The organism is uncultured Roseibium sp. (assembly GCF_947499295.1).
Classification (GTDB): domain Bacteria; phylum Pseudomonadota; class Alphaproteobacteria; order Rhizobiales; family Stappiaceae; genus Roseibium.
On record NZ_CANMNP010000004.1, the window covers coordinates 1 to 57,671 of the forward strand.

At 55.3% G+C, this 57,671-nt stretch carries 53 protein-coding genes, 1 tRNA gene and 1 pseudogene (1 of these 55 running past the window's edge); 18 read left to right on the forward strand and 37 right to left on the reverse strand.

Annotated elements, in window-relative coordinates; genetic code table 11:
- The 3 genes and pseudogenes from Q0835_RS08325 to Q0835_RS08335 all read left to right on the forward strand — a co-directional run.
- A partial coding sequence (locus Q0835_RS08325) for a group II intron maturase-specific domain-containing protein (protein WP_298960184.1) occupies nt 1–864 on the forward strand: 864 nt, incomplete at its 5' end.
- Nucleotides 865–931: 67 nt separating this feature from the next.
- A pseudogene (locus Q0835_RS08330) lies at nt 932–1,498 on the forward strand (DDE-type integrase/transposase/recombinase); the annotation flags it as partial.
- Between the two features lie 63 nt (nt 1,499–1,561).
- Nucleotides 1,562–1,789, forward strand: coding sequence for a helix-turn-helix domain-containing protein (locus tag Q0835_RS08335; RefSeq protein ID WP_298960187.1), 228 nt, complete (start codon nt 1,562–1,564; stop codon nt 1,787–1,789).
- An 818-nt stretch (nt 1,790–2,607) separates the two neighbouring features.
- Here the strand turns inward: Q0835_RS08335 and Q0835_RS08340 are convergent.
- The 5 genes from Q0835_RS08340 to Q0835_RS08360 form a co-directional block, all read right to left on the reverse strand.
- Nucleotides 2,608–3,807, reverse strand: coding sequence for a hypothetical protein (locus tag Q0835_RS08340; protein WP_298960189.1), 1,200 nt, complete (start codon nt 3,805–3,807; stop codon nt 2,608–2,610).
- 214 nt (nt 3,808–4,021) lie between these two features.
- The gene (locus Q0835_RS08345; protein ID WP_298960192.1) at nt 4,022–5,782 is read right to left on the reverse strand and encodes a site-specific integrase; all 1,761 of its coding nucleotides are present in this window, start codon (nt 5,780–5,782) and stop codon (nt 4,022–4,024) included.
- Between the two features lie 99 nt (nt 5,783–5,881).
- Nucleotides 5,882–5,958, reverse strand: a tRNA-His gene (locus tag Q0835_RS08350).
- A gap of 191 nt (nt 5,959–6,149) precedes the next feature.
- Nucleotides 6,150–6,662, reverse strand: a complete 513-nt coding sequence (locus tag Q0835_RS08355) for a phasin (protein WP_298820966.1) — start codon at nt 6,660–6,662, stop codon at nt 6,150–6,152.
- A gap of 371 nt (nt 6,663–7,033) precedes the next feature.
- Nucleotides 7,034–7,420 (reverse strand): phasin, encoded by a 387-nt coding sequence (locus Q0835_RS08360; protein WP_298820969.1) that lies wholly within the window; start codon nt 7,418–7,420, stop codon nt 7,034–7,036.
- A 267-nt stretch (nt 7,421–7,687) separates the two neighbouring features.
- Here Q0835_RS08360 and Q0835_RS08365 point away from each other — a divergent pair, with 267 nt between their 5' ends.
- The 4 genes from Q0835_RS08365 to ftsH all read left to right on the forward strand — a co-directional run bounded on the left by Q0835_RS08365 (nt 7,688) and on the right by ftsH (nt 17,438).
- Entirely contained in the window at nt 7,688–12,184 is a 4,497-nt protein-coding gene (locus tag Q0835_RS08365) for an ATP-binding protein (protein WP_298960195.1), read from the forward strand.
- A 484-nt stretch (nt 12,185–12,668) separates the two neighbouring features.
- Entirely contained in the window at nt 12,669–13,712 is a 1,044-nt protein-coding gene (locus tag Q0835_RS08370; protein ID WP_298820973.1) for a Fe(3+) ABC transporter substrate-binding protein, read from the forward strand.
- A 111-nt stretch (nt 13,713–13,823) separates the two neighbouring features.
- Nucleotides 13,824–15,512, forward strand: coding sequence for an iron ABC transporter permease (locus tag Q0835_RS08375; protein WP_298960198.1), 1,689 nt, complete (start codon nt 13,824–13,826; stop codon nt 15,510–15,512).
- Nucleotides 15,513–15,611: 99 nt separating this feature from the next.
- Entirely contained in the window at nt 15,612–17,438 is a 1,827-nt protein-coding gene (ftsH, locus tag Q0835_RS08380; RefSeq protein ID WP_298960199.1) for an ATP-dependent zinc metalloprotease FtsH, read from the forward strand.
- Between the two features lie 190 nt (nt 17,439–17,628).
- On the opposite strand, the gene Q0835_RS08385 is transcribed toward ftsH, so the two are convergent.
- Together Q0835_RS08385 and Q0835_RS08390 are read right to left on the reverse strand one after the other, a co-directional pair.
- Nucleotides 17,629–18,255 carry a CoA transferase subunit B gene (locus tag Q0835_RS08385; protein WP_298820980.1) on the reverse strand — a complete coding sequence of 209 codons (627 nt, stop codon included), beginning with the start codon at nt 18,253–18,255 and terminating at the stop codon, nt 17,629–17,631.
- A gap of 12 nt (nt 18,256–18,267) precedes the next feature.
- The gene (locus Q0835_RS08390) at nt 18,268–18,963 is read right to left on the reverse strand and encodes a CoA transferase subunit A (protein ID WP_298820982.1); all 696 of its coding nucleotides are present in this window, start codon (nt 18,961–18,963) and stop codon (nt 18,268–18,270) included.
- 298 nt (nt 18,964–19,261) lie between these two features.
- Between Q0835_RS08390 and Q0835_RS08395 the strand changes: the two genes are divergently transcribed.
- Nucleotides 19,262–19,504, forward strand: coding sequence for a DUF6460 domain-containing protein (locus Q0835_RS08395; RefSeq protein WP_152503228.1), 243 nt, complete (start codon nt 19,262–19,264; stop codon nt 19,502–19,504).
- 10 nt (nt 19,505–19,514) lie between these two features.
- Here Q0835_RS08395 and Q0835_RS08400 read toward each other — a convergent pair whose 3' ends face one another.
- From Q0835_RS08400 to Q0835_RS08420, 5 genes are all read right to left on the reverse strand, one after another.
- Complete coding sequence (locus Q0835_RS08400) at nt 19,515–20,339, reverse strand: ABC transporter permease (protein WP_298820986.1); 825 nt, start codon at nt 20,337–20,339, stop codon at nt 19,515–19,517.
- Entirely contained in the window at nt 20,336–21,265 is a 930-nt protein-coding gene (locus Q0835_RS08405; RefSeq protein ID WP_298820988.1) for an ABC transporter permease subunit, read from the reverse strand. The genes Q0835_RS08400 and Q0835_RS08405 overlap by 4 nt, the downstream gene beginning before the upstream one ends.
- Before the next feature lie 4 nt (nt 21,266–21,269).
- Nucleotides 21,270–22,388 (reverse strand): ABC transporter ATP-binding protein, encoded by a 1,119-nt coding sequence (locus Q0835_RS08410; protein ID WP_298960202.1) that lies wholly within the window; start codon nt 22,386–22,388, stop codon nt 21,270–21,272.
- 212 nt (nt 22,389–22,600) lie between these two features.
- Nucleotides 22,601–23,695 carry a polyamine ABC transporter substrate-binding protein gene (locus Q0835_RS08415; RefSeq protein WP_298960205.1) on the reverse strand — a complete coding sequence of 365 codons (1,095 nt, stop codon included), beginning with the start codon at nt 23,693–23,695 and terminating at the stop codon, nt 22,601–22,603.
- Nucleotides 23,696–23,843: 148 nt separating this feature from the next.
- Nucleotides 23,844–25,232, reverse strand: a complete 1,389-nt coding sequence (locus Q0835_RS08420) for a glutamine synthetase family protein (RefSeq protein WP_298960209.1) — start codon at nt 25,230–25,232, stop codon at nt 23,844–23,846.
- Between the two features lie 164 nt (nt 25,233–25,396).
- Here Q0835_RS08420 and Q0835_RS08425 point away from each other — a divergent pair, with 164 nt between their 5' ends.
- The 7 genes from Q0835_RS08425 to Q0835_RS08455 all read left to right on the forward strand — a co-directional run bounded on the left by Q0835_RS08425 (nt 25,397) and on the right by Q0835_RS08455 (nt 31,860).
- Nucleotides 25,397–26,104 carry a GntR family transcriptional regulator gene (locus Q0835_RS08425; protein ID WP_363324495.1) on the forward strand — a complete coding sequence of 236 codons (708 nt, stop codon included), beginning with the start codon at nt 25,397–25,399 and terminating at the stop codon, nt 26,102–26,104.
- A 155-nt stretch (nt 26,105–26,259) separates the two neighbouring features.
- Entirely contained in the window at nt 26,260–27,678 is a 1,419-nt protein-coding gene (locus Q0835_RS08430; RefSeq protein ID WP_298820996.1) for a glutamine synthetase family protein, read from the forward strand.
- 41 nt (nt 27,679–27,719) lie between these two features.
- Entirely contained in the window at nt 27,720–29,114 is a 1,395-nt protein-coding gene (locus Q0835_RS08435) for an aspartate aminotransferase family protein (protein WP_298960212.1), read from the forward strand.
- A 175-nt stretch (nt 29,115–29,289) separates the two neighbouring features.
- Complete coding sequence (locus Q0835_RS08440) at nt 29,290–29,682, forward strand: YciI family protein (RefSeq protein ID WP_298821000.1); 393 nt, start codon at nt 29,290–29,292, stop codon at nt 29,680–29,682.
- Nucleotides 29,651–30,898 carry an RNA polymerase sigma factor gene (locus Q0835_RS08445; RefSeq protein ID WP_298821003.1) on the forward strand — a complete coding sequence of 416 codons (1,248 nt, stop codon included), beginning with the start codon at nt 29,651–29,653 and terminating at the stop codon, nt 30,896–30,898. Before Q0835_RS08440 ends, Q0835_RS08445 begins: the two co-directional genes overlap by 32 nt.
- Nucleotides 30,899–31,011: 113 nt before the next feature.
- Nucleotides 31,012–31,395, forward strand: coding sequence for a VOC family protein (locus tag Q0835_RS08450; protein WP_298821005.1), 384 nt, complete (start codon nt 31,012–31,014; stop codon nt 31,393–31,395).
- A 57-nt stretch (nt 31,396–31,452) separates the two neighbouring features.
- Nucleotides 31,453–31,860 (forward strand): MAPEG family protein, encoded by a 408-nt coding sequence (locus Q0835_RS08455; protein ID WP_298821010.1) that lies wholly within the window; start codon nt 31,453–31,455, stop codon nt 31,858–31,860.
- Between the two features lie 193 nt (nt 31,861–32,053).
- Here Q0835_RS08455 and Q0835_RS08460 read toward each other — a convergent pair whose 3' ends face one another.
- The 7 genes from Q0835_RS08460 to cysG form a co-directional block, all read right to left on the reverse strand.
- Nucleotides 32,054–32,935, reverse strand: a complete 882-nt coding sequence (locus Q0835_RS08460) for an SDR family oxidoreductase (protein WP_298960215.1) — start codon at nt 32,933–32,935, stop codon at nt 32,054–32,056.
- Nucleotide 32,936: 1 nt separating this feature from the next.
- Nucleotides 32,937–33,539 (reverse strand): TetR/AcrR family transcriptional regulator, encoded by a 603-nt coding sequence (locus tag Q0835_RS08465; protein WP_298821014.1) that lies wholly within the window; start codon nt 33,537–33,539, stop codon nt 32,937–32,939.
- Nucleotides 33,540–33,918: 379 nt separating this feature from the next.
- Nucleotides 33,919–34,452 carry a DUF934 domain-containing protein gene (locus Q0835_RS08470; RefSeq protein ID WP_298960217.1) on the reverse strand — a complete coding sequence of 178 codons (534 nt, stop codon included), beginning with the start codon at nt 34,450–34,452 and terminating at the stop codon, nt 33,919–33,921.
- Nucleotides 34,453–34,486: 34 nt separating this feature from the next.
- On the reverse strand, nt 34,487–35,248 hold the full coding sequence (locus Q0835_RS08475) for a phosphoadenylyl-sulfate reductase (RefSeq protein ID WP_298960220.1): 762 nt from the start codon (nt 35,246–35,248) through the stop codon (nt 34,487–34,489).
- Nucleotides 35,235–36,893 carry a nitrite/sulfite reductase gene (locus Q0835_RS08480; protein WP_298960223.1) on the reverse strand — a complete coding sequence of 553 codons (1,659 nt, stop codon included), beginning with the start codon at nt 36,891–36,893 and terminating at the stop codon, nt 35,235–35,237. The genes Q0835_RS08475 and Q0835_RS08480 overlap by 14 nt, the downstream gene beginning before the upstream one ends.
- A 55-nt stretch (nt 36,894–36,948) precedes the next feature.
- The gene (locus tag Q0835_RS08485) at nt 36,949–37,248 is read right to left on the reverse strand and encodes a DUF2849 domain-containing protein (protein WP_298960227.1); all 300 of its coding nucleotides are present in this window, start codon (nt 37,246–37,248) and stop codon (nt 36,949–36,951) included.
- A gap of 21 nt (nt 37,249–37,269) precedes the next feature.
- A complete protein-coding gene (cysG, locus tag Q0835_RS08490) occupies nt 37,270–38,733 on the reverse strand; it encodes a siroheme synthase CysG (protein ID WP_298960230.1) in 1,464 nt (487 codons plus the stop codon).
- A 287-nt stretch (nt 38,734–39,020) separates the two neighbouring features.
- Between cysG and Q0835_RS08495 the strand changes: the two genes are divergently transcribed.
- Together Q0835_RS08495 and Q0835_RS08500 are read left to right on the forward strand one after the other, a co-directional pair.
- Nucleotides 39,021–39,521 carry an invasion associated locus B family protein gene (locus Q0835_RS08495; protein WP_298960235.1) on the forward strand — a complete coding sequence of 167 codons (501 nt, stop codon included), beginning with the start codon at nt 39,021–39,023 and terminating at the stop codon, nt 39,519–39,521.
- A 130-nt stretch (nt 39,522–39,651) separates the two neighbouring features.
- Complete coding sequence (locus Q0835_RS08500; protein ID WP_298960238.1) at nt 39,652–40,743, forward strand: hypothetical protein; 1,092 nt, start codon at nt 39,652–39,654, stop codon at nt 40,741–40,743.
- 109 nt (nt 40,744–40,852) lie between these two features.
- Here the strand turns inward: Q0835_RS08500 and Q0835_RS08505 are convergent, their stop codons facing one another.
- The 10 genes from Q0835_RS08505 to Q0835_RS08550 are packed head-to-tail and all read right to left on the reverse strand — an operon-like array spanning nt 40,853 to nt 50,052.
- A complete protein-coding gene (locus Q0835_RS08505; RefSeq protein ID WP_298960241.1) occupies nt 40,853–42,361 on the reverse strand; it encodes an aldehyde dehydrogenase (NADP(+)) in 1,509 nt (502 codons plus the stop codon).
- Between the two features lie 9 nt (nt 42,362–42,370).
- Nucleotides 42,371–42,826 (reverse strand): deaminase, encoded by a 456-nt coding sequence (locus Q0835_RS08510; protein WP_298821034.1) that lies wholly within the window; start codon nt 42,824–42,826, stop codon nt 42,371–42,373.
- A gap of 2 nt (nt 42,827–42,828) precedes the next feature.
- Nucleotides 42,829–43,701, reverse strand: coding sequence for a dihydrodipicolinate synthase family protein (locus Q0835_RS08515; protein WP_298960244.1), 873 nt, complete (start codon nt 43,699–43,701; stop codon nt 42,829–42,831).
- Entirely contained in the window at nt 43,701–44,048 is a 348-nt protein-coding gene (locus tag Q0835_RS08520; RefSeq protein ID WP_298960246.1) for a ferredoxin family protein, read from the reverse strand. Before Q0835_RS08520 ends, Q0835_RS08515 begins: the two co-directional genes overlap by 1 nt.
- A gap of 4 nt (nt 44,049–44,052) precedes the next feature.
- Complete coding sequence (locus tag Q0835_RS08525; RefSeq protein WP_298960247.1) at nt 44,053–44,826, reverse strand: enoyl-CoA hydratase-related protein; 774 nt, start codon at nt 44,824–44,826, stop codon at nt 44,053–44,055.
- Nucleotides 44,823–45,989: a CoA transferase gene (locus Q0835_RS08530; protein WP_298960251.1), complete on the reverse strand. Its 1,167-nt coding sequence runs from the start codon at nt 45,987–45,989 to the stop codon at nt 44,823–44,825. The genes Q0835_RS08525 and Q0835_RS08530 overlap by 4 nt, the downstream gene beginning before the upstream one ends.
- A gap of 11 nt (nt 45,990–46,000) precedes the next feature.
- The gene (locus Q0835_RS08535) at nt 46,001–47,368 is read right to left on the reverse strand and encodes an FAD-dependent oxidoreductase (RefSeq protein WP_298821043.1); all 1,368 of its coding nucleotides are present in this window, start codon (nt 47,366–47,368) and stop codon (nt 46,001–46,003) included.
- Nucleotides 47,369–47,418: 50 nt separating this feature from the next.
- Nucleotides 47,419–48,222 (reverse strand): ABC transporter permease, encoded by an 804-nt coding sequence (locus tag Q0835_RS08540; protein ID WP_298821045.1) that lies wholly within the window; start codon nt 48,220–48,222, stop codon nt 47,419–47,421.
- The gene (locus Q0835_RS08545) at nt 48,222–49,010 is read right to left on the reverse strand and encodes an ABC transporter ATP-binding protein (RefSeq protein ID WP_298960741.1); all 789 of its coding nucleotides are present in this window, start codon (nt 49,008–49,010) and stop codon (nt 48,222–48,224) included. Before Q0835_RS08545 ends, Q0835_RS08540 begins: the two co-directional genes overlap by 1 nt.
- Before the next feature lie 10 nt (nt 49,011–49,020).
- Complete coding sequence (locus Q0835_RS08550) at nt 49,021–50,052, reverse strand: ABC transporter substrate-binding protein (RefSeq protein ID WP_298960254.1); 1,032 nt, start codon at nt 50,050–50,052, stop codon at nt 49,021–49,023.
- A gap of 136 nt (nt 50,053–50,188) precedes the next feature.
- Here Q0835_RS08550 and Q0835_RS08555 point away from each other — a divergent pair, with 136 nt between their 5' ends.
- A complete protein-coding gene (locus Q0835_RS08555) occupies nt 50,189–51,094 on the forward strand; it encodes a LysR family transcriptional regulator (protein WP_298821049.1) in 906 nt (301 codons plus the stop codon).
- A gap of 46 nt (nt 51,095–51,140) precedes the next feature.
- Here the strand turns inward: Q0835_RS08555 and Q0835_RS08560 are convergent, their stop codons facing one another.
- From Q0835_RS08560 to Q0835_RS08595, 8 genes are all read right to left on the reverse strand, one after another.
- Nucleotides 51,141–51,581 (reverse strand): DUF3995 domain-containing protein, encoded by a 441-nt coding sequence (locus tag Q0835_RS08560; protein WP_298960257.1) that lies wholly within the window; start codon nt 51,579–51,581, stop codon nt 51,141–51,143.
- Nucleotides 51,582–51,583: 2 nt separating this feature from the next.
- Nucleotides 51,584–52,033: an SRPBCC family protein gene (locus Q0835_RS08565; protein ID WP_298960261.1), complete on the reverse strand. Its 450-nt coding sequence runs from the start codon at nt 52,031–52,033 to the stop codon at nt 51,584–51,586.
- Entirely contained in the window at nt 52,030–52,275 is a 246-nt protein-coding gene (locus Q0835_RS08570) for a hypothetical protein (protein ID WP_298960264.1), read from the reverse strand. The genes Q0835_RS08565 and Q0835_RS08570 overlap by 4 nt, the downstream gene beginning before the upstream one ends.
- An 80-nt stretch (nt 52,276–52,355) precedes the next feature.
- Nucleotides 52,356–52,646 (reverse strand): antibiotic biosynthesis monooxygenase, encoded by a 291-nt coding sequence (locus Q0835_RS08575; RefSeq protein ID WP_298960267.1) that lies wholly within the window; start codon nt 52,644–52,646, stop codon nt 52,356–52,358.
- A gap of 116 nt (nt 52,647–52,762) precedes the next feature.
- A complete protein-coding gene (locus Q0835_RS08580; RefSeq protein ID WP_298960271.1) occupies nt 52,763–53,671 on the reverse strand; it encodes an AraC family transcriptional regulator in 909 nt (302 codons plus the stop codon).
- 277 nt (nt 53,672–53,948) lie between these two features.
- Nucleotides 53,949–55,331: a S41 family peptidase gene (locus tag Q0835_RS08585; RefSeq protein WP_298960274.1), complete on the reverse strand. Its 1,383-nt coding sequence runs from the start codon at nt 55,329–55,331 to the stop codon at nt 53,949–53,951.
- 66 nt (nt 55,332–55,397) lie between these two features.
- Complete coding sequence (locus Q0835_RS08590) at nt 55,398–56,579, reverse strand: helix-turn-helix domain-containing protein (protein ID WP_298960277.1); 1,182 nt, start codon at nt 56,577–56,579, stop codon at nt 55,398–55,400.
- A gap of 319 nt (nt 56,580–56,898) precedes the next feature.
- Nucleotides 56,899–57,671 carry the 3' portion of an acetyl-CoA acetyltransferase gene (locus tag Q0835_RS08595; RefSeq protein ID WP_298821063.1) on the reverse strand. Its footprint extends 394 nt past the window's final position, so the window shows 773 of its 1,167 coding nt (coding positions 395–1,167); the start codon falls outside the window, past its right edge — the gene reads right to left on this strand; its stop codon occupies nt 56,899–56,901.

Genomic DNA, 57,671 nt, shown 5'->3' on the forward strand with positions numbered 1-57,671 from the left:
GTCCTGTCACCGCTCCTGTCCAACATCATGCTCCACGAGTTCGATGTCTGGCTGGAGGCGAAATACCTGAACCGGAAGGCCCGCAAGGATCGTTGGGCATGGAACTTCGGCATTCAGCAGGGACGACCCATCACGGTTCGGGAGAACCGGCAATGGAAACCTGCGATTGCCTATTGCCGCTACGCCGATGACTTCGTCGTCATCGTCAAGGGGACGAAGGCTCATGCTATGGAGATACGTGAAGAATGCCGGGCCTTTCTGGAGGACCGCCTTAAGTTGACGTTGAATATGGAGAAAACCCATATCACGCACGTCGATGACGGGTTCGTCTTTCTGGGGCACCGGATCATTCGCAAGCGAGGGTCGAACGGACGCATGTCCGTTGTCACGACAATACCCAGGGAAAAGGCCAAGGCGTTTGCCCGCAAACTCGCCGAGACCCTTTCCGGCAATCATAGTGTCAGTACGGTCGATATGATCGCCAGCCTGAACCGCCAGTTGGCGGGATGGGCGGCGTTCTACAAGTTCACCGACTTCAGGGCGTACGTCTTCCGGCGCATCGACCATGTCGTGTTCTGGAAAATGGCGCACTGGCTGGGGCGCAAGTACCGGAGTCGTATCAAACCCTTGATGCGGAAGTGGTTCAGGGCCCCAGAACCGGGCAAGGCGAAAACCTGGCTCGTTTACGGTCGCAATGAACGTGGTGAGGCCATCGGAAAAGACCTGCAACGGCTTGTCTCAAGCCCGAAGGCTCAATTCCGCTGGCGCAATCCGGAGGACAATCCATACATCTTCCGGAGTGAAGATCGCAGCACCGTCACCTCACGCTATCAGGATGTTGCAATGGCCATGGGCCAAGTTTGAATGGAGAGCCGTATGCGCTGAAAGGTGCACGTGCGGTTCGGGGAGGAGAAGCGCTACTGCGCTTCTTACTCCACTCAAGATCATTGGTTGGGGCTGGTTCTACCTGAGCACCATTCTGGACGACTTCTCGCGATACGTTGTTGCCTGGAAGCTGTGCACCACAATGACGGCAGGCGATGTCACCGACACGCTGGAACTGGCCCTCCAGGCATCCGGCTGCGATCAAGTTGCCGTTCGGCACAAACCCCGTCTGCTGTCTGACAACGGCGCCAGTTACATCTCCGGCGAGCTGGCTGAATGGCTCAACGAGCAAGGTATGGATCATGTTCGTGGAGCGCCATACCATCCGCAAACACAGGGCAAGATCGAACGCTGGCATCAAACCCTGAAGAACCGGATCCTGCTGGAAAACTACTTCCTGCCCGGTGACCTCAAAGCGAGCATTGAGCGCTTCGTCACTCACTACAATCATCACCGCTACCACGAGAGCCTCGGCAATCTCACCCCTGCCGATGTCTACTTCGGACGTGGCGAAGCCATTTTGCTCGAACGTGAAAGGATCAAACGAAACACGATCAATCAACGGCGTTTGCAATACCGCAATCAAGCCGCTCAAAATCAACCAACACGATGAGCCAGTCTCTCCGCTAAGTCACGAAGCCATCAGCCCCAAATACCCTGACGACGGACACTGGCCGTGTTCGCCGAGTTCGAGACCAACATCCGCAAGGAACGCCAGATGGACGGCATCGCCAAGGCGAAGGCCAAGGGCACCAAGTTCGGTCGCAAGCCTGCACTCACCCCTGACGTGATCGCCTCTATTAGGACGATGCGTGAGGAGGAGGATTTCACCGTGCCCCAGATCATGTCCAAGACGGGATTGTCGAAGGCTACGGTCTACAGGGCCCTGGCTACACAGGAATGACTCTCAGGAGTCCTGAGAGGCGTTTGAGTGGCTGCAGGTAGGATACCAGCCTGCAGCCTTCTGAAGGACTCCCAGAGACTCTAAAATCCCTTTCCGGCGACACGTACAGAAACATGTCATGGGCTAGAAGTTGGGATCGGTTGCTTTTGGTATGCACCCCAACCCCTTCAGCCACCTGGTGGCCAGTAGGTCTCCAAATAGGCCGCTTTGGGGCCGCCTGGGGGCATGCAACTTGGGTCCCATAGAACCGCCTCAGAGGGTCCTTCTAGGGTATTCTTGTTGGAGGTGTTACACCCTTGGTTCCTCCTCGCAAACACCTAAGGAAAACCCTCAGGTCTCAATAAGGTTGCGTAACGGATAACTTGAAAGGTTATTGGGGGCGCTGTGGTGGCTAGACTGAAGGTCTGGTTTCCTCCTTACACTCATTTCTATGGGGGGTAAGGGGGGCAACTATAGTGGCTTCCTGAAGGGGTATACCCTTAGGGGGTTAGCCATAGGGATCACTATGGTGGCACCTTAGGGACACCTGATGAATTGATCAGGTAAGGCTAAGGATTACCATATCCAGCCTATGGCATCACCTGCTGTGGAATAGTTCCTCCTGGTGGTGGAGAACCATCATCACAAGGGGCATCTGCAAGGACACCCAAGGTAAGACTGATGGATGTTTGACTGTGTCACCGAGGGAAAGGGGACACCTGCTCTCAAGCAGTCCCCTCTACCATAGTGACAACCTCGGGGAGATAGAACCCTCTATCGATCAACGTAAGTATGAGCTTGAGCGCAACGACAGGCTGCCTTGGAGATGACCTACTTGTTTACTGTCTGAAGCCCGATGCACTTGAAGTTCCTGCTTGAAGCGCACCGGTACCACAACAGACCTTCATCACATAGGTGTTCCCCAAGGTGACGAAGCTATCACTTGGGATAGCACCTTCTCGTTTCAGTCCCTTCGTCAAATGAATAGCCTGTTTCTTGTCGAACGGCTTGGAAATCGTGACCGCATACCATCCATTCGTTGCAAGGTAGACCGACAAGGGAAGATCTCTAGATGTTGCGAAACCTACTGCTTCGTGGATGTTGTCGAAACTCTTGATCTGAATGAGCCGAAGCATACCGGGTGTGGCATCGAATTGATCAACTCGTATCCACGTATGGTGCATGTACCCGGCCCGGCCCGCCACCTTTACACGATACCAGCGATCCTCTTCACCAGTGATTTGCACTGCTGCCCCGTTGGAGAAACGAAGAAGGCTATGCGCCTTCGCGTTGGGTGCCGCCTTCATTAGAACAGAACCTTTGGGGTGTCGGACACGCCCAGAGCGAGCAACCGGGATGGCAGTACCACTCGGCTCAACATAGCTGGGGATCCTAGACGCAGCAGGTGGAGAAGGTGAACTAGGCCTAGGTTGACTTGAAGGTGCGGACAACGCAGCCGTTCCCGTACCTGCTTCAGATAGCGTCACCCCATAGTCAGCCATCTCCTGCCCGGAGAGATATCTGATGTCATTCGCTTCAGTTTTGAAGGCGAGCTGCAGCAGAGCAGGGTTCACTCCCATCTCCACCATATAGCCGATGATTTCGGCAGTGACCTCCTGAACGGCAGAGACGGCCTCTTCCTTGTTGAAAGGGCTTGTCGGCGAGAATGATGACTTGTGTACACCGATAGAACCCGGATCAGCATAGCGTGTTCTGCCTCCCATGAATGCCAATGCACAAGCGGATGCGCATTCAAGTTGGCGTAGTTGGATCGTCGCCAGACCGTGTTGCCTGATAATCCGGCCAAGCTCCATTGCTTTGAAAATGTTTCCACCCTCGCTATCAAAGCCGATGACTTTGGGACGGAAAGAACGGATGGCTTTCTCGAAGTCGGACAGGTCGTCTCTAGGAGTGAAAGTGCCTTCAACGACAACATACCTTAGACCGTCGTCACCTTCGCCCGAGATGTAGCTAAGCTCAGCTCTTGCCGCAGAAGAAACAATGGTGACCAACACCATCAAGAGCAGTCGGATGATCATGGGTACTCGCTCGGATACAATTCACTGACACCGTAATTCACTGTATTCGAGCAGCTTGAGGTATTGCAACCTGACTTCGCGCTATCCGCTAACTAGACTTCGCGCTTATTTGCGACCAAGCGCTGAACCCCGGCACAGAAAACTAAGGTCCAATCGAAAAAACTACATCGGTAAGTGATCAATCGCTGGGCTGCACAATTTGCAGCAACAACGCCTATCTATCTGTTTTGCTTTGACTGAGTTTTGTGAGGAGCTGAGAATTGTCCTTCAGATGACTGAGGTCGATGCTCGAAAAGTCGATCTCGTGAACACTGTCTTCCAGCGTCCTGAAGAACACCTCGCCGTACCCGTATCTGTCGCGCTCACCTCTTTGGGCACGCCCTTGGAGAACCTCCACCATGTCCATCGGCAACCTGCCAGCCCGGCAAAAATCCTCGAAATTGTGCCTTAGGCTGTGAAAGCTAACACGCTCCCGCACGATCCCTGCTGCAAGCATACACCGCTTGAAATGCTTCGAGAATGGGCCAGAGTAACTGCCGTTAGCACCTAGCGGGGTCTCTGGGAACAATCGCTGTTCTACCGCATCTCGTCTCAACTGGACGAACTTCAAGAAGCCCAGCTTCGCCAGAGCGGGGTGGACCGGGAGGTAACGTTCGGAAGATGGTGTCTTGAGTCTCTTGTCATCACCGTCCGCGTTGATCGATAGGCAGGTGACACCGTAATTCTCGACCACATCACTCACGTAGAGCTGCAGGATCTCGTTCATCCTAGCTCCCGAGTAGAGGCTTATAAGAGGTGCCCAGTAGCGGGCATCCGTGATGGGCACATATGAACCCTCAACCTGCCACTCGCGGATCGACTTGCAGCCGACAAAGAGAGGTGAGGAGAACAGCTCCTTCAGCTCGTTCAGCGTGAAGGGATTTCGCTCGCTCTTTGCCTGACGGCGCTTGTTGGAGAGGCTGAGCCCGTCAAACATGTCCTTGCGGAGACCATCATATTGGCCCGCTGCCCAGCGCCAGAAAGACCCAACGAAGCGAAGTACCTTGTTGATGCTAGTGGTCGACATAGTTTGCATCTCAAGGGTAACTGCTGTTTCTGCAGCACGATCTATGGCTTGGCCTTTCAAGGCTGCCTTCTTCTTCCAGTTTGGTGGGAGCTTCAGCAGCACCTGCTTGAATTGTCGCGCATCGTCCTTACCGTATTGATCAATGGGCCTGTCACCACACAGCAACATGAACTGTTCAGTCCACACCCAATGCTCCTTAGCGGTCGCCTCGGTCCAATCCTCTTTGGATTTCTCCTCGATCCAGTCTCCCAGAGCGACGGACAACTTGGGGCATGCAGGCGCTACTTCGATCTCGGGCTCAGGTGTCGACACATAGTCACCCTCATTACGGCTTCTCATGTCTTTGAAGGCCTGTAGGGCGGCATCCTGCAGCGCAGCCGCAAATTGCTTGAAGGCTTTGGTGCCAGGAGACACATTGAGGTTGACCCCAGGCCAGCTTGAAACTTCATCCACTTCAGATTCGTAGAAACGGTCTACCTTGAATCGACCACGCAGCTTGCGGACATGCTCCTCGAGTTCATCCGTAGTTTCTTGCCATTCTTCAAATGTTGGTGTCGGAAGCTCGGGTTGGACTTCGTGGTCTTCTCTGAAACCATCCAAGCGCACAGCTTCGTCTTCTTCCAGCCAGTGAGCATGATAGATGGCCTTGATGGCCTGGATCTGATCGGGAGAGAGCTCATCCACGGTCGTTGCGGCAGCTCGGGCTTGTCGCGCCCGCCAGTGCTCTTCGAACCGGTTGTCGACCTCTACGGCTTTGATACGAACGCGGCGAAGAGCTTCGGTTCGATCCTTGGTCCTAAGAGAGAAGAACTCCTCGATCTTGCCATAGGTATCGACAATGTCGGCAGGTACAACGGCACGGTGGTAATAGACCGCACCACGACGGTACAAACGGGTATGACCAGACACCTTTTGCAGCCCCTTGCTGTAGCACTTTGCTGTAGCAGTGGTCGCAAGAGTGTCTTGCATATCAATAAGTTACTGATCTCAAAGACTTGAAGAGAAGAATGGTACAGACGAGTGGATTCGAACCACCGACCTTCGGAGCCACAATCCGACGCTCTAACCAACTGAGCTACGTCTGCATAAGGTCGTCAAAGTGGGGCGGACAATACTCGTCCGAACCGCCATTTGCAAGGCGTCTTCTAACGCCGTTTCGCTTTACCGGCAAGCGAGAAATTTGATGAAAAAACCTGCCTGTTGAAAAGCAAATGCCCGAGGCAAAGCCCCGGGCACATGTTGGTTCTCCGCAGCATCGCCGCAGTATCAACTTGGATTAGTTGACCTTCAATTCCTTGAAGGATTTTTCGAAAGCTTCCTTGACCGGAGCAGAAACGTCTGTGCCGAGTTTAGTGGCAAGATCCTGCATTTCCTTGGTCTGTGCGCTCATCGCATCGAACTGCTGGCGTGCGAAAGAAGACTGAAGCTCGATAGCCTCAGCAACGGTTTTCGCGGACATGATGTCTTTCACGAAGGTGAAAGCGGCATCAGTGTTGGCTTTAGCAGCGTCGACGGCTTTGTGATTGAATTCAACAACACCCTGGCGAGACGTTTCAAATGTGTCTTCCATCAGGTCAGTCGCATCTTCTGCAGCGGTTTTCACCTTTGCATATGCTTCACGTGCGTTTTCGATGCCCTTTTCAGTGGCTTCGCGGAACGCAACCGGAACTTCCATGTTAGGCATTGCGAAGGCTTCGAAATCCGGGAAAGCAACGCCGGCAACCGGTGCAGCTTTAGCCTTGGCGGCACGTGATTTCGGAGCAGCTTTTGCTGTAGTAGTCTCAGTCATGATCTCATCTCCTTGAGTCCGGATGCGATCATTGGTGCAAATTCTTTCCGCCGATCCATTCGTCGGCGGACCTTGTCGTCATCCGCAAACACTACATAGTGCAGGTCGTGTTGCATTGCAACATTTTTTTGCACTGCACAACAAAACTCCGCAAGGCTTTTCGGCGATTTTGCCGCATTCGTCTTGTCCGGCAAGGAGATACCGGAGCCGATACGGCGCGTATTTCCTAAATTGGAAACCGGCCATTGAACGTAACCGCTCTGGTCGCGCGAAATATAGAAGGCATCAATGTGGGCTCAGGTGAGCTCAATCAAGTGGTCTGGCGCGCACGGTGTTGCCCAGCGCGCCAGCCAATCTTTTAAAGGCAGATGCTATTTTTTCTGTGCGGCCTTGGTGGCGTCCTGAACGGCCTTGGTGGCGCTGTTGGAAAACTCCCGGGTCTGCTCGCCAAGGGTTTCCATCTGATTGCGCAGATAGTCCTGCTGCAACTTCATCATGTCTTCGACATTGTCTGCCTTGACCAGATCCTGTGCAAACTTGAAGGCTGCGGTGACATGTTCTTCTGCGTAGGTCAGCGCCTTCTTGTTAACGTCCGCTGCGCCCGCCTGCATCGCGTTTGCACTGTCTTCCACGTTGGTGACAGCCTTTTGGGTGGCACCCATGAAGTCATCAAATGCCTTGCGAGCCTGATCGACGCTCTTTTCGGCAAAATCGCGCATCTGCTCGGGGACTTCGAAACCGTTCTTGTCTGTGCTCATGACTGCACTCCTAAGGTCGACGGAAGAAAATTCGGGTCGGGCTCGTTGAAGACGTAGCTTACAAAAAGTTCGTAACATGGCGATGGCATTCGGGCAAACGGGCAGCGTTTCGGGTTAACCACGCCTTCATGTAAGCCCTTTAACAACATTGCTTTACATGGACGGCGTAGGCGATTGCTTGTATTAACGGAGTGTTTACCACTTGCGGCAAATTCAGCAGCCGCGTGCCCTGTCACCCGGTGTTGCAGACCAGTTTGGAGCTGAGCCATGGACGGTACGACCCAATCATTCCTGGAACTGACAGCCAAGGATGATCTGGTCCAGCTCGTCGCCGACAAAAAAGCTGCCTGGCTTTGGTCGTCGGACGGCGCGCGTATCCTTTGGGCCAACGCAGCAGGTGCGTCCTTTTTTTCCGCGCATTCCGTCCCCGACTTGAGAGGACTTGTGTCCCTTGAGCGGTCGCCGGCACGCCCGCATATCGCGCGCATTGCCGAAAGCGGTGCGACTGACAAGTTCAGCATCGACCGGCTTCGATTCTACCGAGGGCTGAGGGTCATGCTGTTGACCTGCCAATGCAAAAAACTGGAACTCGGAAACGGCGAGACCGCGGCCCTGATCGTTTGCGGCGACAAGGGCCTTATCACCACGAAAGATCCCGTTGACACGTTTGCGCAAATGGTCGCGTCAAGCACGACAACCGCATTCGTTATGTCCGGTGATCAGATCGAACATCGCATTGGTGTGCTGGAAGGTACTCCGGAAAACCCGGACTTGCCGGACGCTCAAAATGCGGTTTTCGGGCCTTTGACAATTAATGGCGGACTGCATGAAGGTGCCGCCCTTGATCTTGGGATCGGTCAGAAGCTGATCGTTCTAAGCGATACGCCGCTATTAGATGACGATCCAGAGGACGCTGAACCCGGTCTTGAGGCCTTGTCCGGTGGAGCCATTTTGGCAGCTGGAGCAGGCACAGCCGCGCTCGCTGCGGATCCAGCCTCACCGGTACAAGCCGGGGATGATTTGGCCACCGATCCTGAAGACCCCACCCAGTCTGATCCTGTGAGCGAAACTCCGCCTCGGGATTCAGAAACCGACGGTTCCCGCAGTGCGGAGAACGAGAGCGATACCTCCGCATGGGTGCGTGCCGACGCGGAAGAGGTCGACACGGACACGGAAAGCAGTGTTTCTGAACTGGACTCGCCTGCAGACGATGCCGATGCAATCGCAAAGGCCGAACCTGGTGAACCAGAGGCCAAGACAGCCGAAGTTGCGAGCGAAACCGATAGCTACGAAAGCGACGGATCCGATGGCGGCACGGACACCGAGGCCGAAGAACCTGAGCCGGAAGACATTGCGGACAGCGCTGAAACTGCCGGGCAATTTGTATTTCAGCCGCTCCGGCGGCCGGTACGCTTTGCCTGGAAGATGGACATCGAGCAGCGCTTCACATTCCTCTCCGATGAGTTTGCCGACGTTTTGGGCCCGGCTGCGACAGACATTGTCGGCAAAACGTGGGCCGAAGTCGCCAGTGTGTTCGATCTTGACCCACGCGGCCAAATTGCAAGAGCTTTGGACCGGCGCGACACCTGGAGCGGAAAGACCGTCGACTGGCCAGTAACCGGCGCGGCATTGCGCGTTCCCGTAGACATGGCCGCCCTGCCCGCTTTTGACCGCCATCGGAAATTCGAGGGGTATCGTGGCTTCGGCGTTTGCCGTTCGGCCGATGCCGTTCAAGACCAAAACGGCTTGGTTGTCGCCACGGCGGGAGCCATTCTGGCAAACAATGCAAACAACGTTGGAGATCACACTGCAGCAAGCGTCGCCGACGTGGATGATACCCTCGAAGACGAATTTGAGAGTAATCCGGATACGATAACTTCCTCAAATGATGAAGCCCTTGCAGACGCAGATGTAGATGCAGATGTTTCTGAAGAAAACACTGAGGTTGTCAATTCCGGCACTTCAGAAGAATCCGGCGAGGCATTGCCCTCCGACGACGACTTAGAAATCGAAGCCCACACCGATACCCAAGGTGCCGAGGACCTGGATACTCTCGAACAAGACAGTGAAAACCAGGAAACCGCAAACGGGATTGCGACCGATGATGCTGGATCCAATCCAGAACCAGAGAACCTCCACGAATTGAAGCCGGCACAACCGGATTCTTTTGCTGGAAAAACTTTTCTTGGTGCAAGTGCGGCTGCGCTTGTCGGCTCGCTGGCAAAATTCACCGGAAAGTCTTCCAAAGAAACGCCTGAAGAGCCGACACCTCTCCCGGAGCCCGATAATTCTGATGAATTGACCGGTGAGCCGCTCTCCCTGACCGAAGAGTTGCAGCAGGTGGCTGCGGCATTGGACAAAAGTGACCAGCAAGGCTCTGATGCGCAAGAGATCGACGCCGATCCAGACGAAGACACTAATTTGGAAGTTGCCGGGTCCCACGACACCGTAGACGGCACCAATGACATAACCGAGGTTGCCGAGACCCTCGGGGACGATGAGGCTGAGCAAGAAACACCTGACGATCAATCGGCCGACGAAAATCTCACAGCTGCAGCCGATAGCGCCGGTACAGATGACCATGGCAACGCCGAACCGGCACCCCAGACCGACGACAAGATATCTTCGGATCAGCACCTGGAAGACGCGGAAAGCAAGAGCGAAGCTGACGCTGAAGTTCAAGAAGACGAACCGCTCGGCATTTCAGGTCCGGCGGCTCTCAAGCCAGCTGAAATCGAAAGCGCCGTAAAATCGTTGGCAAAGACCTACAAGGCCAACGAAAAATCAACGGCCGACCTCTTCGACAATGGCGACGCTACTGCTGACACCTCCAGTGAGCAACAAGAGACGAGCCGGGAACCCGACAATGCCGATGAAGACACTCTGAGCGATGACACCGATGCGTCAGAAATCGCTGCGGAAAAGGACACTCAGCAAAGCAATACCGACGAGCAAGATTTCTTCGAAGAAACAGCGGCCTTCGAGCAGGAAGACAAGGCCATAGAAGCTGATGACGTTGATGAGCCGGAGCCGCAAAAAACCGGCGAAGTCATTCCGCTCGCAACGGTGAGGCCTCGCGTGGTACCGGTCGACACATCTGGCCTTTCGCGGCCTGAACGACAGGCCTTCCGCAAGATTGCGGAAGCACTCGGCGCGCGCCTGGAAGGCGATCTCGGAGACTTTGAAGAACCGGATCCCGTTCAAGAACCTGAAGAAGAGCTTCCGCCTGAAATGCCTGAAGCGGGACCGATTGATCCCAGCCTTCTGGACCGACTGCCGATTGGCATTTCAATCGTACATGAGCGAGAAGTGCTTTATGCAAACAAGGCACTTCTGACGATGATCGGTTACAAGACGACAGCCACTTTGTCGGAGGCCGGCGGTCTGGAAGCTCTTTTCATTGACGACACCGAAGATCTGCCGGATGCAGAAGGCATGGACGGCGAAGTCGATGAGGCAATGAAGCTTCGCCTTGCCGATGGCGGCGTCCTGAATGTCGACGCTCACATGCATTCCGTTCCCTGGAACGGAGGCTACGGCCTGATGATCTCGATCACAGAACGTCCGATGAAGGCAACCGTGCCAGCCACGGCACCGACCTCACCCAACTTTTTTGCCGAAGTGCGCGGCGAACTCGACACGGCCCGCAACCAGATTGCCGAGATGGACACCATCCTGGAAACGGCAACCGACGGTGTGCTTGTGCTCGATCAACGCGGAACCATTCTCAAGGTCAATGGATCAGCTGAGGCCCTTTTCAGCGCGAACCGTGCAGATATGATTGGCGCGCCCTTCACCGAATTCCTTGCACCGGAAAGCCATCGGGCGGCCGCGGACTATCTGGACGGGCTGTCGCGAAACGGTGTTGCCAGTATTCTCAATGACGGCCGTGAAGTGCTTGGCAAAGTGCCAAGCGGAGGACTGATCCCGCTCTTCATGACCATGGGCCGCATCACGAACGGTCAGGATGAGGCAAAGTATTGCGCCGTGCTCCGCGACATAACCCAATGGAAGACGGCTGAAGAAGAGCTGACGCAGGCCAAGCGTCAGGCCGAAGACGCAAGCTCGGCCAAATCCGACTTTCTGGCCAAGATCAGCCATGAAATTCGCACGCCTCTAAATGCGATTATCGGGTTTTCCGAGGTAATGATGGAGGAGCGTTTCGGCGCCATCGGAAACGACCGTTACAAGGACTATCTGAAGGACATCCGTACATCCGGTTCCCACATCATGAGCCTGATCAACGATCTTCTGGACCTTTCCAAGATCGAGGCGGGCAAGCTGGACTTGAAGTTCACGGCCGTTTCGACAAACGATGTCATCAACGAGTGCGTGGCGCTGATGCAGCCACAGGCCAATCGGGACAGGGTCATCATAAGAGCCAGCCTTCCGGACTCCGTTCCGGAAGTCGTGGCCGATCCACGTTCCCTGCGCCAGATCGTTCTCAACTTGCTTTCGAATGCCATCAAGTACAACAAATCCGGCGGACAGGTGATTTTGTCGACGGCTCTTGAAAGCAATGGTGAGGTCGCCTTGCGTGTGCGCGATACGGGTACGGGCATGACCGCAAAGCAGCTTGCTGCGGCGCTTGAACCTTTCCGGCAACTGCACACAGCCAGCCGCGGCGGTGGCACCGGCCTGGGGCTTCCCCTGACCAAGGCGCTTGTTGAAGCCAATCGAGCGAGCTTCCATATCGATTCCACTCCCGATCAGGGCACATTGGTGGAAATCATTTTCCCCACGCAGCGGGTCCTGTCGGAGTAGCGGCTGCTGCAAGGCAGGAGCCGGGAATTGCGCCTGATGGCTGTACCGGTCAATCGTCCACCGACGCTTTTGAGCAGCTCTATGACAGCGCACTTGCCGATTGCCTCTGCAAGCAGCCGGATATCTTGGCGCCGGTCGGACCAACACGCTTTCTGCCTCAACGGGTAACAGTGCCGGACGAGGTTTCCTTTGCGCTCTCTCAGGGCTGAAACGAATTGCCGCAGGCCTAGCTCACGTTTTCGTGAACACTTCCATATGCTTTGGTCACCACTCGCACATAACAAAAGTCGAGTTTTAAACTCCTGTTTTTATTCCCGTTTTTGGCCGAATAGTGGAGACAAAAACTCCAGTTAGTTTTGAATCATTCTAAACTATTGATTTTACTGAACTTATTGACTTGAATGCGGTATCGCGACATATTCCGGGCACTCGATGAGCACAACTTGTCGAAACGAAACAACCAACCAGAAACTGGGAGAGTTTCATGCGCTCCACTCTTCGCGCCCTTACAGGTGCGTTTGCGATGACCACAGCAACCTTCGCCGCAGCTCCGGCTTTTGCCGATGGTGAGGTGAATATCTATTCCTACCGCCAGCCGTTCCTGATCCAACCGCTGCTGGATGCATTTACAGCTGAGACCGGCGTCAAAACCAATGTGGTCTTTGCCTCCAAGGGTCTTGGTGAGCGCATGGCTGCCGAAGGTGCGAACTCACCGGCAGATGTTCTCCTGACGGTCGATATCGGTCGCCTGGACGGCGCTAAACAGCTCGGCGTCACCCAGCCAGTAGCTTCAGATGTGGTGAATGAAAATATTCCGGCCCAATACCGTGATCCGGAAGGTCACTGGATCGGCCTGACCAATCGTGCACGGATCATCTATGCGTCCAAGGATCGTGTCAGCCAGGACAGCATCACTTACGAAGAGCTCTCAGACCCGAAATGGAATGGCAAGCTCTGCACCCGTTCCGGTCAGCATGTCTACACCATCGGATTGATTGCATCGATGGTCGCACACCACGGCGAGGAAAAGACCGAAGAGTGGCTGGCAGGTGTACGCGATAACCTTGCGCGCAAGCCGGCTGGCAATGACCGCGCACAGGTGAAAGCAATCTTTGCTGGCGAGTGCGACATCTCCATCGGCAACACCTATTACATGGGCAAGATGGAAACCAACGACAAAGAGCCGGAGCAAAAGGAATGGGCGGAAAGCGTTCGCATTCTCTTCCCGAACTCCGCCGATCGCGGCAGCCATGTCAACCTCGCCGGTGTCGTTCTGGCAAAACATGCCCCGAACAAGGACAACGCTGTCAAGCTGATTGAATTCCTGACGTCGGAAAATGCGCAGAAGATCTATGCAGAAACCAATTTCGAGTATCCAGTGACCCCGGGTGTCGAGGTTTCGGAGCGGGTCAAGAGCTGGGGTGAGCTGAAGCCGGATGCGCTCTCGCTCGACGATGTGGCCAAAAACCGCAAAACCGCCAGTGAACTCGTCGATAAAGTCGGTTTCGACGACGGTCCGGCGTCCTGAGCCTGTCGCATTGGCACCAACATCAAGCGCCGCCTTCCAGCGGCGCTTTTTGCTTTTTTGTCTTTTTGCCGCTAGAGCTTTTGCGAAGCATTATCAACTAGAAGATCCGCTTTGCTGCGCACGCCCACCCTCACCTTTGCAGACCGTTTCTGGCAAGTCGCTGCGCTGCTGATTGCATCTTTGGTGCTGTTGCCTCTCGGCGCCATTGTTGTCATCGCCTTCACGCCGGCAACAGAGGTCTGGGTTCACCTTTTGCGCACCGTTCTGCCGGGTGCGACGCAAACCACATTGCTTTTGATGCTCGGCGTCGGTCTGACCACCGGCGTTACCGGCGTCCTGACAGCATGGCTCGTCACGATGTGCAATTTTCCGGGACGCAGGATCCTGGATTGGGCACTTCTCGTACCGCTTGCCGTTCCTACCTATATTGTCGCCTTCGCTTATGTGGAAATTCTCGACTACACGGGGCCGGTACAAAGCCTGATCCGCGATATATTCGGGTTCAAAACCTCTAGAGACTACTGGTTTCCTGAAATCCGATCCCTTGGCGGTGCGATCTTCGTGATGGGTGCGGTCCTCTATCCTTATGTCTATCTCACCACCCGCGCGAGCTTTCTGATCCAGTCCGCATCCACATTGGATGTTTCGCGTACGCTTGGCGCCTCACCTTATGGTCTCTTCTTTCGCATAGCGCTGCCGCTGGCGCGCCCGGCCATTGCCATTGGCGTGTCCCTGGCGCTTATGGAATGCTTGAACGACATAGGCGCGGTGACATTCTTTGGCGTCAAGACGCTGACTTTTTCAGTTTACGACACCTGGCTCAACAGATCGAGCCTGGGCGGCGCGGCCCAGCTCGCTTTGGCAATGCTGCTGATGGTGTTCCTGCTGTTGTGGCTGGAGCGCTTCGGCCGTCGCAAGCAGCGCTTTGACAGTGGCGGTGGTTCCAAACAGCGGCCTCCAACCCGCTTCGATCTGAATGGCTGGCAGGCGGCGCTTGCGCTCGTACTATGCCTGACACCGATCCTTGTCGGCTTCGTTGTACCGGGTCTTCTGCTTGCTGATCGCGCAAGCCGTCGTCTCGACGATCTCTTTTCCGATGGTTTTCTTCAAACCGTCTGGAACAGTTTCAGCCTTGCAGCCGTTGCTGCGCTGCTGACGGTGGTTATCTCTGTGTCTCTTGCCTATGCCCTGCGTCTCAACTCAAAGGGTCCGTTGAAGATGGCCGTTCGCCTGGCCTCAATCGGATATGCGATCCCCGGCACGGTGCTGGCGATCGGCATTCTCATTCCACTCGCAAATTTCGACAATTTTCTCGATGCGAGAATGGAAAGCTGGTTCAACATCAATACTGGTCTGTTGCTGCTCGGTAGCGGCACGGGCCTCGTCTATGCCTATGTGGTCCGGTTTCTGGCCGTCTCGTATGGGCAGGTGGAGGGTGGCTTCGGCAGGATCACCCCTCACCTGGACATGGCATCACGAACGCTTGGAAGAAATAGCGGCCAAACGCTGACCCAGGTGCACCTTCCGATCCTAAAGCCGGTGTTGCTGTCGGCAGCGCTCCTCAGTTTCGTTGATTGCATGAAGGAGCTTCCGGCAACAATTCTTCTGCGACCCTTCAATTTCGAAACACTGGCGACGACCGTGTTCGAAGCAGCTTCCAGAGAAGCATTTGAAGAAGCGGCTTTGCCTTCGCTTGCGATCGTGCTCGTCGGGTTGATCCCTGTGATTTACCTTGCACGTTCCAGCGCGTCATCATTCCGGACCAAACTGTCCACCCGCCAGATCGGTCCCGCAACCTGACAAATGCCTTCAGGCCCGGCGACGATGCGAGCTTGACAGCACGTGGTCGAGTCGTCCCAATGGCACCATTCTTTCTGCACATTCTCAGGACGTTCTTCCATGGAAAAGAAACACCAGATCAATCTTTGGTACGCCTTTGCGGCGATGATGCTGGTGCTCCTGTTTCAGAGCTGGTGGACCACATACAAGAATGTCGAACCCATTCCCTACAGCCAGTTCGAGCAGTATCTCAAAGACAAGAAGATCGAAGAGATCTCCGTCAAGGAAAACACGATCCAGGGCAAGTTCAAGGAGCCCCTGAAGGACGGAAGGCAGTATTTTGTCACCACCCGCGTCGACATCCCCCTCGCTGAAGAGCTGACAAAGTACGACGTCAAGTTCGAGGGGGTCGTCCAGAGCACATTCTTGAAGGACATCCTTTCGTGGGTTCTGCCTGTGTTGCTGCTTTTCGGGCTCTGGATGTTCTTCATCCGGCGGTTCGCGGAAAAACAGGGTATCGGCGGCATGATGACCGTCGGCAAATCCAAGGCCAAGGTTTATGTCGAAACAGATGTCAATGTGCGCTTCACCAATGTGGCCGGTGTCGACGAAGCCAAGCGGGAGCTGAAGGAAGTCGTCGACTTCCTGAAAGACCCGAAGGACTATGGCCGCCTGGGCGCACACGTTCCCAAGGGCATTCTGCTGGTTGGCCCTCCCGGAACCGGCAAGACCCTGCTTGCAAGAGCAGTTGCAGGAGAAGCCGGTGTGCCTTTCTTTTCTATTTCCGGCTCGGAATTTGTCGAAATGTTCGTCGGCGTCGGGGCAGCCCGCGTGCGCGATCTGTTTGAGCAAGCCCGCAAGGCTGCCCCTGCCATTATCTTCATTGACGAACTGGACGCCCTGGGGCGCGCGCGCTCCAGCGGCGCAATGGGTACAAACGATGAGAAGGAACAGACGCTCAACCAGCTCCTGACGGAGCTTGACGGCTTTGATCCTACCAGCGGCATCATTCTGCTGGCGGCGACCAACAGGCCCGAAATTCTGGATCCCGCGCTTTTGCGTGCAGGGCGTTTTGACAGACAGGTTCTGGTTGACCGGCCGGACAAGCCCGGCCGCCGGGCAATTCTGGACGTTCATGTCAAGAAAATCGTTCTGGCCGAAGACACCGATCTCGATCAGATTGCCCAGCTCACCGCAGGTTTTTCAGGTGCGGATCTCGCCACCCTCGTCAACGAGGCCGCCTTGCTTGCAACGCGGCGCAAGGCTGATGCCGTTACACTCCAGGATTTCAATGAAGCCGTGGAACGTGTGGTCGCGGGCCTTGAGAAACGCAGCCGCATCCTTTCTGACAAGGAACGCAATACGGTCGCCTTTCACGAAATGGGTCATGCTCTGGTGGCAGCCAATCTTGAAGGATGCGATCCGGTTCACAAGATCTCAATCATTCCACGTGGCGTCGGTGCGTTGGGATACACGATGCAGCGACCGACCGAAGACCGGTTTCTTCTGTCGAGCCAGGATCTGGAACACCGGATGGCTGTGTTGATGGGCGGCAGAGCTGCAGAAGAGATCGTCTTTGGCGAGATATCTACCGGTGCTTCGGACGACCTCCAGAAGGTGACGGAAATCGCCCGCGACATGGTCATGCGCTACGGCATGGAGACCGACCTCGGCAACCGCGTCTATTCCGCGCAAAGGCAGAATTTCCTTGGACAACCAGCCGGAGATGTCGTTGAGGTTTCCAACGAAACACAGCGCGAGATCGACCTGGCAATCAAGACCCGCGTCGAAACGGCCTTTGGTCGCGCCAAGGAATTGCTCACCTCACACCGGACGGAACTTGATGAGGGTGCGAACCTGCTCCTCACCAAGGAAACTCTGACCGATCAGGATTTTCCGGCAATCCGCCCGATTGCCGAACGGCAGGACAGCACCGCAACTCAATGACAGTGTTGCAGTTGAAAAGGTGAAACGCGACCGCAAGTTCAGCCGGTCAGGCACGGCCGCCTTGAAAGCTGTGCCGGTGTTCAGGTGACCTGGTTTGATGCAGCCGCAAGGCGCACTCAAAAAAGCACCCGCAAATTGCGGGTGCCTTGTCATTTCATCGAGCATTTGAAAAGGGCTGGAATTGCAGCGGCTAAACCAGCGTTGCCAAGGTTTTCTTCTTGACCTCGTCGAGTGTCACGTCAGGTGCAAGCTCGACCACTTTCAGACCACCTTCCACGACATCGAAAACGCCGAGATTGGTGATGATCCTGTCGACGCAGTGCACCCCCGTAAGGGGCAGCGAGCACTCTTTCAAAAGCTTAGGATCGCCCGCTTTTGACGTATGGTCCATGATCACGACAACCCGTTTGACACCGGCAACCAGATCCATGGCACCGCCCATGCCCTTGACCATTTTGCCTGGGATCATCCAGTTGGCGAGGTCACCGGTTTCGGCCACTTCCATCGCTCCGAGGATCGACAGGTCAATGTGGCCACCGCGGATCATGCCAAAGCTGTCCGCAGAGGAAAAATAGCTGGTCTGCGGCAGTTCGGTAATGGTCTGCTTGCCGGCGTTGATCAGGTCGGCGTCAACTTCGTCTTCCGTCGGGAAAGGTCCCATGCCGAGCATGCCGTTTTCCGACTGAAGGGTCACATGAACACCTTCGGGAATGTAGTTCGAAACCAGCGTCGGAATGCCGATGCCAAGGTTTACGTAGAAACCGTCTTCAAGCTCTTGCGCAGCGCGCTGTGCCATATCATCACGTGTCCAGGCCATGATGTGTCTCCTTTAGGCTGCGCGCGTCGTGCGCTTTTCGATACGTTTTTCGTGGTTGCCCACAATGATGCGGTCAACAAAAATGCCCGCGGTGTGGATGTTGTCTGGGTCCAGTTCGCCTACTTCAACCAGTTCTTCCACTTCGACCACACACATCTTACCGGCTGTTGCCATCATCGGATTGAAGTTTCGGGCGGTCTTGCGGTAGGTGAGGTTGCCTTCCTTGTCGGCTTTCCATGCCTTCACAAGCGATACATCGGCGACAAGCCCTGTCTCCAGCACATAGGTTTCGCCGTTGAAATCCTTGAGTTCCTTGCCTTCAGCAATCAGCGTACCTACACCGGTTTTGGTATAGAAGCCGGGAATACCGGCACCACCAGCGCGAATGCGTTCAGCCAGCGTGCCCTGTGGGTTGAATTCCAGTTCCAGCTCACCGTTCAGATACTGTTTTTCGAAAGTTGCGTTTTCACCGACATAAGATGAAACCATCTTCTTGATCTGACGGGTTTGCAGCAGCAGACCCAGGCCAAAATCGTCGACGCCGGCATTGTTGGAGATCGCGGTGATGTCTTTTGCGCCGGAGTCCCGTAGTGCCACAATCAAGTTTTCCGGAATGCCGCACAGACCGAACCCACCGGCCATCACAGTCATGCCGTCAAAGGTCTGGCCTTCAAGCGCTGCCTTTGCGTCCGGATAAATTTTGTTCATCTTTCACTCCCAATAAAGACCGCAGGTGCGTGAGCGGCACATTCGCTGCTTGGTTCTCCGTGGTCAAGATGTCTTTGCCGCATTGCAGCGAAAAACATGAATGCACTGTCACTTAATCGATTTGGCCGTTTACCAAGCCTGCAATCGAGCGGTTTGCGGCATGTCTTCCCGATTTTCTGCCAAGTTGTTTATGGTATGTAAATTGTTAAAGCAAAGAATTCCGAAGTGCCGATGCATGGGGCTGGGGTGGTTTCCTGCACAGCGCCAACAAAACCTGCTCTGAAAGAAAACGATAGCTGTGTATCAGTTCCTGTCGACAGTCTTCAAAATCGCTGTCATTTCCCTGCTCGTCGGGGCGGGACTGTCGTTTGTCAATATTACGGCCGTGGACATTCTGGGTTCTGTCGGCCTCAGCCCGATGCAGCTCTGGATCTATCTGTTGGAATTCTGGGACTGGGCCGTCCCGAATATGATCCTCGGAGCTTTCATCGTGGTGCCGGTCTGGCTGGTAATCTATCTGTTCAAGCCCCCCAGGGCCTGAACAGCAAAGATCAGCCATCCGCTCCGAAAGCTGCACGCTCGTCACGTTCGCGCTGCACCTGCTGGCGTTTTGTGACAATTGACGCGGCGATCACGCCGATGGTGACCACACCGACAAGCAATGTGCAGACGGCGTTGATCTCAGGCGTCACACCCAGGCGAACCTGAGAATAGATTTTCATCGGCAATGTGGTCGCGCCTGGCCCTGTGGTGAAACTGGCGATGACAAGATCATCCAACGACAGCGTGAAGGCCAGCATCCAACCGGCGATAACGCCCGGCAGAATGATCGGCAGTGTAATCAGGAAAAAGGTTTTGACGGGCGGGCACCCAAGGTCTTCGGCTGCTTCTTCCATGGACTTGTCAAAACCAACCAGGCGCGACTGGACGACCACTGCGACATAACACATGGCAAAGGTCGTATGCGCCAGCATCACGGTCCAGAAGCCGCGGGCCTGATCCATCGATACAAACAGCAGCAACAGGGAAAGCCCCAGAATGACTTCCGGCATCACCAAAGGTGCGAAAATCATCCCGGAGAACAGCGACCGTCCGACAAAACGACCCGAGCGCACAAGCACCAGCGCAGCCAAGGTTCCCAGAACCGTTGCAATGCAAGCCGACGTGAATGCAACACGCAGTGTCACCCAGGCCGCATCAAGCAGTTGGTCGTTTTCCAGAAGTGAAGCATACCATCGCGTTGAAAACCCGCCCCAGACAGTGACCAGTCGGCTGTCATTAAAAGAGTAGATCACCAGGAGCACAATCGGCAGGTAGAGGAAGGAAAACCCGACGACCAAAGACGTGACGTTGAACCAGGTCGGACCGCGCGTCATCCTTCTTTCTCCGACATTTTTTGCTGCTGGTTCTGGAAAAGAACGATCGGGATCACCAGGATCAGCAACAAGATTACGGCCACTGCTGAGGAAACCGGCCAATCTCGATTGTTGAAAAACTCGACCCAGAGCGTCTTGCCGATCATTAACGTGTTGGAGCCCCCGAGAAGATCCGGGATAACAAACTCGCCGACTGCTGGAATGAACACCAGAAAGCATCCTGCGATGATACCCGGCAGGGAAAGCGGCACCGTTATCTTCCAAAATGCCTTCCAGGGCGGACAGCCGAGGTCCTCGGCCGCTTCGAGTAGGCTGCCGTCCAAACGTTCAAGGCTGGCATAAAGCGGCAGCACCAGGAACGGCAGGTAGGAATACACAATGCCAATATAGACGGCGATGTTGGTGTTGAGGATCACCAGAGGCTCATCGATCAGCCCGAGCGACAGCAGCAGCTGATTGAGCAAACCTTCATTCTTCAAAATGCCGATCCAGGCGTAGACACGGATGAGGAAACTCGTCCAGAACGGCAGAATGACCAGCATGAGCAGCGTCGGGCGCAAAGCCTGAGGCGCACGCGCCATGGCATAGGCAATCGGGTAGCCAATCAGAAGTGTCAGAAAGGTCGAAACGGCGGCGATGGTTACGGAGGAAAGATAGGACCTCCAGTACAGCGCATCCTCAGTGAGCCAGACATAGTTTTCCAGAGACAGTTCGCTCAATCCGTCCGCGAATGCCTGCCAGCCTTCAGAAAGGTCAAAGGTCGGAACGTAAGGAGGGATGGCAATCGCCACTTGCGACAGGGAGATCTTGAAGACGATCAGGAACGGCGCAAGGAAAAAGATAAGCAACCATATGTAAGGCATGGCTATCAGTAGCCAGCCTCCCAAACCCCGCCTGACCGGGGGCGCGACGTGTTCTTCCGCCATCCCCCTACCCTCTCAATATGACACCGGCGTCCCTGTCGAACGTCAGCACCACGTTGTCGTCCCAGGTGATCGGTTTTTCCACGATGCGTGAGACATTTGCGAAAGTTGATCGAAGCGTGTCGTGATCGTCTTCACCAACCTTGGCATGAATGATGGATACATCTCCCAGATAGGCGATGTCCCAAACCACACCACCGATATGATTGACGACGCCGGGTTCGACGTTCCCTTCAGCAATGCGGACCTTTTCCGGACGGATGGCATACCAGACGGTTTCACCGACACTCGCGTCCGTCGCCTGATCGCATTCCAAGGCAAAGCCGTCGACAACCGACGTCATCCGGGTGAGCGCGTCGGTCTTCTCCGTCACCTTGGCCTCGATCAGGTTCACATCACCGATGAAGTCGGCCACGAATTTGCAATTCGGCGCTTCATAGATTTCGGCAGGCGTTGCGACCTGGACCAATTCGCCCTTGTCCATCACCGCGATCCGGTCAGCAACGGTCATGGCTTCTTCCTGATCGTGGGTAACGATCAGAAAGGTCATTTTCAGTTCTTCCTGCAGGTTCATCAGTTCGAACTGCGTTTCTTCACGCAGCTTGCGGTCAAGCGCACCGAGAGGCTCGTCGAGCAGCAGGACTTTCGGTCGTTTCGCCAAGGATCTGGCCAACGCCACCCTTTGGCGCTGGCCGCCGGAAAGTTGATGCGGTTTGCGCTTGGCAAATTGCTCCAGCTTGGTCAACTGCAGCATCTCCGCGACCCGAGCCTCGACTTCCGAGGTGGGCATCTTGTCCTGCTTCAAACCGAAGGCGATGTTCTTTTCCACGCTCATGTGCGGGAAAAGCGCGTAGGACTGGAACATCATGTTAGAGGGACGACGATAAGGTGGAATGCCAGCAAGATCCTGTCCATCGAGAAAAATCTGACCGGACGTCGGAGTTTCAAATCCGGCAAGCATGCGCATCAGGGTTGTCTTGCCACATCCAGAACCGCCCAACAGTGCGAAAAACTCTTTCTCGTAGATCTTCAGGGAGAGGTTCTTCACCGCAGTGAAGTCACCGAATTTCTTGGTAACATTGCGAAATTCGATGAAGGGAGGATGATCAGGGTTTTCCCAGGGCATGAACTCCCTGCGTACTGGCCCTACTGATTTTTTTGCCACAATATCCCCCACCGGGTGATCGATCAGCCTTCCAACGAGTCCCGATAAACGCTCAGGCCGATCTATGCAAAATGTCCAGAGCGGTGCATCCGGTTCTTCCGGAAAACGAAAAACCCCTCAGGACACCAAACCAAAAACCGCCAGGTCTTTCCAGAACCCGGCGGTTTTTTCAGTTACTGACCGCTTTTTACGCCGGTCCAGGTCCGCGTGACGATCCTTTGTATCTTCGGCGAATAGGGCGTCGTGGTGAAGAGGTTTTTAACCGTTTCTTCGTCCGGGTAGATCGCCGCGTCGCCGATAACGTCTTCGTTCAGAAACTCCTGGGAGGCCTTGTTGCCATTGGCGTAATAGACAACGTTGGACGCCTTGGCCATGACGTCCGGGCGCATGATGAAGTCCAGGAATTCATGCGCTTCTGCCTTGTTGGGTGCATCCGCAGGGATTGCCATCTGATCGAACCACATCTGTGCGCCCTCCTTCGGAATGGCGTATTCAACCGTGACGCCATTTCCGGCTTCGGTTGCGCGGTCCCGGGCCTGCAGCACATCGCCGGACCAGCCGATCGCCACGCAGATATCGCCATTGGCAAGCGCATTGATGTATTCGGACGAATGAAACTTCTGAATAGACGGGCGGATCGTTTTCAGAAGCTCGCCTGCCTTTTCGATATCGCCCTGGTCCTTGCTGTCCGGATCGAGGCCCAGATAGTTGAGTGCGGCCGGAATCATTTCCGCCGGCGCATCCAGCATGTAAACGCCGCAGCTCTTGAGTTTCTCGATGTTTTCCGGCTTGAAGATGAGGTCCCAGCTGTCCACCGGCGCATCCTCACCGAGGGCCGCCTTTACCTTGTCGACATTATAGCCGATGCCAGTTGAGCCCCACATGTAGTTGATCGAGTAGGCATTGCCCGGGTCGTATTTTTGGACTCGCTCCTCAATATCCTTCCACATGTTGGAAAGGTTGGACAGCTTGTCCTTTTCAAGTTCGGAAAAGACACCGGCCTGAATCTGACGCGCCAGGAAAGTCCCCGTCGGGACCACAACATCATATCCCGTACCGCCTGCCAGCAGTTTGGTCTCCAGAACCTCATTGCTGTCAAAGACATCATAAACGACCTTGATGCCGGTTTCCTTGGTGAAATCCTCAAGGACCGACTCATCGATATAGTCTGACCAGTTGTAGACATTCACAGTCCGGTCCTGAGCCAGTGCAGCGCCGCTCATCAGGCTGAGAACAGCAACACCGGTTAACATGGTTCTTAACGTCATCTGAAAACTCCCCTCAGAGTTTGTGTTGACCCTGTCCGGGCCTAGTCTCTGATTAAAAACGGACATTCGCGCTTGGTGCGTCTTGTCTGTCCCGCAGATTGGCGATGGCACCGGATTTTGTCCAGCGCCGATTTTGTGCAGTGTCAGCTCACAAATAAGTCTGACGCTCCAACGACGAGATCTCCCGCCCGAATTCGTTCAGTTCCTCTCTTTTGATCTCCGTCAGCACCTTGTGCATTTCCTTGCCGACAGCTTTTTTCATGAGCTTGGACGCTTCAAAGGCATCGATGGCTTCATCCATCCACGGCGTCAGCCGTTTCTTCCGTTTTTCATAGGCATTGCCGGTGACAGGCGCCGGCGGGTCCTTTTGCAGGGTCAGCCCTTCCATCATCCCGGCGAGAATGCCTGTCAGAACAAGATACGGATTGGCGTCTGCGCCGGCGATCCGGTGTTCCACGCGCGCGGCTTCAGGACTGGAAGCTGGAACACGCAAGGCAACCGAGCGGTTGTCATACCCCCAGCAGATCGACGCCGGTGCGTAAGATCCCGGCTGCATGCGCCGGAAGCCGTTAAAGGTCGAGATGAACATAAGCAGTGACTCAGGCATGGTTTTCAGCAACCCGTTGATGGCATGTCCAAGTCGCTCGCCTCCCATTTCCGGATCGGCAAACAGGTTGCCCTTCTCGTTCTCCATGGAGACGTGCACATGCATCCCGTTGCCCGGCCATTCCACAAAGGGCTTGGCCATGAACGAGGCCTTGAGTTCATGTTTTCTGGCGACACCGGCCACCAGACGGCGCAGGAGAACAACGTCATCAGCTGCAAGCAAGGGATCGCGGCGATGGTGCAAGTTCAACTCAAACTGCCCAGGCGCAGCTTCAGAAACCGCTGCATCTGCCGGTATGCCTTGCGCCTCACAGGCCCTGCGCAGATCATCGACGACCGGCAGCAGTGCCTCAAGATCAGACAGAGCGTACATGTTCTGGCGCGCCGGGCCGAGATGCGTTGAAAACAACGGTTTGGGCTGCTCTGTCCAATCACCGTCGCTTTCCTGGAAAAGATAGAATTCCAGCTCGAAGGCACAGGTTGCCGAAACGCCGTATTCTGTTTTCAGGCGCGCGACCATGTTCTCCAGAACATGGCGAGGGTCTGCGAGAAATGGTTCGCCGTCGCGGTCATACATCGACAGCAGAACCTGCGCCGTTTTACGGTCCGCCCAGGGAACAAGCTTTAACGTTTCGGGGATGGGCCAACAGACGCCATCCTTGTCACCGGTTTCCAGATGCATGCCGGTGGCTTCAACTTCGCGGCCCCAGACGTCAAGACCAAACAGCGAATAGGGGAAGGCAACGCCGCCTTCGAACACTTTCGGCAGGGCCTTGCCTGGCAGCCACTTGCCACGCAAGACACCGTTGGTATCGGGGAGGATGACTTCAAGCGTATCCAGGTCCGGGTGGGCAGCAAGGAAGGCTTCAAATCCGGCCTTCCATCCATGCTCTGCAGGATGTTCCAGGATCTGATGGGGAAGCTCGTTCATTGAGTGCTCCGTTACGCCCCTTGCGTTGTCACCGCGGTGTCACTCCGAGACATGACCATGCCGACAGCTTTTGTTTGCGTCCTTTTCAAAAATGTGATCACTTTCGGAAAACCCTGTCAAGGCAGATCGCACATTGAGCACATTTTGGCGATTGGAGACCATCCTTGTCCGTCCGGCAAACCGCATTGTCTTCCGGCATTGAGAAGAGGGACGGAAATCCCGTTCCAAGCAAACGGGGCGCCACGCGTGAACAGGTCGATCACTCGGTGCGCAACGGCCTTTTGACCGGGCGCTTCATTCCTGGAAAGGCTGTAACAATTCGCGGGCTCGCCGCCGAGCTTGGCGTCAGTCCGATGCCTGTGCGCGAAGTCCTGCAAAGACTTGCTGCGGAAAATGCTCTGGAAGTCAAACCCAATGGCCGGGTGCAGGTTCCCGACATGACGCCGGAGCGTTTCGAAGAGCTTTTGAAAGCACGCTTGTTGCTCGAACCGGAACTGGCAGAGCTTGCATTGCCTCATCTCAGAACGCTGGACGTCAACGCTTTGATCTCAATCGATGATGAGATTGACCGCCATCTGACCGGCGGCGACGCCGAGGCTTACATGAGGCTCAACCATGCCTTTCATTTCCGGATCTACAGGGCATCGCTGTCAAAGGTACTCTTGCCTCTGATCGACAGTCTCTGGCTGCAATTCGCACCGTTCATGCGCACGGTCTACGGACGCGTGGGCACGGCGAACCTGGAAGATCGGCACAAGGAGGCCATTCGCGCGATTGAACAGAAGAACGGCCCTGCCTTGCGGGCGGCAGTAACGGCTGACATCAGTGACGGCATGGGTTTGCTGGGCAAGGCAATCCTCACCGACACATGAGCCTGTTGATCCTTCAGTCAGGCCATGTCATTTTGTGATCACAAATTAGACGTTCGCACAGACGACAACATTTTCGAAACGTGATTTCGGCGACCGGCTCCAGGCCGGTCAACCAGGTCACCCCACTCAGTCTGCCGCGAAACCGCACGAGACCAATGGAGCTTCACGTGAGCGCAGACAACCCCGGCAACCAATCCGCCAACCCCGTGGACAGCCTTCGGGGTGTCCCGGATGTCGATGCAGCACGCGACTGGCTGCATGCCCGCAACATTCAGGATATAGAGTGTGTGGTTCCCGACATTGCCGGTGTGGCACGTGGCAAGATGATGCCGACCGAGAAGTTTTTCTCAGGGTCGGTCATGACCATGCCTGCCTCGATCTTTGCGCAAACCATTTCTGGCGACTACCCGGAAGACGACGACAGGTTTCAACATAACCCGACCGACGGTGATCTCTACTTCCGTCCTGACTACAGCACATTGACCACGGTCCCCTGGGAATCCGACCCGACCGCGCAGCTCATCCACGACGCCTATACGCGTGACGGTGCGCCGGTTGAAACCGCGCCACGCAACGTCTTGAAACGCATCCTCAAGCTTTATAACGACAAAGGCTGGGACCCTGTTATCGCGCCAGAAATCGAATTCTACCTGGTGCGCCCGAACACCGACCCGGACTACCCCCTTGAGCCGCCGCGTGGGCGGTCCGGCCGACCAGAGGTGGGGCGCCAATCCTATTCCATTTCCGCCCTGAATGAGTTCGACGATCTGATCGACGACATTTACGACCTTTCGGAAAAGCAGGGCCTTGAGATCGACACGCTGATCCACGAGGAAGGCGCAGCGCAGATGGAAATCAACCTGCGCCACGGCCATCCGCTCGTGCTGGCCGATCAGGTATTTCTATTCAAACGCACCATCCGAGAAGCTGCGCTGCGGCATGACATGTATGCCACATTCATGTCCAAACCGATGTCAAACCAGCCCGGATCGGCGATGCATATTCACCAGTCTGTGCTCGACAGCCAGACCGGCCAGAACATCTTTGCCGGAGAAAACGGCGAAGAGACGCCTGCTTTCCTGTCTTTCATTGCAGGTCATCAGAAATACCTGCCCAAGGTGGCCTGCATCATGGCACCATTCGTGAACTCCTACCGACGGTTTTCCAAAACTTCGACTTCTCCGGTCAATGTCTATTGGGGATACGACAACCGCACCGTCGGACTGCGGGTGCCCTATTCGAGCGCTGATGCAAGGCGGCTCGAAAACCGGATCCCCGGCTCTGATGCGAACCCTTATCTTTCCATCGCTGCAAGCCTTGCCTGCGGCTATCTCGGCATCATCAACGAATTGAAGCCTGACGCCCCCAAATCGGACGATTGCTCCGAGCGGGCAAAATCCCTGCCGCGCGGCTTGCCGGAAGCCGTGGCCAGTTTTGAAAAGTCCGAGGAGATGGTCGAGGTCTTTGGCGAGCAATTCGTCGCCACCTACCGGGCGATCAAATACGAGGAATTCGAAACCTTCATGTCAGTGATCAGTGCCTGGGAGCGGGAATACCTCCTGCTCAATGTCTGACCCCTCGACCCCGCTATTTTCCTTCCATTGGAGTTCACGCCATGACGGCCCATTCCAACATCTATCCGACCAAGGCTCTGCAGGAACTCGATGCCGCCCATCACTGGCATCCCTTTTCGGATATGAAGAGCCTCAACGAAGAAGGCAGCCGTATCATCACGCATGCCGACGGCGTGTGGCTGACGGATTCAGACGGCAAGAAAATCCTCGACGGAATGGCCGGTCTCTGGTGCGTGCAAGTTGGCCACGGACGGCGTGAAATCGCCGATGCCGTCTTTAAGCAGATGAACGAACTTGCCTATTCCAACACATTCTTCAAGACCACCCATCCTCCCGCTATCGCCCTCTCGGAAAAGCTGGCGAAGCTCGCACCTGATCATATCAACACGGTGTTTTACTGTTCCTCCGGGTCAGAGGCGAACGACACGGTCTTTCGTATGGTGCGAACCTATTGGGACATGAAGGGAAAGCCGGACAAGAAGGTGATCATAGGCCGCTGGAACGGCTATCACGGTTCAACGCTCGCCGGGACCAGCCTTGGCGGGATGAAGGCCATGCACAAGCAGGGTGACCTGCCGGTTCAAGGTGTTCATCATATCGACCAGCCCTATTGGTTTGGTGAAGGCCACGACATGAGCCCGGACGAATTCGGCATTGCCGCGGCCCGCAAACTGGAGCAGGCGATTGACGAAATCGGCGAAGACAAGGTGGCCGCATTCATCGCTGAGCCGATCCAGGGGGCCGGTGGCGTCATCATTCCACCGGAGACCTATTGGCCCGAAGTCCGCAGGATTCTTGCAGATCGCGACATTCTTTTTGTATCCGACGAGGTCATCTGCGGCTTCGGTCGTCTCGGTGATTGGTTTGGATCATCCTACTACGGCATGGAACCCGACTTGATGCCGATCGCTAAAGGCCTGACTTCAGGCTATTTGCCAATGGGCGGTGTCCTGGTGTCTGATCGCGTAGCGGAAGGCCTGATGAACGCAGGCGAAGACTTCAACCACGGCTATACCTATTCCGGTCATCCGGTTTGCGCAGCGGCTGCGCTCGCCAACCTTGAGATCATCGAACGCGAAGGCCTCGTTGACAGGGTCAAAAACGATATTGGCCCCTATCTGCAGGAGCGCTGGCGAAATCTGGGTGAACACCCTCTGGTCGGTGAAGCCCGCATGACCGGGCTCATGGGAGCTCTGGAGCTTGTTCCCAACAAGAGCGACCCTCACAGACCGTTCAAGGATGTTGGAACCGTTGGCACGATTTGCCGCGACGCCTCGTTCCAGAACGGCATGGTCATGCGGGCTGTCCGGGACAGCATGATCATCTCGCCACCTCTGGTGCTTAGCCACGAAGAAGCCGATTTTCTGGTTGAGACCGCCTGGAAGACACTTGATGACACCCATCAGGTCCTGATGCGTGACGGTTGGCTGGGATAAGGGATAGTGCTTCTTAGAGATTTGCGAGAACCACAGCTCATGCGGTGTCGATCGAAAGATTGAGACAACAACCGCAACAAACCACAATTCCGGAGATTTTCTTGTCTCGGCCTGTCGGGTAAGCTGGGGAGAAAACGTCCCTTGATCGAACCTAGGGAACCGGAGGAACTCAGCAATGCTCTTTTCCGTTTTGATTTACGGCAGTGAAGATTTCTACGACGCTCTTTCACCGGAGGAGCATCAGGAAATCCTGAAGAAGCATGGAGCGTTTCACGAACGCACCAAGTCCGACCGGAGTTTTGCCGCTGCGACCAAACTGATGTCGACAGGAACGGCCGTCACCGTCAACAGGGAAAGCAACGACTTTATCGTCACTGATGGGCCTTTTGCGGAAACCAAAGAACAGTTCATGGGTTTCTACCTGATCGACACGGCCACCCTGGAAGACGCAATCGAGGCCGTGAAAGAACTGCCTTTTGAAAACGGCCGCGTCGAGATCCGGCCTGTAGCTTATTTCGAGGGGGCAGACTTCCAGAATGCCGAGCGCCTGGTTATCGACGCATCTTAGAGCAGCTCGTCCGCGCGTTCTGGCTGCGCTTAACCGGGCATTTGGCGATATCGATCTTGCAGAGGATGCTTTCCAGGAAGCGTCTCTTAAGGCGGTTCGTACCTGGCATCCAGAAGACCTGCCAAAAGATCCTGTTGCCTGGCTTATCGTCACCGGCCGCAATTCAGCTATAGACGCACTGCGCAAGCGGAGAAGGGAAACACTGTCTGCCCCGGAAGACCTGGAGCTGGCACATGAAGAAACCAATCCGGAAGAAGACCTGACGGATGCGCTCGATCGTTCTGTCTACCGCGATGATATCCTGCGGCTCCTCTTTACCTGTTGTCACCCGGTTCTGCGCCGCGACCAGCAGATTGCCCTTGCGCTCAAGGTTGTCGCCGGCCTGACGGTAGAAGAAATTGCCCGTGCCTTTCTGGTTCAACCAAAGACCATGGAACAAAGGATCACACGTGCAAAAAAGCGGCTTCATGCTGCCAAACTTTCCTATGAAGAACCTGATGCGGCTGAGCGGGCCGACCGACTAAGCACAGTCGCCAATGCGATCTATCTTGTGTTCAACGAAGGGTATTCCGCCTCTCAGGGGATTGCCCTTATCAAGGAACCGCTGTGTGAAGAGGCCATCCGTCTTGCCCGGCTGCTGGTACGCCTCTTTCCCGAAATACCGGAATTGCGCGGTCTTTTGGCACTCTGCCTCATCCAGCATTCCAGACGATTTGCAAGGCTGACTGCAGACGGTCAGGCCGTGACGCTGGAGATGCAGGACCGGTCCTTGTGGGACAGGAAACTGGTCGCCGAAGGAACTGTGCTTCTCGAGGCAGCTTTGCGCAACGCGAGACCCGGTCACCTTCAGATCGAAGCAGCCATTGCGGCCACGCACGCGCGCGCAGCTTGTTATGACCAGACCGACTGGCAAGAAATCGAACGGCTCTATCGTGCGCTTCAGCACATTCGTCCCTCACCTGTAGTCGCGCTCAACCACACCGTTGTACTTGCCAAACTTCACGGGCCGAAATTCGCGCTTGAGCGACTGGACCGTTTGCAGACGTCTCTTGAAAGATATGCCGGCTTTTTCGCAGTCAAAGGCTCGCTGCTGATGGACCTTGACCGCACACAAGACGCTTATGACGCCTTGAAGCGCGCCTTTGATCTGGCCGGTACGGATGCTGAACGACTGCACATAGAACAGAAGCTGCACAAGCTTTCCAAAGACACCTGACTCCGATCATTTTTTTTCAAAAATAACGTCACCCTGTCGGAAATGCCGATCCTCACTCGTTCTTAGAACACCTGGCCTTTTCAGGTGGACTTCAAACGACGAGGACAAGAGACATGAGCAATCCGATGCAAACACATGGTGCCTTCAGCTGGATGGAACTGCACAGCGGCGATGGTTCAAAAGCCAAGGCATTTTACACAAGCCTTTTGGGCTGGGGCACGGAAGAGATGGAAATGCCCGGCATGACCTACACAGTGATCGCCAATGGCGAAGAGAAGATTGGCGGATTTCCACCCGAACAGTCCGACACCTCCCGCTGGCTGCCTTATGTCACGGTCGATGACGTCGATGCACGCATTGAAAAGGCCAAGTCACTCGGTGCAACGATTGCCAGCGAACCAATGAGCGTGCCAGGGGTCGGACGGATGGCAACACTTGTTGATCCGGTCGGCGGTGTGATCGCCCTGATCACCTACGAAGCGCCTTCGGCGGAATAAGCGTACCGGTGGGCCGACTTCACAGGTCGTCCACCCTACTCCCGAAGGAGTTTTGACATGAATATTGTTTCCACATTTCCAGTAACGCTTGTGTTCATAGCCTTGCTGGCTCTGGTACAGATTCCCATGACGGTTGCCGTTGGTCTTCGACGCCTGAAAACGGAAACGCATTTTCTGGATGGCGGCGATGAAATGCTGCTCAAGCGCATGCGCGCACACGGGAATTTCACCGAAACCGTTCCAATCGTGCTGCTTGCAATGGCTGCCGCCGAATATTCCGGAGCTCCGGTCGCACTTTTATGGGCCGGCGGATGTTCCCTTCTGCTAGGCAGGCTCGTTCACTATGGCACCTTGGTGAATTCCGGTATTGGCAACGGCAGAGCCATTGGCATGTTGCTGACGCTTACACCGATGCTCGTTTTCCCGGGTTTCGTTCTGTGGACACTTACAAGCACCAGCCATTGAACCGACCCGGTACAGATTGCAGATTGCCCCACACCTTGCGCTCCATTTCAGGGTTCAAAACCCCTGATCATGACAAGCGCCGCGAGAGATCTCTCTTGCGGCGCTTGAAGGTTATCTGCGGACCCTGTGGTTCATGCCTCTATGCGGGTCAACAAACTGACTTGAGGTTTCAGGAAAATCGATCTCGACATGCTTATTGTGCCGCCCCGGTATAAACCGGCTTCAGGCTTTTCACGAGCTCCGCCTGGATGGGAGCGACGGCATCATTGAGTGCCGCAACGCCCATGTCGTGACCAACCTGCGTGCGGATAGGGCGTGCGCCGTCCATGTCCGCCAGCTCAACAATCTTCATTGCGACATTGTTGGCATCCGTGCTCGCATCTCGTTGATCAAACATGCCTTGAAACATGCCGAGCAACCGGTCCCGACCATTTGAGAGATCACCATATTCTCCCACCGTGCCTGTATCTCCCGGCGCAGGTGCCGTTGTTACCAGGTCAGTGCCGTGACCACTCGGTTCTACAAGAACCGATTCAATGCCGAACGGCTCGAGCTCGTAGTGTAAAGCTTCACAATAAGCTTCCATCGCCCACTTGCTGGAACAGTAGAGACCGAAATACGGCATCCCGAACCGTCCGGCTACCGAACTGAGGCTGACGACGAGCCCGGTTTTGCGCTTCCGCATATGCGGAAGTACAGCTTTCGTTGTCCGCATGACGCCATAGACGTTCACGTCGAACAGATCCTCTGCCTGTTTCATGGTGAAGCCCTCGGTCAAACCGACGGGCATCACGCCGGCATTATTCACCAGGACATCGATCGCGCGATCCTTTTCAATGCTGTCGATCGCTCTCTCGACACTTGTCGCGTCGGTTACATCAAGGTCGATGGGGACAATCGTTCCGGAAACGCCTTGGGCATATGCCGTGAGATCGGCGGCTGCTCCCTTGTTTCGCGTTGTCAGTCCCCGCATGCCTGCATAGACCACGTGCCCACGGTCCGCAAAACGCTCGGCGGTCAAAAGGCCAATCCCTCGGCTGGCGCCGGTAATCAAAACGGTTTTCGGAGCTGCCATATCAAATTCCTTCATCCTTGAAGATTGTGCGCATGAAAAGCGCCAGGGGTTCGTCGTCGCGGCACGCCTTCATTCTGGTCAGCGCGCCACTCCACGAATTCATGAGCCAGTCTGCGGCCTCATGGGCCGAGAGATGGCCAAGTCCGACGTCGGATGTGTCCATTTCTTTCAGGCAAGCCGTCAACTCGCGAACCATTGCCTGCCAATGCGTGTCCAGCTCAGCCTGAAATTCCGGTTTTTCGTCCGCAAGCTCCGTCGACAGGTTGCACATCAGACAACCCTGCGCGAAGGAACGATCCTTCATGCCTTGACGGGCTCCTTCAAAAAAGGATTTCAGGCGCTTGAGAGGTGGTATCGAAACGTCAGAGAGAATGCTCTGTGCGGTTGCCACTTCCTGGGCGTTGTAGTGACGGGCAACCGCAATGCCGAAGGCTTCCTTGGTGTCGAAGTAATGATAAAAAGACCCCTTGGGAACGCCACATGCCCTCAAGACATCGTTGATACCAACGCTGGCGAAACTGTTTTCCCGGATCAGATCCAGACCGGTGTCCAGCAACCTGTTTCTGGCTGTTTCGTACGCGGCTTCGTTTCGTGTTCGTGCCATTTGTCAGACTTTTCTGAAAATACGGATGCGCCAATGGGGCGCTTCTGCAAGAGGACAGTGTCGATAACTCAATTAATAATAGACTGGTCTATTTACTGTCAATCAATGACGATTTCACACTCGCGTTATCACATGAATGAATGAAGCCGTTTCTTGAAAATCTCTTTTTTGACAAGACCTTGCGCCTTGTCCGCGAAAAATTCTCACGAGGCGCTGTATTGCGCTTGCCGTAATGAAGCGGAACAAAGAAGACCCGGTTACAGCCTCCTGTAACCGGGTCGAACATTTTCTCAGTCTGAAGGCGTGCGAGAACGCGATGCACGCCTGTTGCAGATATCTCGCCCCGATCTTTTGGCAAATACCGGGAAAGTGCGCCTGACTACTCGGCGGCGACGGCAACATCGCGGAAGGACCGGCGTGCCCAGGGCCGGGTACCGACCGGAATTTCTTCCACTGTGCCGACCGGCTGCAGGTATTTTGTGACTTCCGGCCATTCACCGGCTTTCAAAGCTTTCAAGACTTCAGGCTTTGAGATCTCGAACGAAGACACGCCGCACCGTCGGGCAAGCGGAACCTGGTCGAGAATGTATTTGCCAACAGCCCGAATGTCGCCGTGATAGCCCAGTTGCTCCCGCAAAACGCGTGCGGCTGAGAAGCCCCGGCCATCGGCGAAACTTGGAAAATCGACCGCGACAAATGCCAACCGGTCGAGATACGGCTGCAGGGGTTCGACGTCATCGCCTGCTTCCACCAGGACGGCTGTCTTTGCCGAGCGGTTCAGAAACCTGTCTGCGTCATCGATGAACAGCGAAAGCGGAACAACCGCATCGCCTTCAAACGTTTCACCTGTCTCCGCGTCAATGCGATTCCAGGTTTCTTCGACAAACTCGCCGTCCTTGTAGATCGTAGCCATGTTTTGCGTCCTCAAATTCGTATTCCGGCAACTTTCAGATGCCGCTACCGTCAATTTCCTTGCCATGTGTTGGCCAATGAATGCCGCATTCCGTCTTGTCCTGGCCGCGCCATCGCCCCGCACGCGGGTCTTCGCCCGGTGCGACCTTGCTGGTGCAAGGGAGACAACCGATCGAGGGATAGCCCTGCGCGACCAGTGGATGTGGCGGCAGATCGTGAGACCGTGCGTAGTCCAGAACCTCGGCTGCAGTCCAGTCGGCAAGCGGATTGATCTTCACCCGGCCATCATCGATTTCAAACGTGTCGAGACTGGAGCGTGTGGAGCTCTGATGACGCTTGCGACCTGAGATCCAGGATCCAAATCCGTTCAATGCCCGTTCCAGCGGTACGACTTTGCGCATGTGGCAGCAGGCGTCGGTATCAGTCATCCAGAGCATTCCGGCCGGGTCGCTTTTGGCAAGGTCATCCGGCAAGGGTTTATGCGTCCGCACTTCGGTCAGGCCCAGTTTCTGGACCAACTCCTCGCGATAGAGGAGCGTTGCCGGGAACAGCTTGACCGTGTCGACAAAAAGAACCGGTGTTGATGGATCGATCTGCGCGACCATGTGCAAAAGCACCGCTGAATCCGCACCGAAGCTGGAGACCATTGCGATGTCACCGGCGAACTGATGCCGGATGGAAGACATCAGGATCTCCTGTGCCGTCGCGTCCTCAAACTGGGCATTCAGTGTGGCAACTTCCGCCTGAAGGCCCAGCTCCGGATCAACACCGAGGCTGAAGGTCTCATGCAGCCCCATAAAGAGCCTCCTTGAAAGGTGCCTCCCCGACCCGGCGATAGGCCTCCAGGAAGGTTTCCTCTTTGCCTGAACGCAGGCCGACATAGGTGTCGACGAGCTTTTCAATCGCATCGACCACTTCATCGGACGAAAAACCGCGTCCGACGATTTCTCCGATGGACGCATTCTCGTTCGCGGACCCGCCAAGCGTGACCTGGTAGAATTCCTCGCCTTTCTTCTCAAGACCGAGAATGCCGATATGGCCAACGTGGTGATGGCCACAGGCATTGATGCAGCCGGAGATCTTGATCTTCAGCTCACCGATTTCCGCCTGACGTTCAGCGGCACCAAAACGCTCGGAAATACGCTGCGCCACCGGAATGGAGCGGGCAGTAGCCAAAGCACAGTAGTCCATACCCGGGCACGCGATGATATCTGTGACGAGGCCAGCATTTCCCTCGGCGATCTCGGCAGCCACGAGCTGATCGAACAGCGCTGGAAGATCATCCAGTTTCACATGCGGAAGAATGACATTTTGCTCATGGGAAATGCGGATTTCGTCCTGTCCGTATTTCTCGGCAAGGTCTGCAATCACGTCCATCTGCGCATCAGATGCATCGCCTGGTATGCCGCCGATTGGTTTCATGGACAGCGTCACCGATGTGTAGCCAGGTACCCGGTGTGGGTTCAGGTTGTGTGCCGCGAATTGCGCAAAAGCTGCGTCGGACGCCTTGCGAGCTTCCACCGTATGAGATGTCGACGCGCCGACTTCAAGCGGCGGTGGTGCGAAATAGGCTTCGATCCGCCGAACTTCCTCATCTGGCAGGCGCAGCACTCCGAAACGGATCTTTTCGAATTCCGCTTCGATGTCGGCCTTCAGCTCATCCAGTCCGGTTTCATGAACCAGGATCTTGATACGCGCCTTGTACTTGTTGTCCCGGCGACCGTAGCGGTTATAGACACGCAGGATCGCTTCGGAATAGGCCAGCAGATCCTCTTCAGGCAGGAAGTCGCGCACTTTGCGGCCAATCATGGGCGTGCGGCCGAGGCCACCGCCAACGAAGACAACAAAGCCGATCTCACCCTCAGCGTTCCGCGCCAGTTGCAAGCCGATGTCATGTACCTGGACGGCGGCACGATCATTGGGGGCACCTGTGATCGCGATCTTGAACTTGCGCGGCAGGAACGAGAATTCCGGATGCAACGAGGACCACTGACGCAAGATTTCCGCGTAAGGACGCGGATCTGCAATCTCGTCAGCCGCAGCGCCTGCGAAGTGATCTGCGGTCACATTGCGAATGCAGTTGCCCGACGTCTGGATTGCGTGCATCTCCACTTCGGCCAACTCTTCCAGGATTTTTGGCGTGTCTTCCAGCTTTGGCCAGTTGAACTGAATGTTCTGACGTGTGGTGAAATGGCCATAGCCCTTGTCGTAGGTCCGGGCGATGTGGGCAAGCTTGCGCATTTGCCGGCCGTTAAGGGTGCCGTAAGGGATCGCGACCCGCAGCATGTAGGCATGTAGTTGAAGATAAAGGCCATTCATCAAACGAAGCGGCTTGAACTCGTCTTCACTGAGTTCTCCGGCCAGGCGGCGGCGCACCTGGTCCTTGAATTGCTCAGTGCGCTGATTGACGAAGCTGGCATCGAATTCATCGTAACGGTACATCTTCTTGCTCCTGGTTGGGCGCAGCCGTTTCAGGCGCTGCCCTTCTAAGTTCTTGTCAAACGGATACGGCTTGCGCCTGTTTGCCAAAGTCCGGATGGGTTGTCGGGCCGGCTGCGCGGATTTTTTCGCGCAAGCGGACCGGGACGATCACACCTTCTTCAACCGTCACGTCCATTTCGTAGACACCGACGACTTCCTGGTTCTTTTCACCTTCTGCTCCCTGAGAGAGCCCCTCGGCAACGGCGTCCTTGCCTTCAAAGACCTTGGCCAGAGTGATCCGCTCGACCCAGCCCCGGTTGTCTCCAAGCCAGACGACATCGCCATTCAAAAGACGGTTGGCAGTTATGACTTTCATTGCGTCCACTCTCTTCAACAATCAGGCTGCGGCGAACCGGGCTGCATCTTGCAGCGCCAGCGGTTCGGCGTTTTCCAAAGCGGCGTGCCCAACGGCTTCACCTATGACAATCAGGACCGGTCCGTCGATCTCGGTGCGGTTCGAAAGAACAGCGAGTTCGGACAAGTTTCCGGCAAACTGGCGCTCGTCCGGATGGGCGGCGTTTTCGATGACCGCAACCGGGGTTTGAGCATTCATGCCAGCCGAAATCAGTTTGGCTGCAACGGCAGCTGACACGGTTCGCCCCATGTAAACGGCAACGGTTGCACCCTTCAGCGCCAATCCGGCCCAGTCCGGAAGCGTTTCGGATTTCGCGTTATGGCCCGTTGCAAACACCAGATTTGAAGCCACACCACGCAAGGTCAGCGGAATCTGCGCAGAGGCAGCCGCCGCAAAGGCAGCAGTCACGCCGGGGACAACCTCAAAACCGATCTCATTTTCGCGTAGCGCGTCCATTTCCTCAGCTGCGCGTCCGAATATCATCGGATCACCGGCTTTCAGACGAACGACCTTTTGGCCGCCGCGGCCAAGCTCAACCAGCAAATCGCATATCTCGCTCTGGCGTACTGAATGGGCCCCCTTGCGCTTGCCAACTGAAATCCGCTCCGCATCCCGGCGGCCCATGGCAATGACACCTGCCGGCACGAGCGCATCATGAACAATAACGTCTGCTTCCTGCAGCAAGCGCTGCGCTCGCAAAGTCAGAAGGTCTTCAGCGCCGGGGCCTGCGCCCACCAGCCAGACGAACCCGGGCTCGTCGGCCATGCTGTTCAAAAGGCGCTGTGCCTCAGATCTGGCAACACCTGCCTTGCCGGCATAAAGGTTTGCAGCAACAGACCCGGAAAAGAAACGCGCCCAGAAACTGCGGCGCAGTGCACCATCGCGAATAACCTTCGTCGCGGCATCCCGAAAGCTTTCGGCAAGCCGCGCCAAGTCGCCGGTCGCACGTGGCAGCATGGCCTCGATACGCGCACGAATATGACGGGAGAGCACCGGTCCGACGCCTGTGGAAGTAATCGCAACTGCGATCGGCGCGCGATTGACAAGTGCGCCGGTGTAGAAGTCACAAAGCTCCGGTTTGTCGACGGCGTTAACCGGAACGCCCATGATGCGCGCCGCATCAACCACCGCCTTGTCCAGCGCCCAGTCCTCCCGCGCCGAAAACACAAGCGCAGCGCCGTTCAAATGCACGGGGCGGAATTCTTCACTGACGTGCTCCGCACCAAAACGCTCAATAGCTTCTTCAAGATCGGCTTCGACCAAGGCGGAGATGACGACAATACGTGCATTGGTTTCGCCCAGCAGACGAACTTTCGCCGCAGCCTCCGCTCCGTGCCCAACCACAAGCACACGCTGCCCGGCGACCTTCATGAAGGTCGGGAACACGTCGAGCCGATCTTCCGGCTTTTTGCGTGATTTCGATGTGCTGGTCAGGCGCGTAGCCATCTTCAGGGTCTCCAATCCCAGTTTGATGGCTTTAATGTAATGGGTGCTTGCCAGGCACGCCGGGCACCGGTTTTCAAAGCTATCCCGTCAAGCGGAATAGTTTTTTGCCAAATCCCTGTTTCACCGACTTCAATTCCTGAATGAAGTGAATAGCATGCGGATTTCGTATCGTTTCAGTATCTTTGAGACCGTTTAAAGCCAAGCATTCAACCAATAATGGGTGACGCGAAACGCGTGAGCGGTTATGGAATGTGTCGGGCGCGTTCAATCCGACAAAGCAGACTCAAATGCCTCATTTCAAAATGAAACTCTTTCTTGCCGCAACGCTTTTTGGAGCAACTCTCGCAGGTCATGGCTCCGCTCAGCAACAGGGCCAGGACGGCCTCTGGCAAACGCGTTGCGCAGGTTCCGCACGCGTCCTCGAAGCATTGGTGTGCGAAGCCACACAAAGCATTCGGGTGAAGGAAAGCGGACAGCTTCTTTTCAAAGTGGACATTGTTTATCCCGCCCAAAAGGCATCGCCCGTGCTGCAAATGCAAGCCCCGCTCGGCTTCTACCTACCCGGCAAGGTTAAGCTGGCTGTGGATGGAACCGCACTTGGCGAGCTTGATGTCGGGACATGCGATCAACGGGGGTGCTTTTTGAATATTGAAGCAACACCTGAGATGATTGAAACCATGAAAGCTGGCGCCAACTTGGAAATCGATTTTGCTCCGAGCGCCGAGCGGCGGCAGAAAATCAATGTTCCGCTGACCGGGTTCACACGGGCAATGGAGGCGATCCAATAGGGTCTCCCGAAAATTCCCTAACCGGAACGCAGGATCCTTGCTTTCTTGAAGCCGCAGCGGAATTCGCTTAGCCTTTCCAAGACACTGACTGCTCCGCTTTTCGCGAAGCAGTGTTTTGGTGGGGGGATTGATGCGACTGTTTCATCTGCTGGCCATTGCCGGCGCTATCATATTGTCTGGCACTGGTATTGCGGCAGCCGCCATCGTTGAAAACTTTCGGCTTGGCGGGTGGAACGGCAGCGCTTTTACCGAAGACGACAGCGGAAGGTTTTCCACCTGCGTTGCATCGGCAACCTACAAAAGCGGCATCACGCTCTATGTGCAGGTTGATACGAGCTACAGTTGGGCATTAGGTTTTTCCGCTCCCCATTGGGACATGGAAGTCGGTTCGGACATTCCCCTCCAATACCGCATTGACAGAGGCGGCTGGCAAAGCGGTGTCGCAAAGGCGACTTCCAAAGACCTGGCGCGTATGCAAATGCCCCAGGGCGGCTACATCATCACCCGCTTTCGCCGCGGCAGAACACTCTATGTCTATGACGGTACCCATAATTACGAATTCCGGCTGACGGGAACATCCAGGCTGATGGCCCGTCTTGCAAAATGTGTCGAGCAGAATATTGCCCGGTATGGCGCAGCTCCGGGTACAGGCAATACTGCAGCAGCGGCCCCCTCTAGTGGCCTGGGTCAAAAACCCGTAGCCCAGGGTTCAGCACCAACAAACACAGTTTCTGACCCACAGCTCGCGGTGGAGGCGACCCAGGCGCTCTTCAACTTCATGGGAAGCGCGGGGCTCTCTGGACTGAAGCTCATTCCCGATGGGCAGCGTGAAGAGGACCTGAATGGTTTGCATGCTGTTGCCGCCAATGATGCACGCACTGTGGTTGCGCATATTTTTTCGCCCGGCAGCTATCAGTCGGAAGAGGAATTGATGTCTCTGGTGGTCGCAGACAGCCAGAAGTCTTGCACAGACGGCAGTTTCTCCTCCGGCACCGAACGGCTGACTGAAAGTGGCAAGGATCTCTACACAAGTTATGCCAATTGCGAGGCAGGCGACTTTCAGCTGATTGAACGGGTGGCAATCGTCAAGAGAAATTCCGGCGGCATCTTTGTCTATGGTGTCGCCGATACCTATGTCGGCGAAGGCGGCGGCGCACCGGTATCTCCTCCGGAACTGACCGATCCGGATTTTTACGCGGCTGCAGCCGAAGCTGCCAACTAGGCCGCCGAAGGGCCACCTTGTCCCGCATCACATTTCCAATCCGGTCGTCGGCAGACATCAGTGACTTATCGAAGGCAATCCGAGGATTGCCCTCGACATACAATCGTAATCAGTTTTGCAAATCTTCAGGCAGTATGTCCTCCGCGATGTTTTGATAACAAACCGGACGCAGAAAACGCCGGATAGCCAAAGTTCCGACCGAGGTCGCACCAAAGTTGGTTGAAGCCGGATAGGGCCCGCCATGAACCATGGCGTCACAGACCTCAACCCCGGTCGGGAACCCGTTGGCGAGCACGCGTCCCGCTTTTCGCTCTAGAATTGGCAGAAGCTTTTTCGCAATGTGCGTGTCCTGCGCATCCATGTGAAGCGTACAGGTGAGTTGACCTGTCAGGCTTTTTGCGACCGCGAGCATTTCATCCAGATCACGCGCAACAACAACGATGCCGAGCGGTCCAAACACTTCTTCCCTCAGGTCTTTAGTATTTAGCCACACGTCTGCAGGTGCAGACAAAAGGCACGGCGATGCCTGTCGCTGATCGTTCCCGGAAGAAACCAGCACCTCTACGTTCGCATGCGCAGACATACGTTCGCACCCTGCAGAAAAGGCCTTTGCTATGCCGTCTGTCAGCATGGTTTGTGGCGCAGCTGCCCCAAGTGCCTCGATCGCGAATTTTGCGAAAGTGTCCGCTTCAGCTCCGTCAAGAACGACGGCGACACCAGGGTTCGTGCAGAACTGCCCGGCGCCCTGCGTGAGGGAGACGGCCCAGTTTCGAGCAATCTCCACGCCTCGGTTCGTCAGGGCATTCGGCAAAACAAACATCGGATTGGTTGAGCCCAGTTCGCCGAAGAACGGGATCGGATCCGGTCGCTGAGCGCACAGATCGAAGAGTGCACGGCCACCCCTTAAGGATCCAGTGAAACCGACTGCCGCTATCAGTGGGTGTTTGACCAGTGTTTCACCAACGATGCGTCCGCCATCGTGCACCATACTGAAAACACCGGGATGCACACCGGTTTCGCGAATGGCTGCATCAAAAGCCTGCGCAACCAATGCTGACAGACCGGGATGAGCCGGGTGACCCTTGACGACAACCGGACATCCTGCAGCCAATGCCGAAGCCGTGTCGCCGCCTGCGACAGAGAAAGCCAACGGGAAATTTGATGCTCCAAAGACAGCGACGGGTCCAATGGGTCTCTGCATGAGCCTAAGATCAGGTCGCGGCAATGGGCTGCGGTCAGGCAGCGCCGTCTCATGACGTCGGTCGAGGTAATCACCGGCTTCGATGTGATCGGCAAAGAGCCTGATTTGGGCGACAGTCCTGCCACGCTCGCCTTCAAGACGCGCTTCGGGCAAACCCGTTTCCTTCATCCCCATCGCCGTTATGTTCGCACCCAGCGCCTCAATCTGCAATGCAACCGCGCGTAAAAAGGCTGCGCGTTTTGCAGGCACTGAGTATCCGTAGCTCCAAAATGCTTCTTCGGCAGCCTCACAGGCTTTGGAAATCATCTCCGGTGTGCCGACCGCAAACTGGTCGGCTTGGCCAGTTACCGGTTCATTCTGGAACACTTCATCCGATGCGAGCCACTCTCCAGCGACCAGCGACTGAGTTCTATACATATTCAAACCTCACTTGAATTCCGTCACCTGAACACCGGCTTCGCGAAGCATCTGCTGCGACACCTGGAAACTGTAATCGAGTGCGCCATCCGCAATTGGTATTGGCGGCGCGACGATATGGGAAATACCTGCCTGAATGATCGCACGTCCACAATCGGCGCAAGGAAACCTGTTCACGTACAAGATACACCCCGACAGGCAGATGCCGGCTCGAGCAGCGTTGTAGATTGCGTTCCGCTCCGCGTGCTCGAACCAGAAGAATTTCTCTCCGTTTTCCCGAACAAATCGTGCCGGCTCAGAGGCCAGAACTCCGCGCGGGAACCCGTTGTAGCCGGTAGAACGAATTTCATGTCCATCGGGCGATGCAACAACGCATCCAACCTGGAAATCCGGGTCTTCCGACCAGGTCGCAACATGGTCACACAGACCCATGAACCGCTGTGTCCATATCATTTCATCCGCCATGGTCATGCACCCCGGCCAAGGCCTTCTTGCAGAGCCTTTCCCGTATCCTCAGCAAGAGGCAAGAACGGTGGCAGTACCCGCTTCCAGTCTTCATTTCCGGATCGGGCCGCAACGAGATACTTGATGCTGGAGATCAGCCTGGGACCGGCAAGCAGGGCACGTTGCCTGTCCATGGCTTCACAAACTGTTTCCGGCGGATCAGTTCGCTTCTTCCAGACCTGCGCGGCAAGAACCGCGGTTACATTTACGCTGGCTGAAATACAACCAGCATAGCCATTGGACGAAGCAACACGCAGCGCAGTTTCCGAACTTGGGAAGACCTGCATTGACGGAACCGCCGCGACAATCTGATTGCAGTAATCGAGATCTCCTGAGGAATCCTTTATTCCGGTAAAACGTTCAGGCACCTGGGCCGCCAGGCCGGCAATAAGATCGACCGGAATGGTGAGGCCGGTCATTTGAGGAAAGTTATAGAAATAGACCTGGATTTTCCGGTCACCCAGGGCCGCGTGCAGCGCCATATACCATGCTCCAAGACCTGCCGGGTCGACAGGTTTGTAGTAGTAAGGGGGAAGCACTAGTGCGATCGGATATCCCAGATCGTCCGCATGACTGGTAAGCGTAATTGTTTCCTGCAGCGATGGTGTTCCTGTTCCGACCATCAGCCTTTCCTTAGGGCAGACCTCTGCTGCCCACGCCATAACTTCTTTCCTGCAAACAGTGTTCAGAGAATTGGCTTCGCCTGTTGAGCCAAGAATATTCAAACCATTACAGCCGTTCTGGAGCAACCAGGTACAATGCTCGAGAAACGGTTCGCGAAGCGGCGATAGGGTCTCGTCCACTGGCGTTGGCACCGCTGCAATCACGCCTTCCATCACACCACCTCTTCTTTGGAATATCGCTTGGCAAGAACAGTCAACTCATCCGGATCCTTGAGCGGTTTATCGCCCTTCTTCCAGCCTCCGGGTTCTTCTACGGTGCCCGATCCGCCGAGAAATGCGGCCTCGTTCAACGCAAGGAACGGGCGTTGCTCATCCTCGACTTCATCTGCATAGCGGATCGCGTCCACCGGGCAGATGCTCTCGCACATTCCACACTCGATGCATTCGGTGGGGTGAATGTAAAACATCCGCTCGCCCTCATAGATGCAATCGACGGGGCATACCGTTGTGCAGACACCGTCTTTGACATCAATACAGGTGCTGGTGATCACGAGCGTCATCCGCTCAGCATCCTTTCCAGACAGCAGCCCGCTTGTCGCGGAAAGCGGCAACACCTTCGTTCGCGTCTTCGGACAGGAGCGCGCTCTCAAGCTCTTCCACGGGATATTGAAAAGCGTCTTGCAACTGCATGTGCGCGGTTCTCCGCGACACAGCTTTGATCGCCCTCAGGCTCAACGGCGCACAGCTCAAAAGTTCGGCAGTCCATCGGTCGACTTCATCATCAAGATGTTCCGGCGCCACGACGGCATTCAAAAGCCCATACCGTTCCAGGTCCGGTGCAGGCACCAACCGGCCGGTCATCATCATGCCCATGGCAATGTTTCTGGGCAAAAGGCGCGGCAGCAGGACCATGCCGCCGTCAAGAGGGACACGGCCTACCTTGGCCTCGGGCAAACCAAACCGAGCGGTGCTGGAAGCAATCACAATGTCGCATCCCAGAACCATTTCCAGCCCACCGCCAAGAGCCAATCCATTGACCCGAGCGATCACCGGTGTCGACATTTGCCGAAGAGCAATTCCGGAAAAACCGGATGAACTGATGCTCTTCCAATATTCGACACCAGTCAGTCCTGTGTCTTCTTTCAAGTCGGCGCCTGCACAAAACGCCTTGTTCCCGGCACCAGTCAGAACAGCACAACGAATGTCGGGCCTGCTTTCAACTTCAGCCCAGATTTCGCCTAGTCTTCTATGGCTTGCCGTATCGACCGCATTCATGCGTTCCGGCCGATTCAGGGTCACATGGGCAACATGGCCGGAAACCTCAAACTCGACTGTCATTCCGCTGCCTCGTGCGACAAAAGAGCGGCCAGTTCCTGGAGCACTTCTTGCGTATGCTCGCCTAGGCGCGGCGGATGGCGGCGAATGGAAACCGGGGCTTCGCTCAGATGGACCGGGGACCCGGCCAGCGTGATGTCTCCAATCACAGGGTGTTCGATTGAATGAAGCATCCCGTTGATTTTGGTTTGTGGGTCGGCAAGGGCCTCACCCAATGAGCGCACAGGCGCGCACAGGAGATCCTGTGCCTCAAGCCGCTGCAGCCAGTGTTCGCAGGTGTTGCCGGCTATGGCTTCCCGAAATCGCTTCTGCAGATATGGTTTGTTCCGGCGTTGATTATCGAGGGTCGGATAGTCAGGCGAGAGATCTTCGATCTCCAGTGCAGTGCAAATGTCCTGCAGAGGATTTGCCTTGAACGCCCCGACAATCACGATCGCACCGTCACTCGTGTCGAAAACACCGGTCAGCGGCATGGCAGCCCAATTGAGCACTTCCCCGTGTTTCGACCATTGGGCCGCTTCCTGCATTTGCATGGCGATCATACTGTCGTAGAGCGAGACTTCGACCTTTTGGCCACGCCCCGTCTTTTCCCGCATCAACAGCGCTGCCAGAACTCCCTGAACAAGGTGCATGCCCGCTGAATAGTCACACAGCGTTGTCGGATATATGGATTTGGGGATCGACGGATCCTGAGTCTTCTCCATGACGCCGGTCATGGCCTGCGCCAACACATCCTGCCCGCCCTTGTGCGCGTATGGCCCGGTTGAACCAAATCCGGTTCCAGACGCACAGATGATCCTCGGATTTACCTTGGACAGAGCTTCGTAGCCAAAGCCCAGCCGCTCCATCACGCCGGCGCGGAAATTGTCGACGACCACGTCAGCGGTCTTGACCAGATCCAGGACGTGTTGATGACCCTCTGTCGACTTGGTGTCGATTTCGACCGACCGCTTGTTTCGGTTCAGCGAGGCGAAAACGGCGTTGTTCATCGCCTCTTCAGTTCGCTGACCGTAAAATCCGCGACTGAGATCACCAGCGCCAGGACGTTCGATCTTGATGACGTCTGCACCAAAATCACCCAGCGTCTGGGTTGCACAGGGACCGAGCATGACTTGTGTGAAGTCGATGACGCGAATGCCATCGAGTGGCATGATATTCTCTGACATGTAAGCCTCTGTTATTCCGCCGCGATATGATCTTCGATCAAGGCATTGGGCGACGGTCTGTCTCCGGGATCCGCGCCTTGCGCACGCATTTGTTTTTGGATCGCCTTGTGATCAACCATACGGAGCGGCGTGTCGCCGCTGAGTGCAAGCGAAACGGCAACCCCGGCCGCTTCGCCTTGTGCCATGCAAGGGGGAATTTCACGCGAAAGCTTTTGAGCATCACTTTCAACGGAATAATGCCGACCTGCCACGATCAGATTGTCGATGCCCTTGGGCAGCAGAGCACGGTAAGGAGTGTAATAGTCTCTGCCGCGGCACACCGTGTCCTCAAAGTAACGGCGCGATTTCACATCGTCTTTGTTGACAACATATTCACCCTGCAAGAGCCTGGTCTGTCGGATTCCCATTTGCTCTGCAGCCCCCAGCATGCTTGCCTTTTCAAAACCAGGGATATTTTCTTTGGCAAAGTGGTAGAGCTTCATCATCCGCTCGCGGCCTTCAACCTCGGAGGCAACCATATGTTCCACCGACAGACCGTCATATCCGGGCATGTGCGGACAATTGCACCAGACGACGCCGGGAATGGGGGTCTTGAGCCACCACATACCCCAGGCACCACCAATCCGGCGGCGAGCCTCGCGGTCTAGCTTCTTGTATTCTTCCGGATCTGAGAATTCGAAGGCGACTGCCTTGTCGGTGTCGACATTCGCCATGCGGAACACAGTCGTGACAATGTACTGCCCGTCAACGTATTCGGCACCGGCAGCCACACCGACATCCAGATCACCTGTTGCGTCGACCACATATTTCGCCCTGATCGCCTGACGTCCCATCTTGGTCTGGGCGACAACACCTGTGATGCGCCCATTTTCCATCAGTACATCGGAGAACCAACTGTGCGTGCGCAAGTTGACCTTTGCTTCGATCACCATGTCCAGGCTGACCCGTTTCCAGGCATCCGGATCAAAGGCAACGGCATGGATAATGGGTTGTGGCATCATGGCCTTGTGGAAATCGATGCATCCCCAGCGAGACCACTTCTGCCACATCTCCCAATTCGTCTGGCATTCTTCAGATGGCGGATAGACGGCAGCGTCCTGACGCTCCATCCGGTCAACGAATTCGCTAACGATGCCCGTCGTTACGATTTCGTTGCCTTCGTTGACCATGTCGTCCAGCACGAGCACCATACCCCCCGACGCCATGCCACCGAGGTGATGGTAGCGTTCGAGCAATGTTACCGAGGCGCCATTGCGGGCAGCAGATACGGCAGCAGCATGACCGGCTGGGCCTGCGCCGATGACAACGACATCACAATCAGCAACAACAGGGATTTGAGCCCCTTCCACCTGCACGGTGGTTGTATGACGTTCTGCCATAATCCTTGTTCCTTGTTTTATTGTCTCAACCCCTGGCGGCCTGTCGGGCACTACCAGCGAATGACAAGTTTCTCCGCGACCGAAACGGCGGTGAAAAGCAACACCGACAGACCGGAGGAAACGAAGACGGTTGCGTAGAGAAGCGGTGAGCGAAAATTGAACGTGCTGTCGATGATCAAGGCTCCAAGGCCAACATCGGCACCGATCCACTCACCAACGATTGCTCCGATGACACAGGTGGTCGCCGCGATCTTCAGGGCCGAGAACAAAAACGGCAGCGATGACGGCAATCTGATCTTCCAGAACACTTCTGATTTGGAAGCTGAAAGAATCCGCGCAAGTTCCAGGGTCTGCGGCGACACCGACTGCAGACCCCGGACCATGTTGACCAAGGTCGGGAAGAAGCATATCAGGGCTGCAATCACCACTTTTGCAGTCATGCCAGCACCGAAAATCAAGACGAGGATCGGCGCGATGGCAAGAATTGGAATGGTGTTGATGAACACGGCGATCGGGAAAAACGCCTTTTCGATTGTTCTGCTGTGAACAAATGCAACCGCAATCAGTATCGCCGCCAAATTGCCGACGACAAATCCGGAAAGGCTTTCGATCAACGTGGGCCAAAAATTCCTCAGCAGGAGCGCGGATTCGTCCTTGAACACCGCCAGAACATCGGTCGGCGCTGGAGCAATATAGGTTGGCACATCAAAAAACCTGACCCCCAGTTGCCATATGAGGAGCAAGGATATCGCCGTCCCGAGCGGGATCGCCACATTGCCGGCTCGTTGACGCACTTCCACGAGACGATCCGCCTTGTCTTCGTCAATTTCCGAAGAGATGTGTGCAAGAGACATCAGCACTCCTCCAGAAGTTGGCGAAGCCGACCGCAGTACCGGTTGAATTCCGGTGTCTCGCGTAAGGCAATTTCGCGTTTTGCAGGCAAATCGACGTTGATCACGTCCTTGACGCGCCCCGGGTTGGCCCGCAGCATCAGCACTTTTTGGCCGAGGAAGACCGCTTCCGGAATGGAATGCGTGACGAAAAGTATCGTAACGCCGGTTTCCTGCCAGATGTCCCGCAACTGAAGGTTGAGGTGGTCACGGGTCATTTCATCAAGAGCACCAAATGGTTCGTCCATCAGCAAGAGCCTGGGCTTGCAAACCAGTGCACGGGCGATGGCTACCCGCTGACGCATACCGCCGGAAAGTTCATGCGGCAGGGCATCCTCACGCCCCTTCAAGCCGACCAAATCCAGAAGTTCACGTGGGTCCTTGTCGGATCGGGGTATCTTCGCGCCTCTTTTGCGACCGATCTCCAGAGGCAGTTCGACATTCTGGAGGGCGCTGCGCCAGGGCAGCAGCGTTGCGTCCTGAAAGACGAACGCGAACTCGCGCGCAAGTCGCGCCGCTTCCGTGGTCTTGCCAAGGATTTCGACATTGCCTTTGGCAGCCGGTACAAGATCCGAAACAAGACGCAACATCGTGGACTTGCCGCAACCCGAAGGTCCCAGAATGGTCCAGAATTCGCCTTCACCGATTTCAAGGCTGATGTTTTCAAGGGCGGTGAAACGACCAAACTTCACCGAGGCTCCGGACAGGCAGGCCGCAACACTGCGGCTTGCCAAATCCTGATGCGGGCGCATGTCCGCAACGTCAGCCAAATGTTGGACGGACATCTTTGGTGGCTTCAAGAATGTCCAAAGTCATAATGTCTGAGAGTTTCGGCGCACCGCTGGTAAACTGACCAAGGCTTTCGTAGGTATTGATCTGTTCTTGCCAGTTGTCCGTGGTCATGACACCCCATCCCCCAGCCTTGGTTTTGTCATTGAAGGAAAATCCAAGGACCAGATCGACAGCTTTCATTTCGCTGTCCTTGTCGAGGTTCGGATAACGTTCGACCAGCGCGTTCACACCCGCAGTCGGATCCTCGTAAACAGCACCCCAGCCTTTTGATATCGCACGGATGGCTGCTGCGACTTTGTCGCCATGCTCCTGGAGCACATCGTCTGTGGTGTAGTACGGATTGGCGTAAAGCTGGATACCTGCGTCCCAAAGCTTCATGTCGACACGCTCGTCACCAAGGACGGACAGTGCGCCGACATTGGTCTGCCACCCGGTTGCAACGTCAACCTGTCCGACCTTAAGAGGTGCCATGTCACCGCCCATGACCGACACTTCCACCTGGTCTTCCTCAATTCCATTCTTGGCAAGCAGCGCCCGCAGCAAAATGCGCGCAGTTCCCTGGGTGGCAACCTTTTTGCCGATCAGGTCTTCCGGCTTGCGAACCGGATTGGCTTCCATCGAGAAGTAAGTGAACGGGTGTTGCTGATAACCCGCAGCGACACACTTTATCGGGAGACCCGCGGCCCGAGCCAACATCAGTGAAGGTGAGGACGAAATGGAACCGAAATTGTTGGCCCCCGAAGCGACCGAGGCAACGCCATCGATGTTTGGTCCGCCTGGAACAATCTCCAGTTCAAGTCCTTCGTCGGCGAAGTATCCCAACTTGTCGGCCATGACCTCGCCAAGAATTCCGTTTGATGCAAGCCAGCCAAGCTGCATCCTGATCTTAAAATCTGCCGCCTTTGCAGGTTCGATTGAAATGAATGTTCCTGTTGTAGCAAGTCCGGCGGCCGCGCCAATTCCCTGAAGAATGTGCCGGCGGTTTAGTCCCCTGTTCTTCATATTACCCGTCTCCTGGTAGGTGATATTTTGGTATCTCCCATTTTTCTTTTCAGCCTAGACGCGGGTGCTGCGTTGCAGATAGAACTAAGTTTTGCTCATAGCGATGCCTTTTTTGCATCGCCTGGAAAAAGACAACATGCACAGCAAGTTTTTGAACTACTTTGACGAAGTCGCAAGGCAAGGGTCCATACGCCGCGCCGCGGCAGTGCTGCACGTGTCTTCGTCATCGGTAAATCGCAAAATCCTCGACATAGAAGAACGATTGGGTGTCAAACTCTTTGACAGGCACGCAGAGGGAGTGGAGTTAACCGCTGCCGGGGTCGTGGTTTTGGAACACTGCCGAAAAACGATTTTTGACTATGAAAAAATCATGCATGTTGTGGCCGATATCCGCGAGATGCGCGCAGGCCACATAGATATCGCTTCACTCGATTCAGTTGCTTTGAGCTTGCTCCCGGCTGCCATAGACCAGTTCGCCAGGCAGTATCCGGACATTACCTATACAATCCAGACCGCACAGCCTGATGAAATCGTGCGAGCCGTGGCCGATGGTGTGGCAGGCATTGGAATATCCTTTTGCAACGACTTGCATCCGGGAATTCGGCTGCGAACTGAGAAGTCCGCACCGATCGGTGCAATCCTCAACAAGAACCATCCGCTAGCAGAGCGTGACGCACTGGAAATTGAGGATTTGTCCCCGTTTCCATTGATCCGGTCATATGACGCGCTTGCAGAACGTTCACTGGTCAATCTCGCTCTTGCAGACAACAACATTCCGCTCAAGACTGCCTGCTTCACCAACTCGCTTCCGCTTGCGCGCTCCATGATCCTCAACGGCCATGGTATCGGTCTCTATTCCAAGATCGGATTCCTACATGAAATTGAAACCGGCAGTTTGAGATATCTGCCTCTGAAATCAAGTTTCCTGAAGGATCTGAAAATCGGACTGCTTATTCCCTCCCGCAGCAATCAAACGCCAATCGAAAATGCTCTATGCCGCATTTTGTCGAAGTCTCTCAGAATTCTTCGACTGGATTCCTAGTTTTCAATGGGGTGTTTCTGTCACGCCGGCATCCATCTTCAAAGTCTCAATCGGCCAGAAGAATGACGGCGCACGCCAACCCGAGTGCAATTATCAGCGGGTTGAAGAAACGACGATTGTAAGTGCGAAACGGTTCGATCTGGGGCATGGCGGACAGGCTCATGTAGCCAAGGCATCCGCGCAACAGGAAAACGGCTGTCTGAACAGCCAACAGCCAGAAAACCAGCTGATAGGGAAGCGGGCTTGGCAGAACCCTGGCATAGAAAAGCGGGAGAATAGCCGAAATCAGGATGGCGCTCGCCGCAACAATAGTGACACCGCATTTGGCGGTGGGACCAATTTTTGGATCGAGCCCGGGTCCTCCAACTGCCTGCGCCAGCAATCTTTCTGAATTGAAAGGCCACGGCGTCCCCAATGCCCATAAAAAATGCAACCCTGCGATTGGTGCAAGTATAGCTGCTACGATCAGGGCGAGACCACTCGTCATCTTTAACTCCCGTTGGACAACGTTTCGAGAATGTGAAGTCTGCGCGGGTGCCGTTGCCGGTACATGTATCGCGCCCACGCTGCAAACAGCGGTGTCAAAAACCCACCATCGATTTCGATGCGTTCGACAAGCCGGCTTCCTGTCGGCGTTGTTGCAACAGACAGACTGTGCCGCCAGGTTTTCACACCGGCACCTTTCTCCTCTGACGTAAAAGCCATGTTGGCATCGTCGAATTTCGCGACTTTCATTTCATATGGCTGGTAGGGAAGCCTGCCAAAAAGCGAAACTTCAACGCGCAAAACCTGTCCCTGGTGGATTTCACCTCCTGGCAGGTCACGAAAGGCCAAAAGGCCCTCCGTGACTGTCTTCAGGTGACCCAGGTCTGTTGCGACCTTCCACACGTCCCGCGCGGAAAAAGGATAGACATGGACAAGTTCTACGCGTGTGGTCATTGGCCTCGGAGCTCTGGTTTTTGCAAGTTAGGTGTTCCGTCTTCCGTGCCGAGCCGATGCCAGAATTCCGTTGAAGCTCGCACAGATATCCATTCCTGCCAGATAGAAATGACACCGGTTTCGTCCAAGTACCCAACCGCACGCATGCAGCCATGCATCTTTCGTAACCGGCTGAGCAGATCTGCGGCCTTGGCAAACGAACCGATGCGATCTCGTCGATAAACCGAGCAGCCCTGCGACACGCTCCTCTCCGAACACTCTGATGTCACGGTCGAATGGATTCTATTTGTTGAGGTTGGTATTGCTTCGGTTCCGTGGATCATCACATCACCAGCTTCTCGTAGTAGGTTACCGAAGGCGGCCCCTCCATGAAGCCGAGCAGTGCTGCCATGACACCCTTCTCCTCTATAAAGGCCAGATATGCCTGGTGATGTTCCCGGCTCATCCATTCTTCGTGAATGAGAAATGCGCGCGTGGCAGTGTCATAAAATAGCGTGACACTCAGTGCTCCATCGAAGCCGCGCACATTTGCAAGATTGGCTTTCAAGAACTCCGAAAGCGCCTCGAATGCTCCGTCCCTTACGGTCATCTCGAGAGTTACCCATGTGGTCATCCGTGGTCTCCTTCACTGTGATGCTCACAGTATTTCCGTCCACATTGGTGCCGGATAGAAAACTCGCCGCGAAAATAGGGATTTTGCGGCGCTTTTTTCCCTGCTCCCCGGCAAGTTCAGGCAAGACTCTGGCGCAGTTGCTTGGGTGTCTGCTGAAAACAGCTCTTGTAGGCCTTGATGAAATGAGACGTATCGGCGTAGCCCGCTGCGTGAGCTATATCGGAAATTGATAGGCGGTTGTTGACCACCATCTCATGGGCATGCTCCAGCTTCGCTCTTCGTAGCCAGACGCTTGGAGCTTCACCAAACTCCCGTTTGAAATCGCGTTGAAAGGCAGAAACTGACCGCCCTGAAAGGGTTGCGTAATCAGCAATAGAAAGGTCTGCCAAGGCATAAACGCGCATCAGCTGCTTTATGTTCCGCCGGGAGCGCCCGGCATTCTCATTGGCGAGAAAACTTTGAAGCTGCCCCTTTCGGTCATGCATATGCAAAAGAAACAGAACTTCCAGAAGCTTCGTTTTGACCAATGCAGGCGGTGACCGGACCGCGCCATAGACCTTGGGCAGCGCATCGATATAGGCCCGCAGGCTTGCGGACCCTTCAAACAGTGCTGTCCGGCTTTTGGAAGGGCGCCCACTTACCAGCGACGTCGCCTTCAAGAACTCGCCAATGACGGCGTCGTTGAAGAAGAACAACCATGCCTCCAGTGGCCCTTTTGCTGCTCGGAAATCCGAGACCATGTGATGGTGCCTGGGAAGCAGCAAAGTGTCACCGGGAGCAACGACCGTCTTCGCGCCGTCAGCATCAAAAAAGGTTTCCTGCCCTCGCAGGACATAAGCAAGACACGGTGCATTGGTGAAAAACTCCGTTCCGAAGGCATCCTTATCCAGCCACTTATGAAAAATTCCGGCCTGCCCTGCAGTCATGACGGCCTTTGCACCTGCAAACGCGCGAAGACCTTCCGGAATGAGAAGGATGTTGTTTTCGCTCTCGTCAACGAGGCACTGTTGTTGTTCGCCTGTCATGGGGCCTGTCTCAGCTTCAGTGGATCGGTCCGCATCACGAACACTTGCGAGCAAAACATAACCATTGGTATGTTTTGCTCGCAAGTGCCGCCCAGGCGTCAAATCCGCACACCTGCTCCAAGTCTTTCAATCGCTGAGATCCGGTGAACTTACCGGCCAGAGGACGGTTTGATTGAGTTAATGAATGAAAATCAATCAGTGCAAGCGCGCTGAATGCCAACCATAAGCAGACACTCAGCGGCTTTTATGGCAGCTCGGATCAGAGCCCCAGAATTTTTCAGTTCCGGTTCGCCAGTTTCCTGATCAGGTTCGCATGTGCTTCAACGGGTGAAGCCTGATCAAAGACGGTCATTTCAACATCGGGCTCGATACCGCGGCCTTCCCAGAAACGCCCGTCATTGTCCACGTGGACTTCATTGGCCAATGACAGATACCAGCCGTTCGGCAATGTCCGCCCGAGAACGTCAGATGCCGCCCCACGAGTGGCTTTGCCAATGTGCCTGACATTTGGAAGGGCACGCAGCGACAGCACAAGCACCTCGGCAGCACTGACCGTTATGTCACTTGTCAGAACATGGACCGGGCCTTCGAACCGGGTTCCGCTACTGGGCGTCAGCGTGACCACCGTGCGGGGTGACTTTTCAGCATCGGCAGCATATTTCGTGAAGGCTTGAACAGGTTCAGATGCAAAGCGTTCTGCTATTGCACGGGCAACAAATTCGTACCCTCCAAAGTGATTGTAGCCGCCGAAATTCATGCTGAGATCAACGATGACGGACCGCACACCGGACGTCTGAAAGAACTGCATTATTTCTTCCATAATGGCATTGGTCGCCGCCATTTCCTCATCCGGCGACGCACCGCGCCGGTCATAGTATCCGACGGTCGCGAGCGCCAGGTAGCCCGTGTCGCCATTCAACACGCCATATTGTATCCGTTGATTTCCAACGACCCGGCCTTGCCCGCCCAAAATGGTGTTTGGAATGCTGTCGTACCAAAGCGGTCCGAAAAACGCTTCGACTGCCTGTTTTTCAGGAACGCCTTTGTCCTTTGCGTCCTGAGACAACCGGCTAAGCGTATCACCAGGATAAGGTTCGAAACGGATGACCTCATTGTCGATCCTGGCAGTGAGATCGAGATGCCCGTCCTGCAGCGGTGACATCATTTGCTTGAACACCTCAAACAGCTGTTCATCCGTCATTTCAGGTTGGATTTTTTCCCGGGCGGACGCGATGGTCGACTGCCAGTCAACGCCATGAATGTCGTGGAAGGGATAGTTGTGTCGAAAAAACGCGGCAAACGCCTCGAAATTTGCTGCAGGAGTGTTTTCTATCGACGTCTGACAGGTATCAGGTAGCGCCTCGAGCCGATCAGCGCGGATCTGATGTTGTGCAAATGGCAACGTCACAGTGGCGGTGTTTCTGTCCTTGGTCAGGACAAGCTTGCTGTTGCCGATCAAATCTAATAGAGCTTCAGCATCTCCGCTCTCTTCGATGCAGATGTCACCGGCAAATTGATAGAACTTGATATTGCCGTCTTGCACCTTTGCGATCGTGCCATAGCCGTCAGTCTGCCAGAGGCCGTTGAATTCAGGCGAAAGATCCGCGAATGCGGGCGCTGCATAGATTGCGGTTGCAAGAAATATGGGTAGTCGTTTCATAAAGCTTTCTCCGGTTGAGATTTCGCCGGATAGGCCTTTTTGGCGATACATGTCGTCCGGTTCAGCTCAGACGGACAGATTTGTCGAAAACTTGTCGACCGTCCCTTGTGCTTTTCGATAAGCCGTTGGCGTCTGCCCCGTCACTTTCTTGAACGCTGAATAAAAGGAAGATCGGGAGTTGAAACCGGCATCAAGCGCAATGGCCAGGATCGTATCGTCGCTATCCCTCAGGTTGCTCTTTGCTGCCTCAATGCGGTGGCTGTTTACAAAGTCGAAAAAATTCTGACCGATCACCTCGTTCAGAACCTGGGAAATGTAATTCTCGCTCACACCGGTGTGTCGGGCCAGAATCCAGAGTGACAGGTTTGGATTGAGATAGAGCTTGTCGGCCGTCATCGCCTTGCGCAATTTGGCAGCAATGCGATCCGTTGCATCTTCAGTCAGTGCCGAGTTCGCATAGCGTTGTTCGGGTACGCGAGCGACATTTTCTTGAGGTCTCAGTCCTGGCCGTTGTCTCAAGCCCCAAACAGCCATAATCGTCTGAAGTGTCAGATTAAGCAGAAAATACGCAAGTCTTGGGAGTCCGCTGTAATCCGGGATCATGTAACTCAGGAGCGACGAGATCAGACTGAGGATCCAATAAAATCCGCTGATGCCGACCACAAAGGCTATCCAGCGCAACTCCTTGCTTTCGGTGCTTGCAAAAAGGTCCTTCAAGCGAATTCGATAAGACACAAGCCGGCGATAGACCAGCAGAATGTAAACGCCCCACTGGAGCTTGATCACGACGGTCACCAGCGCCCAGAACACCCAGTTGATCGCATCTGCCGCTTGCAGCAACGTCTCTTGCGAAACGCTGAAAAGGCGCAGGTCCGCCAACACCAGATAAAGGACAATGGAACCGCTTGTCAGCAGCGTGAAGCCAGGCAGAACCAAATGCCGATATAGTTTTTCCGGAAGGCCTTCGTCTTCTGAAGTCAGTATCCAGACATAGAGCCAGATCAGTGGCGTGACACACGCCATGGCCAACAGCCAGAGCGCTTCCAGCAGCGTGACAAAACTCGCTCCGGTCACGACCATCTGCAAGGCTGTAGGCAGTTCCGTGACAGCGGCTGCCAGAAAAAATGCAGCAAGGACCCGAAACAGGGTTTTGTGTCGGTCTTGTAACAAACAGCACAGAGCGCCAAACAACGGCACTGTCATCGCCATCGTTGATATCAGCACCAGCATGTGCTGCGAGAGATCCATTCGAACAACCTGAGCCCGGTCAACACATTGCAGGACGCATGACGTCCGCGCCGCCTGATGACAAAGCGAAATGGCAAGATCATGTCCCACCGTACTATTGCGCTTTCGAAGTCCCTTGAAGCAGTTCAATCGCCCTAGTTGCAAGAAAAAACTGGGATGGCCTGCGCACTTCGGTTAACCAGCTATTCTGGAGACTGTCGAAGGTTGACGCCGCGGGTCCCAAAACCGCCGTTTCACAACCCATTGGATCGGTAATCGGGTGCCGCAATATTTTGGCGGGGATGATCGACGTCACCCCCGCGCAATGGAGACGACTGTTCTATTTCATCGCCTGCAACACGGAAACAAAATTGGCGACGGCCGCACCGCCCATGTTGAAGATGCCACCGATTTCAGCGTTCTTGACCTGAATATCGCCCGCTGTATCGGTCAACTGCATCGCGGTCAAAACATGCATAGAGACGCCTGTTGCACCGATCGGATGCCCCTTTGCCTTGAGCCCGCCAGACGGATTGACCGGCAGCTTGCCGCCCATTTCGGTCCAGCCTTCAAGAACCGCCTTGGCACCTTCACCTTCTGCGGTCAGGCCCATCGCTTCATATTCGAGCAACTCAGCAATTGTGAAACAGTCATGGGTTTCAACAAAGGAAAGATCCTCCAGCGCCAGATTGGCGTCGCCGAGTGCTTCGCCCCAAGCCTTGGAGCAACCTTCAAATTTCAGGATGTCGCGCTTGGACATCGGCAGAAAATCCTGCACGTGCGACATACCGCGGAACGCAACGGCCTTCTTCATGCCAAGCGCGGTTGCAGGGTCCGTCAGAACGAGTGCCGCAGCGCCGTCAGACACCAATGAACAGTCGGTCCGCTTCAAGGGACCGGCAACAAACGGGTTTTTCTCGCTTTCGGCGCGGCAGAACTCGAAGCCAAGATCCTTGCGCATCTGCGCATAGGGATTGTTGACGCCGTTCTTGTGGTTCTTGGCGGCAATTTTGGCCAATGCGTCGGACTGGTCTCCGAATTTCTGGAAATAGGCATCTGCTATTTTTCCGAAAACTCCGGCAAAGCCGGCCGGAATATCACCTTCTTCCTTCA

Excerpts from the sequence above, each read along its gene's own strand:
- Q0835_RS08340 (WP_298960189.1), bottom strand. The coding sequence starts at position 3,807 with ATGATCATCCGACTGCTCTTGATGGTGTTGGTCACCATTGTTTCTTCT.
- Q0835_RS08355 (WP_298820966.1), bottom strand. The coding sequence starts at position 6,662 with ATGACTGAGACTACTACAGCAAAAGCTGCTCCGAAATCACGTGCCGCC.
- Q0835_RS08360 (WP_298820969.1), bottom strand. The coding sequence starts at position 7,420 with ATGAGCACAGACAAGAACGGTTTCGAAGTCCCCGAGCAGATGCGCGAT.
- Q0835_RS08365 (WP_298960195.1), top strand. The coding sequence starts at position 7,688 with ATGGACGGTACGACCCAATCATTCCTGGAACTGACAGCCAAGGATGAT.
- Q0835_RS08370 (WP_298820973.1), top strand. The coding sequence starts at position 12,669 with ATGCGCTCCACTCTTCGCGCCCTTACAGGTGCGTTTGCGATGACCACA.
- ftsH (WP_298960199.1), top strand. The coding sequence starts at position 15,612 with ATGGAAAAGAAACACCAGATCAATCTTTGGTACGCCTTTGCGGCGATG.
- Q0835_RS08385 (WP_298820980.1), bottom strand. The coding sequence starts at position 18,255 with ATGGCCTGGACACGTGATGATATGGCACAGCGCGCTGCGCAAGAGCTT.
- Q0835_RS08390 (WP_298820982.1), bottom strand. The coding sequence starts at position 18,963 with ATGAACAAAATTTATCCGGACGCAAAGGCAGCGCTTGAAGGCCAGACC.
- Q0835_RS08400 (WP_298820986.1), bottom strand. The coding sequence starts at position 20,339 with ATGACGCGCGGTCCGACCTGGTTCAACGTCACGTCTTTGGTCGTCGGG.
- Q0835_RS08405 (WP_298820988.1), bottom strand. The coding sequence starts at position 21,265 with ATGGCGGAAGAACACGTCGCGCCCCCGGTCAGGCGGGGTTTGGGAGGC.
- Q0835_RS08410 (WP_298960202.1), bottom strand. The coding sequence starts at position 22,388 with ATGCCCTGGGAAAACCCTGATCATCCTCCCTTCATCGAATTTCGCAAT.
- Q0835_RS08415 (WP_298960205.1), bottom strand. The coding sequence starts at position 23,695 with ATGACGTTAAGAACCATGTTAACCGGTGTTGCTGTTCTCAGCCTGATG.
- Q0835_RS08420 (WP_298960209.1), bottom strand. The coding sequence starts at position 25,232 with ATGAACGAGCTTCCCCATCAGATCCTGGAACATCCTGCAGAGCATGGA.
- Q0835_RS08430 (WP_298820996.1), top strand. The coding sequence starts at position 26,260 with ATGGAGCTTCACGTGAGCGCAGACAACCCCGGCAACCAATCCGCCAAC.
- Q0835_RS08435 (WP_298960212.1), top strand. The coding sequence starts at position 27,720 with ATGACGGCCCATTCCAACATCTATCCGACCAAGGCTCTGCAGGAACTC.
- Q0835_RS08440 (WP_298821000.1), top strand. The coding sequence starts at position 29,290 with ATGCTCTTTTCCGTTTTGATTTACGGCAGTGAAGATTTCTACGACGCT.
- Q0835_RS08445 (WP_298821003.1), top strand. The coding sequence starts at position 29,651 with ATGCCGAGCGCCTGGTTATCGACGCATCTTAGAGCAGCTCGTCCGCGC.
- Q0835_RS08450 (WP_298821005.1), top strand. The coding sequence starts at position 31,012 with ATGAGCAATCCGATGCAAACACATGGTGCCTTCAGCTGGATGGAACTG.
- Q0835_RS08455 (WP_298821010.1), top strand. The coding sequence starts at position 31,453 with ATGAATATTGTTTCCACATTTCCAGTAACGCTTGTGTTCATAGCCTTG.
- Q0835_RS08460 (WP_298960215.1), bottom strand. The coding sequence starts at position 32,935 with ATGGCAGCTCCGAAAACCGTTTTGATTACCGGCGCCAGCCGAGGGATT.
- Q0835_RS08465 (WP_298821014.1), bottom strand. The coding sequence starts at position 33,539 with ATGGCACGAACACGAAACGAAGCCGCGTACGAAACAGCCAGAAACAGG.
- Q0835_RS08470 (WP_298960217.1), bottom strand. The coding sequence starts at position 34,452 with ATGGCTACGATCTACAAGGACGGCGAGTTTGTCGAAGAAACCTGGAAT.
- Q0835_RS08475 (WP_298960220.1), bottom strand. The coding sequence starts at position 35,248 with ATGGGGCTGCATGAGACCTTCAGCCTCGGTGTTGATCCGGAGCTGGGC.
- Q0835_RS08480 (WP_298960223.1), bottom strand. The coding sequence starts at position 36,893 with ATGTACCGTTACGATGAATTCGATGCCAGCTTCGTCAATCAGCGCACT.
- Q0835_RS08485 (WP_298960227.1), bottom strand. The coding sequence starts at position 37,248 with ATGAAAGTCATAACTGCCAACCGTCTTTTGAATGGCGATGTCGTCTGG.
- cysG (WP_298960230.1), bottom strand. The coding sequence starts at position 38,733 with ATGGCTACGCGCCTGACCAGCACATCGAAATCACGCAAAAAGCCGGAA.
- Q0835_RS08495 (WP_298960235.1), top strand. The coding sequence starts at position 39,021 with ATGCCTCATTTCAAAATGAAACTCTTTCTTGCCGCAACGCTTTTTGGA.
- Q0835_RS08500 (WP_298960238.1), top strand. The coding sequence starts at position 39,652 with ATGCGACTGTTTCATCTGCTGGCCATTGCCGGCGCTATCATATTGTCT.
- Q0835_RS08505 (WP_298960241.1), bottom strand. The coding sequence starts at position 42,361 with ATGTATAGAACTCAGTCGCTGGTCGCTGGAGAGTGGCTCGCATCGGAT.
- Q0835_RS08510 (WP_298821034.1), bottom strand. The coding sequence starts at position 42,826 with ATGGCGGATGAAATGATATGGACACAGCGGTTCATGGGTCTGTGTGAC.
- Q0835_RS08515 (WP_298960244.1), bottom strand. The coding sequence starts at position 43,701 with ATGGAAGGCGTGATTGCAGCGGTGCCAACGCCAGTGGACGAGACCCTA.
- Q0835_RS08520 (WP_298960246.1), bottom strand. The coding sequence starts at position 44,048 with ATGACGCTCGTGATCACCAGCACCTGTATTGATGTCAAAGACGGTGTC.
- Q0835_RS08525 (WP_298960247.1), bottom strand. The coding sequence starts at position 44,826 with ATGACAGTCGAGTTTGAGGTTTCCGGCCATGTTGCCCATGTGACCCTG.
- Q0835_RS08530 (WP_298960251.1), bottom strand. The coding sequence starts at position 45,989 with ATGTCAGAGAATATCATGCCACTCGATGGCATTCGCGTCATCGACTTC.
- Q0835_RS08535 (WP_298821043.1), bottom strand. The coding sequence starts at position 47,368 with ATGGCAGAACGTCATACAACCACCGTGCAGGTGGAAGGGGCTCAAATC.
- Q0835_RS08540 (WP_298821045.1), bottom strand. The coding sequence starts at position 48,222 with ATGTCTCTTGCACACATCTCTTCGGAAATTGACGAAGACAAGGCGGAT.
- Q0835_RS08545 (WP_298960741.1), bottom strand. The coding sequence starts at position 49,010 with ATGCGCCCGCATCAGGATTTGGCAAGCCGCAGTGTTGCGGCCTGCCTG.
- Q0835_RS08550 (WP_298960254.1), bottom strand. The coding sequence starts at position 50,052 with ATGAAGAACAGGGGACTAAACCGCCGGCACATTCTTCAGGGAATTGGC.
- Q0835_RS08555 (WP_298821049.1), top strand. The coding sequence starts at position 50,189 with ATGCACAGCAAGTTTTTGAACTACTTTGACGAAGTCGCAAGGCAAGGG.
- Q0835_RS08560 (WP_298960257.1), bottom strand. The coding sequence starts at position 51,581 with ATGACGAGTGGTCTCGCCCTGATCGTAGCAGCTATACTTGCACCAATC.
- Q0835_RS08565 (WP_298960261.1), bottom strand. The coding sequence starts at position 52,033 with ATGACCACACGCGTAGAACTTGTCCATGTCTATCCTTTTTCCGCGCGG.
- Q0835_RS08575 (WP_298960267.1), bottom strand. The coding sequence starts at position 52,646 with ATGACCACATGGGTAACTCTCGAGATGACCGTAAGGGACGGAGCATTC.
- Q0835_RS08580 (WP_298960271.1), bottom strand. The coding sequence starts at position 53,671 with ATGACAGGCGAACAACAACAGTGCCTCGTTGACGAGAGCGAAAACAAC.
- Q0835_RS08585 (WP_298960274.1), bottom strand. The coding sequence starts at position 55,331 with ATGAAACGACTACCCATATTTCTTGCAACCGCAATCTATGCAGCGCCC.
- Q0835_RS08590 (WP_298960277.1), bottom strand. The coding sequence starts at position 56,579 with ATGGATCTCTCGCAGCACATGCTGGTGCTGATATCAACGATGGCGATG.